This is a genomic window from Symmachiella macrocystis (genome assembly GCF_007860075.1).
Classification (GTDB): Bacteria; Planctomycetota; Planctomycetia; order Planctomycetales; family Planctomycetaceae; genus Symmachiella; species Symmachiella macrocystis.
The window spans coordinates 115,344-173,014 of record NZ_SJPP01000002.1 but is presented as its reverse complement, the minus strand read 5'-3'; the positions used below and the strand labels follow the sequence as shown (position 1 = coordinate 173,014).

Genomic DNA, 57,671 nt, shown 5'->3' with positions numbered 1-57,671 from the left:
GTGAGGTTCAAGTTTGTGAAACAGTTCGACAAGGTGGTCAGCACTTGGTTGCCCATGTAGTGCCAATAATATAGCACCCGGTGCGCGTAGTCGCCCAAAAATCGTGAGCCATAGACCACGTCGGCTTTGCCGGTTAGGATTGGTTGCAGCAAGCGGGGAAACTCTGAAGGGTCGTATTCCAGGTCTGCGTCTTGAACGACGATGACGTTGCCGGTCGCCGACTCAAACCCCGTTCGCAGCGCCGCTCCCTTGCCGCGATTCACTTCGTGGTATTTGATCTGCAATCGATTGGAATCGTCGTCGCTGGCTTGTGATTCCAAGGACTTGAGCAGTTCGATCGTGCCATCGGTGCTGCCGTCATCGACTAGAATCAATTCTTTGCGAATCGGAACCGCGCGGACGCAATCCACGAGGGTCATCAGAGTATTCCGCTCGTTGTAGATCGGAATCACAACCGAGAGCAGAAAGTCTTCGGGAATCGCATAGACTCCCAACTGTCGGCAAACGCCCTCGCCAAATTGGTTGAGGAGCGTATCGTACCAAGGTTGAGAATAAGGGGTCTCGCTCGATTCGTTCATTGCCTAGATCCGTCAATTCGATGATTCGCAATAGTTGCCGCTGTCGGTATAGGGGCTAGAGCCGATATCTCCAACAAAAATCTCCATCGAAAACGCCGCGATGTAGGCATTGGAGGCAGGGAGACTATATAGCACACTGCGGGAAACGCACAAAACCCCATTTAGGAAATGGCGTATAGAAGAACGCGAGGAAAAACCTCGGTTTTCCCGTCGTGGTGTGATTGCGGTGCCGCGGGGGCGGGGGTTTTACCGTTGGTGCCAATACCGATTCAAGCTGCTGTTGCCCGACGCGAGCAGTTTCTGGGCCAATGTGGCCACCTGATGCGCGATCCAGCGGCAGGCTTCGACCGTGGTGGTGGCCAACCAAAGACAACAATCGGAAATCCAGTTGACCAGCCACGGACGGCGGGCTGCACCCAGTGCACAAATCTCATCGACCGACAGGCCCCGATCGAGCATCTCACGCTGAAAGGCCAGTGCCCGCTCCCTGCGACCGGTTCGGTAATCGTCAACCATGCGCACCATGGCTGCGATGTTTTGGCGGAGCGCCGTCGCCAAACCGCGAACGCATTCTACGGTGTATTGCCAGCAATGGTGTAGAAACTGGAGGCATTTTGTGACGTAACCCCGGTGCTGGCCCGACCAAAGTAGGTCGATATCCGCGGCCGAGAGACCTCGGTTGAGCAGATCGTCTTTAAAAGCCAGCTCTAATTCACGCGTGCGATATTTGCGATATTGAATGGCCACCGCGCAAGCGATCAAGCTGACGGAGGCCAGGATCATGCCCAATGTGCCGGCCAAAAACGCGAGTTGGGGTTCATTCAGCTTGAGGAACTGATCCAACATCGTCGTTCTCCCGCTCTAACGAATAGTAGTGAAATCCATCAAACTCAATTGAGAATCGTTTCTGGCTATTCGTTAGATCCTAGGCGTTCTTGATCGAAAAAACAAAAAAATTGTCATTCGGCCCGCGAGGTTTAAGTCGCTGCAACCGCCGCCAATTTTTCTTGTCCCAGACGATCGCAAAAATCACCAAACGATTCCCCCGCATTGCGTTGTTCTTTGAACAAGGCGAACAGCGGCGAGAGTTTGGGCACGATTTCCGTCGAGGGCACCATATCTTCGTAGATAAATGCCAACCGGGTGCCTTCGGCATTGCCTCCGAGGTACAGCGTATACTTCTCGCCCGCCGCTTTGCCAACAAGCCCGATATCGGGCGTGTAGGGGCGAGCACAGCCGTTGGGGCAGCCAGTCATGTGCAGCGAAATCCGCTCGTCCGTCAGATCCTGTCGTGCCAGCTCCGCTTCAAATTCCTCGATCAGGCTGGGCAAGGCGCGTTCGGATTCGGTAATCGCCAATCCGCAGGTCGGCCAGGCGGGACAAGCGATTGCGAGCCGACGGAACGGCGTCATCTCCTCTGCGGCGGTTATACCGTGAGCAACCAGAAGGGCTGTGATGTCGTCGCGATCCTTGGGTTCGATGTCGCAAAGGAGAACACTTTGCAATGCCGTCAGCCGCGTTTCCATCCCGTATTTTTCCAGAATCGTGCGCAAGCCGGTTTTGTACCGCGCTTCTTCCGAGTCTTGAATACGTCCGCTGGGGACGTTGATTCCGACGAACCATTTGCCGTCCCCTTGTTCGTGCCAACCGAGATGGTCGTCGACATCGGTGACCACAACGGGGCGCGGATCAGGCAGAGCTTGGCCGTAATATTCTTCGACTTTGGTTTTGAACTTCTCCACACCCCAGTCGGCGATCAGGTATTTGAGCCGGGCGATTTTGCGGTCGGAGCGGTTTCCAAAGTCGCGTTGTACTTTCACAACGGCTTCAGCTACGTCGACGGCCTGTTCGGGCGTGACAAACGCCATCGGTTTGGAGAGATAGGGGAATGTTTTCTTGGCCGAAGGAGTCGCACCCATGCCACCCCCGACTAGAACGTTGTATCCCACGATTTCATCACCTTCGACCACTGCCAAGAAACCAAGATCGTTGGAGTGAATGTCGACACAATTATCTTCCGGCAAGGTAACGCAAGTTTTGAATTTGCGAGGTAGATACGTTTTGCCGTAAATCGGTTCCTCAACCGGTTGAAATTGGGCGGTCGCGTTGGTCTTTTCACCGTCCTCGTCGGTCAGCCAAATTTCGTAATAGCTGGTTGTTTTTGGTTTGAGGTGTTCGGCGATGGCATCGCAGAGCGCCTGCATTTGATCGTGTACCGGGCTGTTTTTGAACGGCGCCGGGCAGCACATCACGTTGCGTTCCACATCGCCACAGGCGCAGAATGTCGTCAGTTGAGAGTCGTTGATGGCGCGGATCGTCTCTTTGATGTTGTCCTTCACCACGCCGTGCAGTTGAAACCCTTGCCGCGTCGTCACTCGCACCGTGCCGTTGCCGTATTTTTCACAGAGATCCAATTCGGCGAGGAATTGGACCGAAGTGACCTTTCCGCCGGGAATTCGCGTGCGGACCATGCAGCTGTACGATTTGCCCTTGCGCGAACCGTCTTCGTTTTTTTGCCCGCGTTCGTCTCGATTGTCTTGTTGGTACGAACCATGGAACTTCAGAAGCTGCAGCGAGTCGCCGGAGAAGTGATCCTCATCGGCGGCCAATTCCTCGGCAATGGTACCGCGCAGTTGTTGACTGGCTTCTTTGAGTACTTCAATCTTGCTGGGCTTCAGCGGCTTGTCTGCTTTTGTATCGGTGGCCATACGTTCTTTCAGACTCCAGTGGCTATTGCGGCCAATCTGCTGCCAAACCGAAAAGTCATGGCAGTGGGTCGCGTGATAAACAGATTCAAAAATCGCCGTGTCACTGGCGGGACGCGATGGAATTGCGGTTTACTAGGCATTTCGCCTGTCGTCAACGGCAAGTATAATTCTTCTTTCCGTTTTTGAGTAGGGGACAACCAAATCCTAGGGAGGATTGCAGTTGCGCCCGGCGTCTTCTAGAGCTGGCTGCAACCGGGCTGAGTTTTCGTTAGCCTCAAATCTGCCTGGAACACGCAGTTTTGCTTTTAACAGAGCACGAAGGATCGATTTTGAAGCCGTTTTGGGATAATGCAGTGCTTCTGCTCGGTACTGGGTTGGGAATCGGTTGGATTCCCGTTGCGCCGGGGACATTTGGCACATTGTGGGGACTGCCGTTGGTGTGGGGAATCCAGCAGTTTCCATGGCCAATTCAGTGTCTGGCGATCGTTGGGCTCTTTATGATCGGGATTCCAATCTGCGGGCGTTCGGCGAAATTAATGGGGACCGACGACCCTGGTGGCGTGGTTTTTGACGAAATCGCTGCCATGCCGATCGTGTTTCTGGTGACTCCGCTGACCTGGGCGACGGCCGTCTTTGGATTTTTATGGTTTCGCGTGTTTGATATCTTAAAACCGCCTCCGGCATCACGGTTGGAGAAAATGCACGGCGGGCTGGGGATTATGGCCGACGATAGCATGGCCGGGATTTACGCCGCCGTAGCGTTGTGGGCCACCGCGAAAATCTGGGGGCTGGAAACGTTGGTTTGACGAAATAGGCAACAGGCCCAACGAATTCTATGCGTCGCGACAAAGGTAAGACACACCCAGGCCGGCAATGTTCGCAACGACGACGAATTGGCCGGCGACATTTTTTTCGAACTTCCATATGGCCAACCGGTGTGCGAAACGCTATGAAATGGAGAACCGGTGAGGCCGGACTGAGAAGATTCGGAAATCCAGCGACAAGGACAATTTTTGACGTGCCTGCACACATAATTGACGGCAAGGCGTTGGCTGAGAAATTGCGGGGGGAGATCGCCAGCGATGTCTCCACCTTCACCAACGAAAGCGGAGTCACGCCCCATTTGGCTGCGGTGCTGGTGGGAGAAGATCCGGCGAGCGCCGTCTATGTTCGCAACAAGGAACGCGCCTGCGCCAATGTCGGAATCGGCAGCACCTTGCATCGGCTTCCCGCGGAAACCACGCAGGCCGAATTGTTGGAGTTGATTGGTCAACTCAACGCAAACGACAGCGTGCATGGTATTTTGGTGCAGTTGCCTTTACCCGCGCAAATTGAAGAAAAAGCAGTCCTTGACGCCGTCTCCGCCCTGAAGGATGTCGACGCATTTCATCCCGAGAATGTGGGATTGATCGTGCAAGGCCGTCCACGCTTTTTGCCCTGCACGCCGTGCGGCGTCCAGCAAATGTTAATTCATCATGGCGTACAGACAGCCGGCGCACATGCGGTTGTGATCGGGCGAAGCGAAATTGTTGGCAAACCGTTGGTCAACATGCTAATGCAAAAAGGCGAAGCCGCCAACGCGACCGTGACGGTCTGCCACAGTCGGACACGCGACCTGAACGACATCACACGTCAGGCAGACATTTTGATCGCTGCGATCGGTTTGCCGCTATTTGTGAAGGCCGACATGGTCAAGCCTGGTGCGGCGGTCATTGACGTGGGAATCAACCGGCTGGAAGGCAAATTGGTCGGAGATGTCGATTTTGATCAAGTCTGCGAAGTCGCCGGGGCGATTAGTCCAGTTCCGGGCGGAGTCGGACCGATGACGATAACGATGTTGTTGCGCAATACATTGACGGCTGCAACCTTATTGAGAAAAACGAGTTGATGATCCGGCGCTCTTCCCGATGAAGGGGCGTCCCGTACTTTTGGGATGCGGTTTATTACAAGAACAGGGACGGACGAAAAAATTATGGCAGTCGACCAAAATATTCGTGAAAAATTGTTTCAGGTCATTGATAGTAATTTCTCCATCTCTCGTGGATCGCCCATGCCGTTGGGGCCGACATTACAGCGGCACGGCATCAACTTTGCCGTTTTCTCAAAACACGCCACCGGAGTGACGTTGGTGTTGTTCGTGCCGGGCGAAATGGAGCCGATCGCGGAGTTTCCGCTCGATCCGCACTACAACCGCACTGGTCAGGTGTGGCATGCCTTTGTGAGCGGCGTCGATGTGGGGATCCAATACGGTTACCGCATGCAGGGACCACACGACCACATCCACAAATTCGACTACGATCAGGTGTTGCTCGATCCTTATGCCCGTTCTGTGTCGGGAAGTTCCCGTTGGGGATCACGGCACGACATCGACCATCATCACGATCCGCTTGCCGAAGGGGGCGAAGTCCACGGCCAGCATTCGGTCGTGGTCGACGGCGAATTTGACTGGGAATTCGATCAACCGCTCAATCGGCCGTTGTGGGAAACGATTATCTACGAAATGCACGTACGGGGCATGACGGCGAACAAGAATTCGGGCGTGAAACATCCCGGCACGTTTAAGGGACTGATCGACAAGATCCCGTATTTGAAGGAATTGGGGATCACCGCCATCGAACTGCTCCCCATCAATGAGTTTGATGAATCGGGGAATTGGCGCCGCAATCCGCTGACGGGCGAACGGTTGTTCGACTATTGGGGCTACAACTCGATCGCTTTCTTCGCCGCCAAAGCCGCGTATGCATCGGACAACGGCGTCGGCGCTGAAGTGAATGAATTCAAAACGATGGTCAAGGCGATGCACGATTCAGGCATCGAGGTCATCCTGGATATTGTGTTCAATCACACGTCCGAGGGAGACGAGCGGGGTCGAACGTTGTCGTTTCGCGGCATCGACAACTCAGTCTATTATATGATCGATCCGAAAACGGGACGGCACTACAACTATTCCGGTTGCGGCAACACGATGAACTGCAATCACCCGGTGGTCCGAGACATGATTTTAGACAGCCTGCGGTATTGGGTCACGGAAATGCACGTCGACGGATTCCGTTTTGATCTGGCCTCGATTCTGGGACGGGGGCAGGATGGTTCAGTCTTGCCTAACCCGCCGTTGTTGGAACGCATCGCTGCTGATCCCGTCTTGGCAAATACGAAGATCATCGCCGAAGCCTGGGACGCCGGCGGACTGTATCAGGTCGGGACTTTTCCCGCGTGGGGGCGATGGGCGGAATGGAACGGAAAATTCCGTGATGATATCCGCTCGTTTGTGAAAAGCGATGCCGGCGCGGTTGCCTCATTGGCCACGCGTTTGTCCGGTTCGGCCGATTTGTACCAAGGCAGCGGGCGTGCGCCGTATCACAGTATCAATTTCGTCACCAGCCACGATGGCTTCACGATGTCGGATTTGGTTTCCTACAATTCGAAGCACAATGAATCCAACGGCGAACGCGGTGCCGATGGGGACAACGACAACCACAGTTGGAATTGCGGCGCGGAAGGACCGACGAAATCGGCGGAGATCAATAAACTCCGCAGACAGCAGGTCAAAAACATGGCGACCCTGCTGATGCTGTCCCACGGCGTGCCCATGCTGCTGGCGGGCGATGAATTCGGCCGCACACAAAACGGCAATAACAACGCCTATTGCCAAGACAACACCACATCGTGGGTGGATTGGTCATTAGCGGAAAAGAATAAAGAGTTGTTAGAGTTCTTCCAACGACTGATTCAGTTTCGCCGTCGCAACGCGATTTTTCAGCGTCGGACGTTTGGCGACGATGGCATTACGATTGCTTGGCACGGAATGCATTTGAACCAGCCCGATTGGTCGTGGGAGTCGCGGAGCCTGGCGATGCGGATGTTCGAAAATCAGGGCACCGAAGATTCGACCGATATTTATCTCATCGCACATGCACATTGGGAACCGGCAGCATTTGAGCTCCCGGCTTTACCCAGCGGCCGCAAATGGTACCGATTTATCGACACCGCCTGCGGCAAGGACGCGATTACCGAAGCGGACTGTGAACTTCCACTTCCGGATCAATGCAACTACAGCGTGTTTCCGCGGTCCACTGTTTTGTTGATCGCCAAAGATATCGAAACCCAACCGTTGCCCTCATCGAATTAGCGGACAACGCGAATTCGCAGAGTCGAATAAGACCCGCCCGCGGCTATGTCGCGGTGCGGGTTTTTATCTTTCCGGGGCGGGAACGGTGAGTTTCACAGCCCGTTCCGTCGCAGCAGGTTTGACTGTGATGGGGAGCGACCAATTGGCCGTGCGGATTTTACAGAGTCCGCCAACACCATCGCGGCAAAATTGATAAGTCACCGAGATCAACAACGTCGTTGCGCCGGTTTCCTGCTCAAGCGGCAACGCAAACTCTGCCGCTCCATCAACGAAATCAGCTTCGCCCCGAACGCCCAGATGTTTAGCGGCAATCAGCGATTGCTCTCCCTGAGTGGTCACACGGTAAGTAACGGGTGCGAGTGAGTTGATTTTAAAACCGTCTGGAATGTCCAACTGCACCGCAAAGGGGAGCGTTTTGCCGGCAGCGATTTCAGTGGGGGGCAGTTTCGTGACATTCTTCAGCGGGCGCTGTTTGGCGACCGCTTTCGGTGGCGAGGGGGGCATTAAACCGGCGATTTCCAACGTTGTGACTTGCTGGCTATCCAGATCGGCCACGCGGATTTGATGATTGTTGGTATCAGCGATGTACAACCGCGATCCCGCTACAGCCAGTCCTGCCGGTTCGGAGAACTGCGGCGGCTGAGCTTTGTTGCCTGCCGTGCCGGTTCCCAGGAAAGTCGTGCACTGACGCGTGTCGATATCCACCACTTTGATTTTGTGATTGTAGCTGTCGGCAACATACAACTTGCCGTTGTGGTAGGTAATCCCCAGCGGGTGTTGCAGTTTGACTTCGGCGCCGACACCGTCGACATCACCAAAACGGAACAGTCCGCCGCCGTTTTTGCCGACAAGCGTGGTGACATTTCCCTCGGGGGCTAAGTCGATTTTGCGGACCGCCGACGCTTCGCTGTCCACGACATACAGAAATTCACCATCCGTCGCCACGCCTGAGGGTTGTGCCAGCGCCGACTCGAACAACGGTCCATCAATAACATCCTCACGGCCGGAACCCGCAAAGGGCCGTACCGTGCCAGCGGTTTCGTCGAGCACCCACATCTGGTGTGGACCGGCCATCGCGATGTAAAGTTGGTCGCCGATGGCTGACAACGCCCAAGGGCTGTTTAATGCGGTCGTCAGCAACTCTTTGCCAACTCTGCGGGATCGATTTTGTTCACCCGTACCGGCCAACGTCGCGACTTGCTTGGTTTTGAGGTCGACTTTGCGGATGAGGTGATTTTCGGTGTCGGCGATGTATAGCGCGTCACCCCGCAGAGCCATGCCTTGGGGATGATCGAACGTAGCGGTGTCGTATCCGCCGTCGTCGGTGCCCATGTTGCCATTGCCGATGATGTCCACCAATTCGCCATCAAGCGTGGTGATGACAATACGATTGTTGTTGCTGTCGGAGATATACAACCGATCGGCAGCTTCATCGGCCAGCAGTTTGCCGGGATAGCGCAGCGGAGTCGGTTGCGCACTTTCGCGTTCCAGGTGAAAGTCGATGGGGGTCTCGTCCAGCGTCCCTTTTTTACGGTGATATGCGAGTAACGGCTGGATGACGTGTTTGTCGATGGTTTGGTGTTGGAATTCGCCCGAGTTGTTGCCCACAAAATAGCCTTCGGGATCGATAATACCGATGGTGGGCCAGGATCGCGTGAAAAACTTGCGCCACAACGTCATGTCTGAATCGTTGATGACCGGGTGTTCGATTTCATAACGCATGATCGCTTGGCGAATATTCTCGGTCCCCTTCTCATTGTCGAATTTGGCCGAATGGACGCCGATAACGACCAATTGATCGGGGTATTTCTTTTCAAGCGCTTTCAGTTCCGGCAAAATATGAATGCAGTTGATGCAGCAGTAGGTCCAAAAATCGAGGATGACGATTTTGCCCCGCAAGTCTTGCGGCGTGATTGGACCGGATGTATTCAACCAGCCGTTGCCGCCATTGAAATCTTTGACGCGGAAATGGCGGGTGAACGGATTTTTCTCTTCGACTGGTTGGTCAGCATCGGCTGCTGGTTTTTCGGCTGCCGGCTTTGCATCATCCGCTTTGGGCTTGGTGGCGTCATCAGCGACGGCGATTTGCCCGCCAAAAAGAAAAGCGGCACACAAGCAACCGCTAATGATGCCGTTTGGAATGATGAACTGAGGTTTTAAGTAAAGTCGGTTGAGCTGCATTGCAGAAAGTCCCTCTAGAGCGGTGGCTGCCGGCTGGATTCACAGTGAGCGAGCAGCGTGAGGATACCGCAGCAATGGGATGCCTGACAACCGAAGCTTGGGATGTCGCGCTCTAGAGCCAATGCGATGGCTTGAATGCGGTGAGGCGGCCGCGTTGTCAGACAAGCCGTTGTTGGCATCTGCCGTCTCGAGTTAGCGCAACCGAGAATCCCGCCGTTACGGCGTTTCCACGGGCGGGCGATCTTCCACTCTCCAGCTTTTATTTAGAAAGCGTTTGCCGTCGACTTGGACGGCGCGCAAACTGATTTCTTCGCCGATCAACGTTTCGGCGTTCAGAATGCGGTAAAACTTACGGTCTTCGCCGCGGCCCAGTTTGACGACAGAACGTTTCTGCCGCCGCCGCCCGGGTATCAACAAGTTGCAGTTGAAATTCAGGATTTCCAACGGCTCGGTAATGTTGGTGATGATTTGCTCAACGACGAGTATCGCGTGGCCATGTTTTCGCTCGACATGGTAATTGACATCCAATTTGACTTTGCCGAGCCCCAAGGTGTAAGGGCGGTGCACGGTGAAGTGATATTCGCGGTCGGCGGAGATATCAAAATCGACGGTGGCAGAAAGGTCACCAATGCCCGCACCGCGGGGGAAAGATAACGAGACCGGCAGTTGGAACGCTTCATTCGGCGACAGCGTCAGTGGGGCGCGCAGTTGCTCGACGTTCCATTTGTCGCTGTATTTCAGGTCCGAAGTGACGGTGATGCCCTGACCAAAGGTATTCGTCCCAGTGATCATCTCCTGGTGTTCGCCAAATTCACTAGGGACCCGTTTACGTTGGAATTGCATTGCCAAACGAAAGCGGGCGACCGGTGCGGAACACTTGCGCACGATGATCGGTACGGGACCGACTTGAAGGACTTGTTGCCGTCGGGCTTGCGTGGATTTGCGGTCGATGGTTTGCCGTAGTTCGATGACTTCCGCGGGACGAGTGCGGCCGAACAGGTCGGTGATTTCCACATCTTCGCCCAGGTAAATTGTCTCGGTGGTCGGCTTGTCGTTCCAAATCACCATCAACACTTCACCCGGTTTGGCAAAGACCACGTTCGGGCTGTTGTTGGGCATTTGAAATTTGCCGAGAAACGTCGACTCCTGCAAGGCGAGCGCAGTTGTCCGCCAGGGAAGAAACAGTTCAGTTGGCGAGCCATCGGGATACAACAGCCCGAATTCCGGATCAAACGGATTGTAGGCGAAGACGGCATCCGCGCCGCCCAATTGCGCAACCATCATGCGGCGAACCAGATCAGCTGCGCGTTCGTTGAGTTGGTGATCGGTCGACAACGGCTTAATGAGTACCCAACGCGGAATCCCGGTGGCGGCGGTGCGTTCCAGATGCTGTTGTAATTGGGCGTCGTTGGGAGTCGGGTCTGTGTTCAGCGATAAGAAGCTGTTCGGCAGAGTTTCGCTATCGGGCAATTGCTGTGTCCAATCCCAGTGGACGCCGATTTGCACGTTGCGGCCGACGCGGTCGAATTCTTGTTTGATCGAATCCACAACTTGGGGTAGACGCTTCATGCCGACGAAACTTTTGTCGGATTCATCACCCAATTGCCAATGCCGCACGCGGAAGGAATAACTGGCAATCACCGGTTCTAGGGAGGGATACCAGAAGTCGTTGGGCATGTTGAAGATTTTACCGATGGCCGAGCCGGTGAAGTCTTCAGCGAACTTGTCCATCAACGATTTCGGTGGATGATTCAACAAGCCGACGAGTTTGATGTCCTTGCGTGTGAGGCGTTCGACGAGTTGTGTGACATCGGCCGAGTCATTCATGCCGACGACGCCTTTGTCGGTCCACAACGGATATTTGACCCAATTTACCCCGCCTTGTGCCGCGACTTCGGCCAATTCGGGTACATCCATCTCGCCGGCACCTTCTGTCAGTGACCAGCCAAAGTTACCGTGGCTTCCGGGACGGGCGCGTTCCATCACGGCGAATGTTGTCAGTTTTTGCAGAATCGAAACATCATCTCGCTTGAAGGTGGCGCGGACGCGATAAAAGCCTTTTTTTAGCAACGTTTCATCGTTATGCGTCAATTGGGACAGGTCCCACTTGTAAGTGTGCTCGCCTGAATTGTTCAGATCCTTATCATCCGCGCGCCGCTCTCGTTTGATCCATTTGATCTCCGAATCGCCCTCCGAAGTTTCCGCTTCGGCTGTTTCCAATTCCAAAACGAGTTGGTGTTTGCGACCGACATCGCGGCCTGAAACGCTTGCCTCGATTTGAATCCTTTCTCCTTCGAGGAAATAGTGTTGGTTGTTGTGCGTTGAGATGGTGACCAACGGGAGGCTGACTAAGCGAATGTCATCAAACCAAGCGTCGCCATGGATGTCCATTTTGGCGCCCGCCATCAAGTGACAGCCGATCACCACAAACTTGAATTCCGGTTTCGGATTGAAGGGGCCAACACGCACGGTTTGAAATTCGTCATGTGTCCCCATCACCGCTTGGCTGAGATGGCGTTCGATTCGTTGCCGTTTGTAATTCAAAAAGGAGAGCGAAATGAACGCGGCGTCATGGATCAAACCGGCGGTGCGAATCTTCGCCTCCAGTCCATAGGAATGATCCGTGGCAATCCGAATCGCCGGGGAATAGTACGTCGCCTGTCCGCCGTTGAGGGTGAATTGCAACGACCGTTGGCCGTTATAATCGCTGGGGGCATCGATGGGATCGATGTAGGCTTCGACGTATTCCGGGAATAGCGGTCCGCGCCGCCGACTCCAGTCGGTCGGCTGGGGGAGTTTGTCCAACGTGCGATCTTTTTCGTGATCGAACGTAAACATGCGAACCGTCTCGGCCGCTTCAAACGGATCGCGAGCGTGATCGGCCGGCGTTGCAGCCGCCAACGTCAGGCACAACAACGTTGTCAAACTTCCCATCATCGGGCGGTTCCGACACTTTCCAGCGGAGTGGGGCAAACACCGGTCAGAGAGAACCGGTTCTTTTAGAATCGACGCCCGCCCCGTCTCAACTGGACTTTCACGACGTTTGGCACGGATGCGCGTGCTGCTCGCGTTGTAGTGATCACGGCCGGGACAACAGATAGGGCCGCAGGACCGGCAAAACCGGTAGGTTCAATTTGCCGTTATAAGCTGCTGCCGAAGTTAAGCCGGACCGTCCGCATCCTTAGCCAAACGTGCGACCGCGTAAGCACAGGCTGCTTCGGCGATTGCGGGTGAGGTTTCTGTGGGGAGCAAAATGACCTTACAACCGCGCAGCGTTTCCGATGCTTCACAGAGGCGTGCGGCTAAGAAACTTCCCGAACCAGAGAGAACCACGGTCTCGAACGGTTCGGATTGCCGCTCGCTGATTCGCTGGGCAGCGGTTGACAGAATTTGAAGCTGCACATTCGCAATAAACTGCGCCGCCCCGCGCGCATCTTCCAGCGAGAATTCCTCGCGATCACAACACAGCATCCGCGCCAAACGCGCTCGGGACATCTCGACGGTCGCCGCGCGGCCGTCAGCGGTGTGGAAATCACTCTCGTCGGAGTCAATGTCCTGCAGAATGAGATAGACATCCTGCGTCGTGGCAAATAGCTCTGCCGCCAATGGGCAAAAACCGCCGCGATACGGCACCGAGACGGCCACCGCACAGAGCGGCGTGCGGCGAACGCCAGTGTAAACCAATTCCGTCGATTGCAGTCGCGCGGGATCGGTCAATCCTGCCGCGGCCGATTTGCAGCCCACGAGCGGAATCAAGTCGGTTGTCGTCGATCCAATGTCAATGAGTAATCCGTTGTCGATCTGAAAATGATCGGCTGTCCAACTGGCCAAGGCATGCCAATTGGCGGCAGCCACACCCAGCGGTTCGGCGATCGCTGCAGCCGGTTCGACAAAATCCCCGGATGTCCGCCACACACGCACGGGACGGTCACCCGCGACTTGCTGGACCGCGCGGATCACATGCGCGACGCCTTCGGCCTTCGTCGCAAAGCAATCGGCCAATTCGGCCGTCATGGTCACGGCGAATTGACTCGGCTGCCCAAATGGCGCGAAGAGCGATTCCAATTCCGCTTCCAAGCGGTCGGGCGCTTTCCAGATTTCAAAACTACGCACCGCCGCCTGTCCGTCCGCTGCGGCAGCTTTGAGATTCGCGCCGCCGATATCGAGTCCGAGTATGCTCATGGGCCAATTGGGAATTTCATGTAGTGGTCGAAAATTGTCCGTCGGGGGTAAACGTGATCGTCTGCGACCGCCAGCGAATCGGGTTGGGGAATTTGTCGGGAAACAAGATTCGTTCCGCTAGATTCTCTTCCGCAAGGCGGCGATAGCCGAGGTAGCTGGTCGTCAGTCGTGGATTGATCTCCACAACGACAGCGGAGTCGGGGGCGTCGGCGGGGACGATCAAGTCGATCCCCACGTAGCCTCGCAGCCCGGGAACCGCATTGCAAGCTTCGGTTGCTAGTTGTTCGGTGATTGAGTGCGGCAGGCCTAACGCCGGGACTTGTCCCCCCTGATAGGTGAAAAAACCATCATCCGTGAGCCGTTGCAGCGCCGGTGGAAATCGGTGCACGCAATGGCCCTTGTGGTTAATAAGGACGGCGACCGAAACGGGGGTACCGGGGAGATAAGGCTGCACGATTCCTTGATGCAATTGCGAATCCGCGCCCAGGCTTGCGACCACCGCTTTTAACGTAGCGGCATCAGGGATGAACCGCGTTTCCTGTGATCCTGCGCCATAGCGAGGTTTGATGACGCAGGGAAATTGGATGCTGGATTCGGCAATGTTGCTTGGATCAAACCCGGAGGTGTCGATCGTGGCGACACCCGCTTCTTGCAGTTGGCGAGCGAGTTGGAGTTTGTCGGCGCACAGTTTTATGGCGGCAACGTGCGGTCCGCACAGTGGGCGGTTTTGTGAGATGACACTTTCCGCGCGGCGAGTGAGGTGGTCATCGAATTCCGGTGCGATCAAGAACGTCGCATCGCAGTTTTCGACGAGCTGTTCGAACAGTCGGCGTTCCTCTTGGGCGGTTTGCACCAAATGAACTTCAGCTATGCCATGTGGCGGGGGGCCGAGGCGAGTATCCCAGGTCGTGGCCACATCGATTCCGTCGATGCGGCTCGCGTCTTCCAGAAATGCCGACAACATAGCCCGACCTTCGTCGAGTAGCGAGCCAGCCAACTCCGCAGGCCATGCTCCGCTACACAAAAATTCGCTGACAAACAAACGCATGAGGCAACGGGAGGAATTGAGATGAGTGTGCTGTGGGAGATGTCGTGTTGTCGAACGAAAAACGGGCCTACCGGAGAGTGCCGGCAGACCCGCGATACTGTCATTCCACCTCGAGGAGGTCGAATATTATTCTTTCGGCTTATGTGCTTTGTGGCACTTTGCGCAACTGGCAGCTTTTTTCAGTGCCAATTTTGCTTTTTTGACTTCTTCACCTTTCACGATCATCTCTGCGGGTTCGATCATCGCTGTGGTAAATTTTTTCCAACTCTCTTCCTCACCCATGGGGGGCTTTTGTTTGGCCATATCCTTGAGCATGCCCAAGAACTTTTTGTTTTGTTCTTCGGTCGACTCTTTTTTCTTATTTGTTACAGCGCGGAACAGAGATTTTCCGCCTTTAAAGCCCTTTTCCATGACGTCATGGATCGACATCGGCTTCTTTTCTTCTTCTTTTTTTTCTTCGGCTAAGGACGCACTGGCAGTAACAACAGCGCCAACGGCCACCACCGCGGCCAAAGCAAGCAACTTCCGCATTCTCAATTTCTCCCAATTGAATATCGTGTTGGTGATTCTTTGTGTATCGCCGAGCTTCGACGACATTCGTTAAAAAATCCGCTCCCCCAAAACAACATTTTTGGGATCAGCATGTTCATATATGTTTTAACCAAATCGCCTGAACATCACAAGTCTCGTCGATCTCTTACAGTTAGGATTTGTCGATGGCAGCGGCCTGATTGCATCGCAGGACAATCCTACAACCGTCTTTATGTCAAAGGGTTACGGAGCGAGGAACAACTTCAGAGTTTGATCGATACTCTCCTTCTGGACCAGGACAACCAAAGTATCGCCGGCGCGGACTTGGTCTTCGGCGCCCGGGACCCGGACATAGTCTTCGCGGACGATGGCTGCCACCAGACATTGTTGCGGCAAGTTCAAATCCTTGAGTTTTGCCTTGAGGATCTCCGCTTTGGGAGGGACATCCAACTCCCAAGCCTCCGCAACTCCGCCGGCCAATTCGGTTCTAGCCAGAATCGGTCCGGCCTGCACCATGCCGAGCACTTGTTGCGCCATCACCTCTCGGGGACTGACTGCTTTGTCGATTCCCAATTTTTGGACCACATTGGCATAATCCGGACGGCGGATCACACTCATGATCCGCGGCGCCCCGATTTCCAAGGCTTCGATTCCGCACATGATATTGTCTTCATCGTGTCCCATGGCGGCGACGAAGACATCGGCCTTGCCCACGCGGGCCTCCTTCAGCACGCTGAGCCGCGTGGCGTCATCGTGCAGGACGGTCGTTTCCGACAAGCGCTCAGCCAAGTAGTGGCAACGTTGTTCATCCGCCTCGAGTAGCGAGACATTAAAGCGTTGTCCCTGCAGAATGCGGGCAAGGTTGTAGCCGATTGCCCCCCCGCCGGCGATGATCACACTGAGTTTGGATTCCGTCTTGTGTTGAAAGAGATTACGGACATCCTCCAGCGCCTCGCGTTGGCCGATTAGCGTGACATGATCACCCGCAGCCAGCACGTCGTCGCCGCTGGGAATGTACGTCTTGTGCCCGTTGGAGATCAAACCGACCCTTACTCCTGGGGGGAATTTCAGATCGCGCAAGGGAACACCGGAGGTCTTGGCATCGGCCTCGACAGCCAGTTCTTGAACTTCGATTCCCCCACGGGCGAAGTTTTCTACGGCAAATAACCCGCGTTTGCGGATTGCCTTGGCAAGTTCCAACGCGGTCAGATGTTCCAGACTCAACAAGCGATCGATGCCAAAATGCCGTTGATAATCAAAGGTGCTGGCGTCGCGATAGGTTGGATTAAAAATCCGCGCAATGCTACGCGTGGCCCCCATCGACTTGGCGAGGCTGGCGCCGACGAGGTTGATTTCATCGCCACTGGTCACACTGAGGCACAAATCAGCGCTTTGCACACCGGCATGAAACAAGGTGGCCGCATCACAGGCCGATCCGACGACCGACTGGACGTCCAGATGGTCTTCCACAATTTCCAGCGCCTGCCGGGAGGGGTCAACCAAAATGACGTTATGACGATTGGCGCACAACAATTCAGCAATCGAGGTGCCGACGGTCCCCGCACCGAGAATCACAATATTCATAAAGACTTCGTAGGTTTCAACAATGTTCAGACGTTCCGGATCATGCGTTTGAGATCAGGGAACGGCGTTTCAACGAGGGGGTATTGTAACTGTCTGATTCCGTCACTGCCAATGGACGTCGTGAACCGGTCGATACTGCGGAATTTGTCGATGACACAGTTCCAATTCCAAGGCGCGTGTAGTATGACTGCAAGAGTCAACGAGACTGGTCAGCGTTGCGACAGCGAATTGTTTCAGCAGGCTTACCCTGCACTACTGAACGACGATACCGAACCATGTGGATTAAAATTTGCGGCATTAAGGATGTGGAAACCGCGCAACGGATTGCCGCCATGGGACCTGATGCGATTGGTCTGAATTTCTACCAGCCATCTCCGCGAGCCGTCGATTTCACCGTTGCGGCCCAGATTGCCGCGAAATTGCCTGATTCTGTTGAGCCGGTCGGTCTGTTCGTCAATCACACGGAGGAAGAGATTCGCGCGGGAGCAAAAACGTGCAATCTGCTGACGGTTCAATTGCACGGCGACGAACCTCCCGGTTTTTCTGCGGCGTTTCCAGAGCTGAAAATTATCCGCGCCTTGCGTGTTGGTAGTGACGGACTGGATGAACTGTCCGCCTATTTGGCCGAATGCAACCAACTGGGGACGATGCCCAATTATTGCCTCGTCGATGCTCATGTGCCGGGCCAATACGGCGGGACCGGGCAGACGGTTTCCTGGAAAATGTTGGCACGAGAGTATCGCCGTGACGAATGGCCGCCATTGATCCTCTCCGGAGGATTGACCCCGGAAAACGTCGCAGACGCAATTCGCGCCTGCCGCCCCTGGGGTGTGGATGTTTCCAGCGGAGTGGAATCGACGCGCGGCGTAAAAGATTTAGAATTGGTGCAACGGTTCATCGAAGCGGTGCGGGGCGTGGATTTGAACGAGAACGCTTAACAAAGCAATGATTTCACAAATGGTAGTGCCGCTAGTTAGGTTTTTAAAAATTATAGCCACAGAGTTCACAGAGGACACAGAGAAAAAACTGTGATGAACTGACCGAAATGATTTTATCGCAGCGGAAAGTGCAGTTGAGTGCATTAGCCAACGCGATCACACTCGCTGGTTACGTTTTCATCATTCCTATTTGAGTGCGACTGGTAGCACTTTCCACAGTGCCGACTCAAGTGGGATGGTCATTTCTCGGTGACCTCTGTGGTTAGTACCTGCATGCGTGAGCCAGCTAGTTTAGTGACCAAGACTGTAGCACGGATCGAACAACATACGACGGAGAGTTGACCTATGGCTGATATACATCCCTTTCGTGCTTTGCGGTATGACGTGGCTCAAGTGGGCGACATTTCCGACGTTGTCGCTCCGCCTTATGACGTGATTAACGAGCAAATGCAGACGGAGCTCTACGAAAAACATCCCTGCAATACTGTGCGGTTGATCCTCAATCGGACCGAACCGGGCGACGCCGGAGTGGACGATAAATACGATCGCGCCGCCAACTTTCTCAAACGGTGGGTCAACGATGGCCTATTATCTCGTGATCGCGAAGATGCGCTGTACGTCTATCATCAAGAATTCGATTGGGCCGGCCAGCATTTCGTCCGCAAAGGATTCTTGTGCCGCGTTCGATTGGAAGAGTTCGGCAAAGGAAAAATCTTTCCACACGAACAGACTATGTCCGGTCCCAAAGCGGATCGGCTGGCTTTAATTAAGGCCTGCCACACGAACCTCTCCCCGATATTTGGCCTGTTCCCCGACAGTGACCAAGCCGCGCAGACGCCATTGGAATCAGCGATCGCCGAGATGACCCCCATGGAGGCAACCGACCATCTGGGGGTGATTCATCGTCTATGGGCTGTGACCGACCGAGCGGCGATCAACGAAACCCTGGAAGTCCTGCGGGAGACTCCAGTTTTTATCGCTGATGGACATCACCGTTATGAAACCGCGCTGAATTATCGCAACCACTTAGCCGAGACCGGGAAATTGGCGGATGAAAATTCGCCCGCCAACTTTGTGATGATGATGATGGTCGGCATGAGCGATCCCGGTTTGGCAATCTTGCCCACGCACCGACTGGTCAGTGGACTGCCCGATATGACCAGCGACCAACTCATCACCGCTTTGGAGGGCCTATTTGAAATCGAAGCGGTCGGCGAGGGGGCAGCGGCGATGCAGGAGTGTTGGGATCTGATTGACGCTGACGGCGGTCAGGATGTATTCGGATTCGGCACGACCGCTGATAATAGGTGGGTCTTCGCGCGATTGACCAACGGCAGCTTGATGACCGAACTCGCCCCCGACCAAAGTGACGCCTGGCGAGACTTGGGAGTGAGCGTCCTGAGAAGTTTGGTTTTAGAGCATTGCCTCAAAAACAACATTGCGGGAGCGGACCCCCAATGCACCTATGTGCGGTTGTTGGAAGAAGTCACCGAGGCTCAACGAAACGGCAGTTGCCAATTGGCCTGCCTGGTTCCGCCGGCGGGAATGGAACACATTGAGGAGATCGCCGGGAACTTTGAGAAGATGCCGCCGAAAAGTACCTATTTTTATCCCAAACTGCTCAGTGGGTTGCTGTTCAATCCGCTGGATCAGTAATCGCGGCCGTTTTGACGGTGGCGTGGTTATCGGTCGTGGAAACGCTCGGCAACAGAGCAATCACCGTGAGTCCCACGCCGCCCAAGGCCAGTACAGCGGTGGCCAACGGTGCTGGCAAATTTCCGAGATAAATGGAGACGGCCAACATCAGCACGACCAAAGCGATCGCACGCAGTTTCACCGACTGCCGCACGCCGCGACGTGCGTGCCAATCCTGTAGAATGGGGCCGAGAAATCGCGAATGGGTCAGACGCTCATTTAGAGATGGCGACGAGCGGAGCAAAAAATAACTGGTCAACAACAAAAACGGCGTGGTGGGAAGTCCCGGCAGCAGGATTCCAGCGACTCCTAAAGCAAAAAAGCCCCCGGCGGCGAGCAAATAGACAACCCGCCGCGGACCCGTGGCGACGGAAATCCTGTCGGCAGAAGAGAGGTTTTTTTGATCGCACATGGCGGCCAATTCCCTATCAGCGTTGCTTGATGAGCAGTATTGGTTCACGCTGTCGCCCGAATTTAATGAATACCCGTTCGTCGAGTCCGGCGGGTTATAGGTATCTGTTGCAATTATATCGTGACAAATCGGCGGTTTCCATTGGATAACTTGATTCTGAATGGGCGGAGGAACGCCGCTGGAGAGATACGTGGAATTTGACATTGCCGGCCTGGGGACAGTCGTTGTTGACCATCAGGTCATCTTGGAACAGTATCCGGAACCCGATTCCAAAAACGAAATCCAGACCGACTGGTTTCAAGTCGGCGGACCGGTTCCCACTGCACTGGCGGTGTTGGCGCGCTTCGGACGACGGACGACGTTTCTGGGGCATTGGGGAGACGATCCATTTGGAGCGATGATCGAAGCCGACTTTCAAGATGAGGGGATCGGTTTTTCCGGCAGCTGTTGTCGCACGGGCCTTCGCAGCGGGTTTGCCCATGCCTGGATCGACGCTCGCACCGGCCAACGCACGATCGCCTGCTCGCGGGCTGAGAGTCCCCTCTCGGTTGAGGAAGTTGACGAGCAATTGTTAGCGCGTTGTGGTGCAATACATCTCGACGGCTGGCCCTCGGAAGCAGCGCACTATGCCGCCCGCATCGTTCAAAAAAATGGAGGAACAGTGTTCCTCGACTCCGGATCCCCCAAACCGAGCATGGAACAATTGCTGCCGCTGGTCGATGTGTTGAATTGCCCGCGACGATTCTTGACCCAGTTTTTGGGACATGACGACATTCCACGCGGTGGCCGGGAATTGCTGGCCCGTGGTCCGCGGATGGTGACAATCACCGATGGCGATCAAGGCGCGATGTTGTTTACCGGTGCAGAGCAGCTTACGCAACCAGCGTTTCCAGTGACGGCCGTCGACACGACCGGCGCAGGGGATGTATTTAGCGGCGCCATAGTGCATGCGACGCTCGCCGGATGGCCGGCCGATCGAACGCTCAAATTCGCAGCGGCGACGGCAGCGTTGAAGTGCGCGAAACTGGGAAACCGCGAGGCCCTGCCGGGCTTGGATGAAGTGTTGCGGATGATCGAAGCAGAATCGTAGGACAGACCGTAGGGTCCGCTGTGCGGACCGAAATTAAACGCATCACGCACGGTCCGCACATTGGACCCTACGTGACTACGGTTCTGTATATCCCAGAGATCGACTTTCGGGTCGTTTTAGACGACTGTTATAAAGCAAACACATGCTGATAAGAATCATGGTGTAGGCATTCCTTTCGGAAATCATCTTTTGGCCATAGTCTGCAGTCCATTTTTTGACACATTCTTGGGGAACGTCAATCGCCAATTGCCCCATTTCTTTCGTCGGCCCTCCAAGTGCCTCGATTATCCTTGCCTGCCGTGTTAGAGCTACAACCAGGAACAGCGCTAGAAAAATACATGGGCCAGTCAGGAAGAAAAGTCTATTGCGGGATGATGAGTCTATGTCGCGTTTGGCAAGAACGGTCCAGTGAGCGAAAATAAGAGCAGGAGACAGCAACAACAGCAGAATGGACAGTTGCATATCGTACAACTGCATATGTCTCGATAAAAGCCCGCAGAGTAATGCCAGTTCACCGAGCCATACCAAAAACGACAAGAGTCTTTTCACCTTGGAGCCCTCAGTATTTGTCGGGCAGGCTCCCGCCTGCCACGTTGGTGGTTAGCGAGGCTAGGGGCCGCTATGAGCGTCGGCGGAGCCGTCGGTTTGGGAGGCGCGTTAGGCGATGATGCCTTCAATCGGGTGGCCGAAATCGATGTCGAGGCGTTGGCGGCCGGGGACGACGAGTCGGCGGGGGTCAAGGCCCAATTGGTGCAGCACCGTCGCATGCACGTCGGTCACATAATGCCGGTCTTCGATGGCGTGGAAGCCGATCGCATCGGTGGCACCGTGGGTGATGCCCCCTTTGATTCCGCCGCCTGCCATCCAGACGGAAAAACCAAACGGATGGTGATCGCGACCATCGCTGTTTTGCGTCCCGGGGGTGCGGCCGAATTCCGTGGCCCAGACGATCAAGGTTTCATCCAGCAACCCGCGTTGCTTGAGGTCTTTGATCAGTCCGGCAATCGGTTTGTCTGTTTGTTTGCAGAGTTTGGAGTGGCCGGCCTTCAAGTTGCTGTGCGCGTCCCAGGCCCCTGCTCCGCCGTTGCTGCCATGAAAGATTTGCACGAACCGTACGCCGCGCTCGACCATGCGCGTGGCGGCCAGGCATTGCTCGCCGAAGTCCTTGGTCTCTTTTGCATCCAAGCCGTACAGTTGTTGCGTCTCTTTTGTTTCTTCGGAAAATCGTACGATGTCCGGCACGGCTGACTGCATGCGATAGGCGAGTTCGTAGGACTTGATCCGCGCTGCTGCGGCTTGGTCTTCGGGATATTCAACAGCGGCGGTGCGGTTAAGTTGGTTGAGCAACTCAAATTGTCCGCGCTGTTCTTCGTGGTAGACATCTTTGCCGGGAGCGGCGAATGGCAGCGGGTTTTTGGGATCGACGTTCAACTTCACCCCGTTGTGCGCCGGTCCGAGATAACTGGCGCCATGCCCGCGCACGCCGCCGCAACAATCGGCGATCGGCTGTCCCATAACCACGAATTGCGGCAGGTTGTCGTTCAGCGACCCGAGGCCGTAGTGCGCCCAGGAACCGATTGTGGGGAACTCCCCTTCGAGACTGTGGCGACCAGTGTGGAATTGGTATTGCGCGCCGTGATTATTGTCGGTGGTCCACATCGACCGCACGATGGCCATGTCATCGACGCAATCCCCCAGGTGTGGCCACCAGTCGGACACCTCGATCCCCGCTTCCCCACGTTTTTTAAATCCGACCTGCAGCGGATAGAGTTTGTGGCGGATGTGACCGTTGGCATCATCGGGGACGACGATCCTGAGGTTGTCCTCGAGGAACTTGGCTTCCAGGACTTCTTTGTGGGGCGTATCGCCGATTTCCTTGCCGGCGTATTTGGTCAGTTCCGGCTTGGGATCGAAACTCTCCATATGGCTGGTGCCGCCGATCATGAACAACCAGATCACGCTCTTGGCTTTGGGAGCAAAGTGCGGCACACCGGTCGGAGGGGCCCACGTGCCATGTTCCGACGCGCGGACTATGCAGTCTCGATGAAACATCGCCGAGAGGGCCACCCCGGTAAAACCCATCCCCACATCCGCCAAAAATTGCCGCCGCGGAGTTGTTGGTTGGTTGTGCATTGTGGTCATTGTCCTGAATAGTTACTGGTGTTCACCACGGAGACACGGAGGGCACGGAGAAAAACGCCTTGTTACTTCTCGTTCCCAAACTCCGTTTGGGGACACACTCTCGCGAAGCTCTGCTTCGCAACCTCTACACGCGTCCCAGACGTTTGCTGCGACAGTCGAAGCAGAGTATGGGAACAAGGGGAGCTTTATCGGATGGTGAAAAAGTCGTTGTGGTTTAATAGCACTTGCACGAGGTTTTCTCGCGCACGTTGTGCTGGGTTTTCGGACGGTTTGGTTTTGACTTCGGGGCCGGATTCAAATTGTGTCAGCTGGCCGGGGGTGGCGAGTAGTTGGGATTGCTTTTGTAAAAATGCATTGCAAGTGGCGCGTTCTTCGTCGGTCGGCTGGCGGCAGAGGATTTGTTCGAAGGCGGCGGTGAGGAATTGGGCGGTGACTTCCGGCGTTGCCTCTTCGCCAACCGCAGCGGTCAATGTTTTCGCCAACACACGGCCTTGGGCGAGGGCCAACGGACTATTGACCATCGCCAGCGCTTGCTGCGGGACGATGCTTTCGTTGCGGCGATAGCAGTCGTTGACGTTGGCTTGGTCGAACAATTCCAGGAACAACATCTGTTTTTCTTTGGCGGAGCGGAAGTAGATGCTGCGTCGCAAATTGGTTTGCCCATCGGTCTGATCAATTTCCGGACCACCGGCGGTCATGTCCAATTGCCCGCAGACATACAGCATCGCATCGCGAACCGACTCCGCTTCCATGCGACGGGGATTCATCCGCCACAAGTAGACATTATCGGGGTCAGCTTCTAGGTTCTCAGCCGCGTCACCAACGGTCGATGCCATGCGATAGGCTTGAGAGGTGACCATCAACCGATGCAATTGCTTCATCGTCCAACCGTTATCCAACAACTCAACCGCCAGCCAATCCAGCAAGGCCGGGTGCGTCGGGGATTTGCCGTTCAGTCCGAAGTCGAATACCGAGGGCACCAAGGCTTCGCCGAAGTGCCGCAACCACATATGGTTGACCGCCACGCGAGCGGCTAACGGATTTTCGCGATCGGTAATCCAACGCGCCAACGCGAGTCGCCGACCGGAACTTTGTGTGGGATAGATCTCGCCGAACGGCGAATACGCAGCGTCCGTATTTTCCTGGGCGGCCTGTGCTGTTTCCAATTCCTTTTGAACCTTGGTGAGTGCATCTTCAGCTTTTTTGAGGGCCTGCTTGGTCTTCTCGTCCTCGGGTTTCTCCGCGTCTTTGGCAGCCTGCAGGGCCGCTTCGGCTTTAGCGACGTCCCATTGCGCTTTGGCAACGTTCACTTGCTGTTCAGCGGCAGATGCGGTTGCGGCTAGTTGGGGAGCGGACGCAGCAGGCGGCGTTGCATACCGCGCCTCATCAGCGGCGATACGGGCCTGCACGGATTGTAGGTGCAGTAATTGGTGGGCAACTCGTTTGGCGGCTACGGCGATCGCCAAATCCGAAGGGGGCTTCACTTCTGCTGGCTCGGCTGCTCCGTCTGTGGTTTCCGCCGTGGCGGCAACGAGTTGATCGGTCAACTCCTTGAGGGCCGTTTCTGCTTTACGCAGTGCCGCTCGAGCGTAGTTCAAGTTGCCTTGCTGCACGTGATCGCGGAGACCGGGATAATATTGGTGGGGCGTTAGCGCGACCGGCTCAATTTTTAGACCTTCGGGCAACAAGCTCACCGGGACCGCCGCTGTGAGCGGGTTGTCCTTGTCGGGATGTTTTTCATTGCCGCGTGTGAATAAAAATGTACTCGCTTGCAGATCTTGGTCAAACACACGGACGAGGCCGTCTTTTTTGGTGTTCAATTGACCGGGGACTTGATCGGTGCGGACGCGGTGCGGTTCGAAAATCGCTCGGAACTGATAATAGTCCTTCTGCAGAATCGGGTCGTACATGTGGTCGTGGCATTTGGCGCAGTTCATCGTGATGCCCAAAAATGCCTTCGGCGTATGTTCGATCGTCGATTCCAACCAGACGTTGCGGTTGAATTTGTACCAGTTGCGAACCAGATATCCAGTCGCCCGCAAAGTCTCGGGATCGCCCGGTGCGATTTCATCGCCAGCAAGCATTTCCTGAACCATGCGATCGTACGGCTTATCGGCGTTCAACGACTCAATGATCCAATCCCGCCAGCGCCAGATGTGCGGTTGGCTTTCGCGGACTTCGGCGCGGTAGCCGGCCCAGTCGCTGTACCGCCACACATCCATCCAATGCCGGCCCCAGCGTTCTCCGTAATGCGGGCTGCTTAATAGTCGGTCGACGACCTGTTCGTAGGCGTCCGGGGCTGGGTCTGCCAAAAACGCTTGAAGCTCGTCGCGCGTGGGTGGCAGTCCGATTAGATCCAAATAGATGCGGCGCAACAGCGTTGCTTTGTCCGCTTTGGGACGGGCTGTTAGTTGTTTTGCTTTGTGCTTGGCAAGGATGAACGCATCAATGGGATTGCTGGTGAACGGTTTTCCATCGATCAGCGGAACGGCTGGCCGCTCGATGCGTTGAAAAGCCCAATGCTTGCGCGGATCAGCGGGGATTTCTTCATCGGCCGGGATCTTGGCTCCCTGGTTAATCCAGGCGGTGAGCACAGAGACCTGTTCGGCTTTGAGTGCTGTCCCCTGTCCATCGGGGGGCATGAGCGGAGCTTCGTCGCCGTCAGGCAGAATGTATTCGATCAGCAGGCTTTCGTCAGCGCTGCCCACCTCAATGATCTCGCCACTGTCGCCCCCTTTGAGGGCCAATGAACCCGCATCGAGCCGCAGCCCTCCTTTTTGCCGCAATGCCCCGTGGCATTGCGCACAGTGCCCGGCCAAAATTGGTTGCACGTCGCGGGCAAAATCGATGGGACGATCTTGAGCGTCCTCCGCGCGTAGCGGGACCGCACAGCAGAGCAAGACTGCCGCCGCCAACAGGCAGCGGGTGATATTCCAACGATTTTCGCGCATCCGTTCCTCCTTAAGAACCTATCAACAAAATAACATATCTCTGAGGAGGAATGAAGGTTGAGAAAACGGCCCGGCGGATTCCGGGCAGTTGTCGCCCCTACTTAATCGGTCGCCAGATCGATGTCGCGGATGTCGGTGAGGAACATACAACCGGGGCTATGCGTGATCGCCAACGGCGGTTTTGCCGCCATAATCACCGATTGGGGGGTCACGCCACAGGCCCAAAATACCGGTAGTTCGTCGTCGCGGACCTCGACGGCCTCACCATAATCAGGCTGGGAAATATCGGTAATGCCGATTTTGTCAGGCAATCCTAGATGAATCGGTGCGCCGTGCACCGTGGGATATTTCGTCGTGATCTGCACAGCCGCAATCGCATCCGCCGGTTTCAGAGGCCGCATCGAGACGACCATCGGGCCATGAAACGAACCACTGGGTACGCAATCGATGTTCGTGCGATACATTGGCACATTGCTCCCTTGTTCAATATGCCGAATCGGTATTCCCGACGTGAGCAGCGCAGCTTCGAATGTAAACGAACAACCAATCAAAAAACTGACCAAGTCGTCCCGCCAATAGTCGGTGATATCCGTCGGCTCATCCACCAACTCGCCATCGCGCCAGACGCGGTAGCGAGGCAAGTCGGTCCGCAGGTCGGCCGCGGGGGCGATGGTTTCCGGGACCGCGCTGCCCGGTTTAGCCACATCTAAGAGCGGACAAGCTTGGGAATTGAGTCGGCAAAACTGCTGGAACTCTTCCGCCAGGTCACGCGGCAAGATCGCTAAATTCGCCTGCACAAACCCAGCTGCTAACCCGGACGTCTGCCCGGTCAGTACTCCTCGCCGCGCAGCAAGGCGCACGTCCGCGCCGGTTTGAAATTGTGGAGTTTGCGTCATTGTTCATTATGGCCAAGCGTGTCTTCGGCAGTATTCATTTCGGCAGCTTATCTGAAAATAGACGCTTCTGATCCTTGCCGATCGGGGTGATTTCGAAGAAATCGAATGACGCGTCGATCATATCAGCGTTTGATTGACCATTCGTTGCCAAGAGTCCGACTTTTAGCGGCTCGCCGTTTCCCCAGGTTTCTACGGCGGTAATATGATAATGTTGGCCGTCTAGGCTGGAAGCGACGAGATATTGATTGTCCCGTTTGATGATCCGTAGCCAAAGCCCATCCAAGGGTCGGTCGACTTCTAGGAAGGCCTGCGGCAGGTCTTTTGCCTCTTCCTCACGCACCAGGCAGAGGCTTCTGCCTCCTTGGTTTTCGTCGTATTGAAACGTGTAGGCGAGGTAATTGTCGACATCGTCGTAGCAGATCAGACCGGCTTGGTTCCAATCGGATTCGGGTTCGAAATCGGCGATATGGGTCGTCAGCACAAAATCCCCACCATCAGCGATTGGGTTTTTGAGCAAGAAAATGTTCTTCGTGTTGTTGTGACGATGCCAGAGGTCGCCGCGTTGTGTTGTGATCGTTAACCAACCGGGTTGTTTGGTCAGTGAGATATGCGTGGGGGCTTTGTTAAAGATCTCCCAGGCGGGGTCGTACTTTTTGTCAAAGTCGTCCCGGAATCCTAGGCGTGGTTCAGATTTTTTGATCCAAGCCCGGGCCACGATTTTCTTGTCACGTTTGAACTGGAATTCCGCGGCGAGAGCTTGGGCTTTTTGATCGGCGAGTCGCATTGTGCCGTGAACCGCATCGAACTGGACCGTTTTTTTGGTCTGGGGGTCCGTGAGTTTTACGACTTTTCCGCCCTGCTCCATGCGCAACGTAATTTCCGGGTCGAATGTTTCGATCTTCAGTGTTCCGTATTCGGTCGCGATGCTAATACGGGGGCCAGCCGCAGGTTTTTCAGTATCGTCCATTATGGATTCGTCAGCCAATGTGCTGATCGGCAATGTAATGAGACTGACGCAGAAAACCAGAACAACAATACAGCAGCGAACGAAATTGTTTAGTGAGGTGTTGGCGAGCATAGGGTCCTCGATGACTCGAATGAGCTGGGTGACAGTCTGCAAACGTAACTGAATCTGAACTGTTCTCTCACAACGAACGAATCTGGAGCCTGCGATATCTCTCCTTTTGCTGGTTTAGTCACGCGACGGGCGGGGTGGGTTGGCCCAATGGCCGTCCCCGTCATCGTTACCGCTGACGACGACCCCTTTCAGGTTCCAGTTCTCTCCGGCACGGACGTCGGGCGTGCAATATCGCAGAGTTAGTCCACAACGCCGACGGTCGGCATGATTCGCTTGGGAACCATGCAGCAGCAAATCGGAATGCAAGGAAATCTCGCCCGCTTTCAATTCCACGGGGACCGTTTCGCCAAACTGCTCGACGTTTTTGATGGTTTGGTTCAGCACATTCCCCTCAGTGTCGCTGCTGGTTTCGTAGTCGATCTGTCCGTGCGCATGCGAACCTGGGATGAACCACATACAGGCATTCTCCACGTCGGCATCGTCGACCGCCAACCAGACGGTGACCGTTTTAGAGGATGAAAGCGGCCAGTAGCTGGAATCCTGATGCCAGGCGACCGACTTACCGTCGTGCGGCATCTTGCAGAAATAATGCGATCCCCACCCAATGACGTTTTCGCCCAACAGGTCTTTGACGCAGGTCACAATCCGCGGATCCTTTAATAGATCGTAGACCCGACCGTAGGTCAGGTGGGCCGTACTGATCGAATAGCTGTCCCCCCCTGCAGCGGTGACCTCTCGGAGTAACTTGTCGAAATACCGCCGGTGTTCGGCCATATCGTCTTCGGGGATGACCCGGATCCCTTTAACAAATCCGTCGCTGTTGTATTGAGCGACCTGTGCGGGGGTGAGTGTGTGCGGATTGGTTACCTGGCTAGGATGAAAACTCAGGTCGCGGGGAATCGCATCGAGCTCGTTTTGGTCGGGAGTGATTTTGAACATGGCAGGCGATGAACTCCTAGCGTTGGCTATTTTGTCATACTATTGTACGGCAATATCGAAACGTCTATTTCAGTCTGATTCGTGCATTGTGCCCGAGCTGTTTGCTGTTGGAGCAGACTGATTCGTCGCCGATTCAGCGTGTCGTCCTCATTGAGAGGGGCATCCAGAAATCAAAACACAGACCAGGCTGACGCTGCAGTCGTAGAATTCTGATTCTAGAACACGAGCAGTGGTGCGGCAATAACAGTGTTTCCAGAGTACCCTCACGGGGCAATCGCTGTGACTGCCACTGTCGCTGCCTTCGATTTTAACAGCATAAACGCGACGTTGTCACGGATAAAGGACCGGGTTGTCCGATCCGCATTCAAACTCAAATCGGACTATTGACGGCGGCGCATTTGCTGCATAAACTCGCACTCAGCTTCGCAAATGTGTGGTGCCTGTAGCTCAGTTGGTTAGAGCGCCGGATTGTGGTTCCGGAGGTCGCCGGTTCGATCCCGGTCAGGCACCCTTTTTCATTCTTTGGGGACCGCTCACCTTCCATTGCGGGGATACAATGCAACTTTCGGACAAAGTCATCGTAGTGACCGGCGGTGGAGATGGGATTGGCAAAGCGCTCTGCCATCGGTTTGCGCAGGAAAAACCGCGGGGCATCGTTGTCGCCGACCTCGACGAGGCGGCCGCTGCGAAGGTGGCCGAAGAAGTCGGCGGTTTGGCTGTTGCCTGTGATGTGGGGCAGGAATCGCAGATTGTGCAGTTGGTCGAAGCGGCCAACGCTAAGTACGGTGCGATTGACCTGTTTTGTTCCAACGCCGGTATCGCCACCGGCGGCGGCGTCGATGCCAGCAACGCAGAATGGCAGTTGATCTGGGATGTGAATCTGATGTCGCACGTCTATGCGGCACGCGCCGTTTTGCCGCAGATGATCGAACGGGGGAGCGGGTACTTGTTAAACACCGCTTCCGCCGCGGGACTGCTCACGCAAATCGGATCAGCGCCCTATGCCGTCACCAAGCACGCTGCGGTGGCATTGGCCGAATGGCTAGCAGTGACGCACGCGGACGATGGGGTCAATGTCTCCTGCCTCTGCCCATTGGGTGTCCGCACAAAAATGTTGGAGAATTCAGGCGAAGTCCGGGCGTTACTCGAATCGGATTCGTTGGGCCCCGACGAAGTCGCCGAGGCAGTCGTTCGAGGAATCGACGAAGAGAAATTCTTGATCTTACCGCACGAAGTCGTGGCCACCTATGTACAACACAAAGCAGGCGACCCCGATCGGTGGCTGCGAGGCATGTCCCGATTGCGAAAAACGATGCTCGACACGGCTGGTGATTGATTTCCGCGGCGACTCACTTGCTGGAATACAAACATCATCGAGATCGAGCAGCACGAAGTAGGTAATTGACCTGCCTGGGCATGTGGCGTCGATTGGTTGTCCTGGTCACGGGCCTGTTGACTGGATCGGTTCCCGTTCTATGCATGCCCGGTTGTCTGCTTGATCCGGTTTTCTGTTCGAAATAGTGACTGTCGCCGCCTAGCGGAGGTTGAGAATTACGATCTCATCGGGCCGGATTGGAATTGGACTGGTTGCGAGACTATGACATCGTTTAGGCTGGTATGCGGGAATGCCGAATCGAACGACCTGAGCAGGCGGGATCCGTTTCATCTAGGCATTCGTCGTTGAATCGATTTGACCAAGTGGGGGGTACAATCCTGTGTTGAACGTCACATCGGAAAGTTGTGGATCGAGTTCGGGCGTTAAAGAGGTTCAAGAGATTTCTGCTGCGCGTAAAGGCGACGCGGCCGCGCTTGGCGCGTTATTGCAAGCATGCCGTTATTATTTGAGATACATTGCCCAAGAAGAGTTGGGACGCGACTTGCAGGCCAAGGAAGACGCCTCCGATTTGGTTCAAGTAACCATGCTGAAAGCGCAAAGCAAGTTTCAAGAATTTCAAGGAGGAGATCATGAGGCATTACGGCAGTGGTTAAGAAAAATTTTGCTCAATTCGCTCAAGGACTTCTACCGTAAATATAAAGGAGCTGAACGGCGGACGGTGAACAAGGAAGTACAACTCGACAACAGTTCGCAAAGAATTCGATTGGAGGAGTTGATTGCCGATGATTTAACGCCAAGCAAAGTCATCATGAATGACGAGCGCGAAGCGGCGCTGACGAAAGCATTGGAACGTTTGCCCGAAGATCAACGTCGCGTGATCTATTTGCGGTCTCGCAAGCACATGGGCTATTCAGAAATCAGCAAAATCATGGATCGTTCCGCCGAAGCGGCGCGGCAGTTATGGATTCGTGCCGTGGAAGGGCTCGCTGCGGAATTGCGGCAAGAATGATGGCGACCAATAGTCGCCCTCGTCACCGACACATCGCGTTGGTCTCGCGATTCCGGGACGCAAAACAAGTACCATCGTGAATCAAACGATATTCGATGGGTGCTAGGTTTGAATGCCTCGGGGAAGAGAGAAGCCGATTTTCGCTCCGGCTCCCTTTTCGCTCTCTAAGATCATGTTTCCGAAGTGCTGCTCGATAATGGAACGGCAAAGCCCCAGCCCGATCCCCATTCCGTTGGACTTGGTCGTGTAAAACGGTTCAAAGACCATCAATTGAATTTCGGCAGGAATTCCCACTCCGGTATCGGAAATCGAGACATGCAGGAATTCATCGCCGTTGGTAGCTGTTTCCACGCAAAGTTTTCGTTCGCCGGGATGACTAGCCATCGATTCAATTGCGTTGAGCAGCAAGTTCATAATCACCTGTGAAATTAGCGTGCGGTCAGCCACGACCATCGGCGAAACGGCCTGCAATTGCAAACTGATTTCGACCTCTTCGTCTTCTGCCTGAGCGCGCACGAACTCCACACCCATGGTGAGCATTTCGTGCAGGTTGAGAACTTCGAATTCGGGGGCTTGTTTTTTGCTGAAATTTCGGGCGCGGCGCGTAATATCGTTTGCCTGCATCGCCGTTTCAGCGATTTGCTTCATGAGCGCAATAAGTTCATCCGTCGTGATGCGGTCGTTTTCCAGCCGATGCACACAGCCGTTGGCATAATTTGCGATGACGGTGAGGCGTTGTTGGATTTCATGGGCCAATCCTGCTGCTAATTCACCCATTGCTGACAAGCGGTGTGCATGTTCCAAGTCGTCAGGCACGGTCGAGCACTCTGTTTTTGGGGCGGCGGCCAACATAATTTGCCTCCATCTGGCAATGCAGTTTTGGCGGGGAAGAAATAGGAGGGACTATTTTTTGTACGCAGGGGTTTAGTGGAAAACCAGTAGTTTCTTGTGACCTGCTATATAACTAGACGTAACGCCGGCCCATTCTGTACGGGAATTCCCTGGAATTTGCAGAAATACTGAGTCTGGCCATCCAAGAAGCAATTTAAGGTGCTTTAGGGTAAGGGCTTACGGTTATTGTTTGGTTTTCTTGATGTTGCGGGCGATTGAGGAGCTTGAACGCATTGTTGGTTTTTCATCCGCAACATGAAAAACAGCAGTTGTGGTGATAAACTGTTCACACAAAAGCAATTGCGGTTTTAGCTCAACGATGCGATCAGAATGCCGGTCGCAACCGATACGTTGAGTGAAGTGACGCGGCCGCGGGGGGTGAGACGGCAGACGGCGTCGCAGTTCTCCAATGTCCGTCGTCGCAAGCCTTTTTCTTCGTTGCCGACGACCAATAACCAGTGTCGGTCCCTGTCAACTTCAGCCAGATCGGTTTCGGCGTGTTCCGATGTCCCCAGCACCCACAAACCGGCGGACTTTGCTGTTTCCAAGGTGCGGCTCAGATTGGTTTCCAATGCGAACGGGACATCGTCCAATCCGCCGGATGCGACATCGTAGACCGTGGAATTTAAGGGCGCCGAACGGTCTTTGGTGACGATGATGCCCTGGACGCCGAAAAACGCTGCGGAGCGGAAAATCGCCCCGACGTTGTGTGGGTCTTGCAGGCAATCCAGTGCCAGCCACACGCCGTAAGGTTCGCCTTCTTTCCACGTTTTGGCCTTGCCGAATAGGTTCTTCACCTCGACCGACTGGCGTGGCTGGACAACCACTTCACCGGCACCGGTGCGTCCCCCTTCTTTAGCAGCACCGGCTTTCGGCCGCCGGCGGGACTCCCGGCGTTCGGCACCATAAATCACTGGTATCCGATGTTCTTCAGCGATTTGCACAACATCGGCCCACGCTCCCGATGGGCGGTCGGTCGTGATTCGGACTTCACTGACATCCTTGGGGCGTGTTTCGAGCGCCGCTAGTACACTATGGGGGTTTCGCAGATGCAAAGGCACGGTTTGAGTGGCAGCCTTGTGTTCGGATGTCGTGGAAAACCGCGTTGAGACGTCGCGGGAGTGGCCGGATGTTAACGAAATCTCAGCGCAATTTCATCTGCCCGTTACACAATAATCTGCTGGCAGGGGCATTCCAGCTCCCCGTCGTTTGGATGGAAGTTTTGACGGAATAAACGACCTGTTGTCTCGTTTTTGCTAATGGATGACGGCGATGCCGCAAATGCTTCGCTCTCAAAAGGCATTTGGCAACAACGCCCAATTCGTGGAAGTCGTGTAAGTGGTTGGAGTTGGGGTGTCTTGAAACGAGGATCGCTCTTGACAGGGAAGGAGCCGTCGATTAGGCTGAATGTCATATCAAGCAATGTTGAAGTGTTCCCCACTCAATGGACGCGTCGATGTAAGGATTGTCCGAGACCGGAAGGACAGTTTTTGATGGTTTGCCTCCCTTGCCGGTACCTACCGTTGAAACGATATTCGTCCTCTTCCGAGGCGAACTATTCGACTTGAGAATTCTGCAAAAGGATCTCCATCCATGCTCTCGTTCTACGGAAAGAAGCAGCGATACTGCGACGGCGTTTCTCGCCGGGAGTTTTTAAGAGTTGGCGGATTTGCCGCCGGCGCACTCGGTGGGTTCGGCCTACCGCAACTCTTGCAGGCCGAAGATGCTGCGGGAACCGGGTCGTCCCATAAATCGGTGATTCACATCTTCCTGGGTGGCGGACCTCCGCACCAGGATATGTGGGAGATCAAAACCGATGCTCCGAAGGAGATTCGAGGCGAATTCAACCCGATTGATACCAACGTACCGGGTATTCAAATTGGAGAGTGTTTTCCCAAAATCGCCGCCATGATGGACAAGATGGCTGTGATTCGCTCGGTCGTCGGCTGTTCGGGGGGACATGATTCGTTCCAATGTTTCAGTGGTTGGAATCGGCGGTCGCTGGACTCCATTGGAGGGCGCCCCAGTATTGGATCAGCAGTGGCCAAGCTCAAAGGCACGGTCGAACCTGCGGTCCCAGCCTCGGTCGCACTGGCAGGGAAAACCAGTCATGCACCATGGTCGTATCCGGGAGGACCAGGATTCCTGGGTGCCGGCTTTAGCCCGTTTCAGCCGGAAGGCGAGGGCATGGCTGATTTGAAATTGAACAATGTTTCGCTCGATCGGTTGTCTGATCGCAAGAGCTTGTTGAAAGGGCTGGATGGCTTACGCCGCGATGTCGATGCCACGGGCATGATCGACGGCATGGATGCCTTCACGCAAGCCGCGTTTGGCGTATTGACATCAAGCAAGCTGGTCGACGCATTGGACATCAGTAAAGAAGATCCCAAAATCCGCGCACGTTATGGCGACGGAAAACCTTACAAATATCAATACGACGGTGCGCCAACCTGCAATGACCATCTGCTAATCGCCCGTCGATTGGTGGAAGTGGGCGTCCGTTCGGTTACGCTCTCTTATGGCCGCTGGGATAGCCATGGTGCCAACTTCGACCTTGTGCGACATCACGGCACGCGTCTGGATCAAGGGGTCGCAGCCCTGGTGCAGGACCTGGAAGAGCGGGGCATCTTGGATGACGTCACCGTCATTGTGTGGGGTGAATTCGGTCGCACGCCGCGTATCAATCCGGGAGCTGGACGAGATCATTGGCCACGCGTCAGTTGCGCATTGCTGGCCGGTGGAGGAATGCAAACCGGACAAGCCATCGGTGCGACGAACCGACTGGGGGAATATGCTCAAGAACGTCCGGTCGACATGCAGGAGGTCGTCTCCACGATTTATCACAACCTGGGCATCAATCCGATGACCACCACGCTGCAAGACCCAACGGGACGCCCGCAGTTCCTGACCGACATCCGCGAACCGATTCGTGAATTGGTTTAAAGCGGCATCCCTAAGGCCGAGAACTTAAAACACCCGCCCCGGAACGATTCGGGGCGGGTGTTTTTAATTAGTCGCCGGCACCAACTTCCATGGTGTAGGCCATTTGAATAATTCGCGTTTCATGCCGTTGGTGAGCGGTGAGCATGGTCATCCATTGCCGCAGTTCCTGGCGGAGACGTTCGGCGATTTCGTCGAGATCACGCCGCTGCTCGATCTGATTTCTAAACAGATACAATTCGTCGAACAGTTCTTCACGCTGCTCGTGTAGGACATCGACTTGCCGCGACCAATTGGGGAATTCTTCCAGCACCTCTCCTAGGTATTCGCTGCCGTCATCATTCATGTCGCTGGGAAGTGTATCCAATAAGGCGTTGAGCACCGCGAGCAACCAGCGACGCGTGTCGCGATTCGGGGGTTCCTCCAGTAGGTCGCGCAGGTCGCCCAGAAGAATGTACTCCAAGGCCATGTTCTCTCGGTTCGAACGATTTTTGGTATGATCAAACGAGTGTGACATGAACTGTCCTCCATTGCTCCATTTTCCACGATCAGCAACCTGGTCGTGATCGCTTAACGAATTGAACCACCCCACCGCATACGCAACCGGTAAGGACAATTGACAACTGCTGCCCATGGCGAATTTCGCCAAGGGCATACGTTCATAGCGGGTCCGTCATGATGAGCGAAATAATGTGTTCTCGCCGGACGACAATTTCGGCCACACGATAACGCGCGTCGATGCTTTGCCGCTTCGAGTCTAATAACGTGAAATGCGAATCTAGAGGTGTGGGGTCTGGGAAAAGGAGAAACTCTTCTTCCCAAAGCTAATGGATAGAATAAGCCTCTTGGATTCGGCTGTCAAATTTTTTTCTGCGTCTGTCGCTTCAGTCTACGAATCAAGAGCGGGATTTTAGGCAGTTCCGCAGCTGTTAAAATCCTCAGTCGGTATGGTTGTCACACCGGACTGCGGTTATTCTGTTGGAAGGTTTATGGGACCGCTCACGCTCGCTAACGGCGTCGCTCAGCGAATTCCAGCTCACAGCGTATTGGCGATGCAAATCCATTACACCTCCACCGGCAAACCGGAAGAGAGCAAAATCTCCGTCGGTTTTCGTTTCGCACGGGGGAAGGTGAAAAAAGAGTTGCGGCATATTCTGCTGAAAAATAACAGCTTCGAAATCCCCCCCGGCGACGGCAATCACCAGGTGACCTCTTCACAGACTCTAGAGGAAGCGACGCACGGGTTTTATTTCTATACGCATGCCCATGAAGACCTAAACATGAATGTCGACCTTGAGACTGGACATGCGGTTAAATAGCACGCAGACCCTACGTTTACATGTCAATAGATTGGAATCACGGCTATGAGGACGTATCGCTCACAACCTCACGTCAACCGTCGCCAACTGATGCAACTCGGCGCGGTGGGGGGATTCGGCCTGACGTTGCCAAGGTTATTGGCGGCCGAGAGCGTCACAGGCGCAGCGACGTCAACGGCGAAGATCAAGTCCTGCATTTTGATCTTCTATTATGGCGGTCCCAGCCATATTGATACGTTTGACCCCAAGCCCAAGGCGAGTGCCAATGTGCGGGGGGAATTTGCGACGATTGCCACCTCCGCGCCGGGGGTGTTCGTCGGAGAACATAATCAGCAGACCGCTCGCGTGATGGATCACGTCGCCGTGGTGCGGAGCATGCAGCATCCGATGCGAAACCATAACTCGGCCGCCGCCGAGGCACTGTGCGGGCGGACACCGGGTAACGGCGATTTGGAATTGTTGGCCGACGATGCGCTGAGCTTTCCGTGTTACGGCGCTTCGCTCAGTTATTTATGGCGTGACCAACAACTGGAACTGCCGGCGATTGCCCTGCCCCACGTGATGTACAACGTCGTGCAGTTGCCGGGACAATCAGCGGGGTTTCTCGGTTCGGCTTATCAGCCGTTTCAGATTGAAAAGGACCCCAACGCCGCCAATTTTAATGTCGAAACGTTGTCTCTGCCTGTTGAGGTGTCGGGGGCTCGGTTGGCTGAGCGGCGTCGGTTGATGGATGTCATCGACCACAAGTCGGCCGCTTCGAACATGAGCAACTATTACAACACCGCCTTTTCGCTCTTGAATTCTGAGACCGTTCGCCAAAGCCTACGCATCAGCGAAGAAACCGAAGCCATCCGCCAGCAGTACGGCCGCAATCGTTTCGGACAAAGCCTGCTGTTGGCACGGCGATTGGTCGAAGGGGGCGTGCGGTTCATCACCGTGTATGACGGCATCCGCAATGGCCAGACTGCCAACTGGGACAGCCACAGCGATAACTTTGCCCGACATCGCGACGTGCTGATTCCCCCCACCGATCAAGGTTATGCGGCGCTGATCGAGGATCTCCAACAGCGGGGATTACTCAACGAAACGTTAGTGATCGCCCTGGGCGAATTCGGCCGCACGCCGCGCATCAACGGCAATGGCGGTCGCGACCACTGGCCCGATTGTTTCCACGTCCTACTGGCCGGCGGCGGCATCTGCGGCGGCGCGGTCTACGGCAGCAGCGACAACATCGGCGCCTATCCGGAAACTAACCCCGTCACGCCGGGTGACCTGGCGGCCACGCTGTTTACGCGTTTCGGCATCGACCCCAAGCACGAAATCCACGACATCACCGGACGGCCTTACCCGTTGGCGAATGGGCGGGCGTTGGGGGATCTATTTGGGTGATTCGGGGCCAGCGGACCCTACGGGCGAAACAACGGCCACACTCGGCAGAGATCGACATCAGGACGGTTTCCGGGGGGATTGGTGATTTGGCAGCTTGGATGTAAAGAATGGAACGCTGATTGTACCAACGTCTGTTGGAGGTGTTCAAACGTGTGGGGGGGGACTCGCGACGTTAAATGTCGGACTGCACAGCAGAACTTACGAGGTGGGGCTGGCTGAGGTAACGAATTCATGAATCTTGGTGTTATTCCGCATCGTCCCACGACAGCAAGAGTGTTTCACTGTTCGCACCGACGACGGTGAGCACTCCGAACAATAGTACAGGGCAGTTTTGGGCGTAAAAGAAAACGTCGTGCTGATATCTGACAATTGAAACGAATTTGTGTGCAATCCGTCGTTCAAGTAACGAAGCTCGTGCCCATTCGTGTGGAACTTTGTCTAAAGAATAACGCAAAGACAATTGTCGAGGCGGCATAGATACGCTTCGTTGTGGAGTCTCATCCGAATTGCAAATGGACCAATCGACTCCGTGAGGATTTGCATTGAGTATGACGGATCGAGACTGCGTCAAATGGAATGTTGCCTGTGTATCGGAGTACGATATCGATTCAATGATTTCACCAGAGATCGTTTCAATTTCCTCGCCGGATGTTTGCGCCATTAGGGCTTGCTTGGCGTCGGTGATCGCAGCGTCGAGCGTGCCGAATTCATTCCAGGAAAAAGCCGGGCGTACAAGGTGAGGCGAGTTGTCTGATAACATTTCAGTTACTTTACTTCGGCTTTGCCAGACGAATTCGGGTATGTGTTAGTTTTTCACGGTAATAGTCATTGTCGAAAGCCAAGGCAGGCAACACACGGCCGGAAACACCGGCCCTGACCTAATTGTTTGTCTCCTCCGAAGCTCAATGCTTTGGCAACACGAGTTCCCCGTCGTCCCCCCTGTTCAAGCCACCAGATTGGGCAACCGTGATTCAGCCTGGATTGTTCAAATCGAAAGGCTGTATTTCTTAGTGCCAAAGTCAGAGCCTGTATTGCGTCCTCTCCGAGGATATGAAAGTTGCTCGGATCGATAGAGGGGATTCCGGCAACTTCTACATCACATTGCCATTCGCTGCCGTTATTGAAAACTTTAAACACGACCTCTGCCTCTTCAACATTCCCGTCCCTTTGTCGGAAAAACAGTTGCCGATGCATTTCACCTTCGGACATAGCGCATCCTTCCTGGGCGTGTACGGTTATGTTCAGATGGGCGTCGTTAACGACGGCAAAGCCGTCGGTTTGGACCGCGTTCGAACGCAAGACCAGTACCGATTACTCGATCTCACGAACTGCGAGTTTGGCTTTGGCGAGTGGAAATGTCGTGTGTTTATCGGCGCGGCTGTCGCGGATGACCTTGAGTGTGATGCGTTGGGAATTTAGGTCGATCTGGAGTGAACCGGGTAGGTAGCCTTGTACGGCGAGCAATTCCTTCTCAATGGCGGCTTCGTCGGGCGCTCCTTCGCCGCCGTAATGGCGAATCGCGAATACGATTTCGCGCAACAGCTCTTCATCGATCTGGTCTGCTGGGAGCTGCACGCGGACTTGTTCTCGCGGGAGCACTCGATCAAACGACGCGGGGAGACGTAAAAAGTGAACGTTGATATTGCCCGTGCTGTCCACGTCGACAATCTCCGCTGCTTCCCAGCGGGGCCGCACACGTTGGGCGATAATGCGCATGCCGGGCGTCAATTCCGCGGCCGGGTCCAGGGGAATGGTTCCCGGTGGCGGAGGCTCATTTGCTTGCAGACGAGTCTTTGTCCGCACCGTTTTTGAGTAATCCGGTTGTAGGCCGGCGGGAAAATCGGTACGCGGTTTGGTGGTGGTAGTCGGGGGGACAACGATCGGTGGTCGCTGCTTGCGCGGATTGGGAGACTGGTCCTCGATACGCTCGCGAGGTGTATTTCGCACGACCTTCGGCGGTTGTTGTTGTTCCATCCGTGGCGGTTGCCGTTGAATTCTGGCTGGCCGTTGCTGTTGTCCCCGCTGTCGCTGCGCGACTTGGCCGCCGGGTGGGAAGATAATGAATTGCACTGTCAGCGAGACAAAGAACAGGCCTACAGCTACGACAAGGCGCAGCATGGGACGGGCGATTTTACGCCAGTCGAGAATCAACGTGTAGATCACATAAAAGGGGGACAGGAAAAGACAGAACAGGCCCATCGGGGCCCCGTCTTTGAACGCCACGATGAGCAGGCTGATCTGGCCCCAAAAATAGATTCCCAGCCCGGTAAACGCGGCCAGGAGAATGTAGACCTTGCCGAAGTTGGGTACCATCAGAGCGATCGGAAAAAGCAGCACGAACACGCCGGCGATAATCATCAGCGGTAGCCAACTGGCCAATCCAATAGGCTGTGCGGACGTCTTCCGCGCAGCTGCGGATTTCCCGCGCCGCCCTCGCCGGGATGTCCCGTAATCGTAAAGGGGCAGCGGCTCCTCATCCGGCAATTCGGACCGCGAATCCAGCGGAACACGCATCGCCTCGCCGCACCTTTTGCAGCGGAGCGTCTTGCCGGCATATTTCTCAGCCACCTGAAACGGGCTGAAACAATGGCCACACTCGACAGAGATCGACATCAGGTGGTTTCCGGGCGCGAGAAAGAGAAGATGAGCCAATTCGCCATTAGTATAGGTTTGTAAATTATAGCAAATCATTGTGCGCACGTTCAAACGCGGGGCTGTCCCGGCTCGCGCAGCGGGTGGCCAAGCATTATTCTTCAGGGGCCGATGAATTTGCCGGGAAGTCTGCGACATTGCTTCGTGGTTGCCCAGACGGATCTATATTGATTGGAGTTCCCAGCCCGCAGGTATTGAGACCGTTCATGGGAAATCAGTTGGGAAACCTTGCGGGACATACGGATAAAAGGGCCGATATTCTAACGACCGTAGATTCAACCATTTCAAAACCTTCATGAACCGTTGGCGAGGCATCTCTAAACCGATACGTCGATAGTACGGCAATTCGTTTCACGAAGCGCCGCTACAGTCTCAGGCATTCCGTTCGCACTTGCTGAATGTCCGATATATTGATTCATGGACCGAATCCGGAGATGTAAAGATGCGAATCTGTGTTCTTGTAATGGCCGTTTGTCTTTTCTCAGTTCCCGCGTTCGGCGAGACACCCCCCAATTCCGAGCAGAACGACAGGGTCATGCCGGTGAGTTTTAATAGCTACTTCCAGGAACCGACTTGTCAAAGTTGCACATCCGACGGTTTTCTTGGTTGTGGTAATGGTTGCGACTCCTGTTGCCGCGAACGGCACTATTTGTTTCCACAGAGTGACAGCGGTTTCAATGTCTACGGCTGGTTAGATGCGGGTTTCATTGGGAACACAAGTAGCCCCACAAGCAAATTCAACGGTCCGTACAACGCCGTTGATCGCAGCAACGAGGCGATGTTCAACCAGTTTTACATTGTAGGGGAAAAAAGCCTTCCGCAGTGTGGCACCGGATTGGGGTTGCGGGTCGACTATCTGTACGGCGAAGACTACTTGCTTGCTGAATCCGCTGGGCTGGAAAGACGGCCCGACGGCGCCCCCCGCTGGAATCCGGAATATTATGGCTCGGCCTTTCCGCAGGCGTTTGCGTCGGTCGGTAATCAAGACCTCTCATTACAGGTGGGGCATTTTTATTCGGTCGTGGGCTACGAAGGTGTGATGGCACCGGGCAATTTCTTCTATTCTAAATCATATAGCTATCAATTCGCGGGACCGTTTACGCATTGGGGCGGACAGGTGAACTGGAATGTCGACGAATCCTGGACCGTGCAAGCGGGATTGACCAATGGTTGGGACACGTTAGATCGCACAAGTGACAGCGTTGGATTTGTTGGAAAAATCAAATACACGGATGTCAACAGCGGACTGTGGACATCATTCGCGATCGTGACCGGCAAAGAATTCAACAACCTGGCCGGTCTAAATATTCAGCCGGACTTCACCAATCGAACGCGGTATAGCTGGCTTGTGGGTGTGCCCATTAATTGCAAAACTGAATACATCTTTCATCATTGGCTGGGCATTCAAGAAGACGGCACACCCGACGGCGACCGTGCTGACTGGTACGGAATAGACCAATACTTGCTGTATACCATCAGTCAAAGCTGGCAAGCAGGGCTGCGATTCGAGTGGTTCCGCGACGAGGACGGAACCCGCATCGGTCTGAATCGGCCCAGCAATCCCAACACACCGCCGTTTCCAGGCAACGTCTATTCATTGTCCGCCGGTGTCAATTGGAAGCCAACCGAGAATTTCGTATTGCGACCGGAGATCCGCGCCGACTGGTACGATGGCTCCGCCTTGCGTCAACCGTTTAATGATGGTGTCGACGACAATCAGTTGATGCTAGGCTTCGATGCCATATTGCTGTTTTAGCAGGATGCATTCCCGTAGGTCCGGCTTTGCCGGACGAGAATGTCTATGACTTCATGTTGGTCCGTATAATCCGCTATTGATGGACGTTAGCAACAGTGAACGGCTGGTCGAACCGGGCCTACGTCCCTGGGTTGCTGGCTATTCAAACACCTCTCCCGCGGCTGCGCCGCCCCGAAAGCAGAATCTTTCGGGGCCACCCGTGCGAATCAGATCGTGGCATTTGACCAGAAATAGTGACCTGGTTCGGCACCTACGACTTCTTCGATTTCGGCTGCCAGTTCCTCATCAACGTCGTCATCATTTCCACGACGCAAGTCGGCGTATCCGGCACCGCGGATGAACAGTTCAAAATCGTTCGCAACTTTGTAACTGTCTTCCCACGATTCTACAGCGGGATCATAAGCCAACACCTCGCCGGATTCGACATTCAAAAGAATTTGATGTGGATCTGTGAATGCAATTTCTGTCAGATGGTGTGGCCGAACTCCGTTTCTCGAGTCCCACCATGTAATCATGGGCCATATCGGTTCTACGGGTTCCTGATTAGCAGTCAGCAGGTATTGATAATAGGGTCCACTATCGCCGAAGTATATTACTCCTAGACTCAATTTGCCGAATTGATATGAAGTTGTCAGTTTCACAAAAGTGTGCGGAAATGTCACGCCTAAACGAGACTCCGTTTCGGAAACATTAGCGAGCGGCGTTTGGAAAGGGGTTAGGGTATAAACGCCAGAAGATGTATTCGAACCAGCATATTTCTTATCAAGTTCATTGATAACTGCACTCAAGGTGGGCAGGGGCATGGAGGTCTCCCTTATTGAAGATGCCAAACGGCTTCTTTTCCCGTGTGAGTCGTTTCGGAACGGGTACTTCGTAACACCCTTGTTCAACATGATGATGAACTATTTTGGTGTTTGCAAATATGGATGCGGAGTGATCCGGAAATATGGATGTGACGTCGGTCCGGCAATTACTCGATTGGGCGCCGTTAACGACGGCGAAGCCGTCGGTTTGGGTTGGTTACGCCAGCAGTGCTTCACGGACCGCTCCGTCGCCGGCGGGGCCGATGAGGCGGTTGTCTAGGCCTTGGAAGGGGTAGGTGAAGCGGTGGGCGTTCATGCCGAGTTGGTGGAGGATGGTCGCTTGCAGGTCGGGGATGCTCATTTTGTCTTGCGTCACGAAATAGCCCAGGTCGTCGGTTTCGCCGTGCGTGATGCCCCCTTTGATCCCGCCGCCGGCCATCCAGATACTGAAGCAGTGCGGGTGGTGGTCGCGGCCGAGGAATTTGGAGCCGTTGCGTTCTTCGTTCATGCTCGTGCGGCCGAATTCGCCGCTCCAGACGACGAGCGTTTCATCCAGCAGCCCTCGGTTTTTCAAATCACGCAGTAGCGCGGTGATGGGGCGGTCAATTTGTTTGACCTTATCGGGCAGGCCGTAGACGATGTCGTTCCCCTTGCCGGTGCCGTGAAAATCCCAGCCCCAATCGAACAGTTGCACGTAACGCACCCCCTGCTCTACCAACCGCCGCGCCAGCAAACAGTTGTTAGCAAACGATGCTTGACCCGGCTGCGTGCCGTAGGCTTCGTGGATGTGTTTGGGTTCGCGGCCGATATCCATGACCTCAGGAACTGCCATTTGCATGCGGTAGGCGAGTTCGTATTGGCTGATCCGGGAGAGCGTTTCAGGGTCGCCGACGGTTTGCAGTTCGATTTCATTCAACTTGCGGAGCGCGTCCAAACTGCGGCGACGGACGTCGCGGTCCATGCCTTTGGGGTTGGAGACATACAAAATCGGATCGCCCGTCGTGCGGCATTGCACCCCTTGGTAGACCGATGGCAAAAACCCCGTACCCCACAGACTTTTGCCGCCGCTGGGATCGGTGCCACCGCTGAGCAACACGACAAAGCCGGGCAGGTTCTGGTTTTCGCTCCCTAGGCCATAGGTGATCCACGAGCCCATGGCCGCTGCCCCGAAGCGTGGCGAACCGGTGTAGAGCAATAGCTGTGCGGGGGCGTGGTTGAATTGGTCGGTGTGCATCGACTTGATGACGGCAACGTCATCGATCACCGAACTCAGGCCGGGCAACAGTTCGCTGACAAGCATGCCGCATTCCCCTTGCGGCGTGAATTTGTAAGGCGTGCCGAGTAGTTTGGGGTGTCCTTTGATGAAGGGAAAGCGTTGGCCTTTCATCAGTTCATCGGGACAGGGCTGCATGTTGTGTTTGACCAGTTCGGGCTTGAAGTCAAACAATTCGTGCTGTGGCGGTGAGCCGGCCATGTGTAGGTAAATGACGTTTTTCGCCTTGGGGGCAAAGTGGGGCTGTTTGACTGCCAAGGGATTGACCGCTTCGACGTTCGGCGTCGCCGCCGGTGCGTTGCCGGAGAGCGCGGCGAGTGCTAAGCTGCCGAGGCCGACATTGCAATTGCGCAGAAAATGCCGCCGCGTTTGGAAGAGCGCTTGTTGATGGGCGATATGCATGGGGTCAATTCTTGCTTAAAACGGCATCGAGATTTAATAACACATTGGCGACAACGGTCCAGGCAGCCAGGTCGGCCGGCGGCATCCCGTCGGGCAGTTCTCCCAACGGAATCGTCGCCAACTCGACGGCAGCGGTTTCATTTTGTTGATAATGTGCAAGTTCGCTTGTGAACAGTTCCGTCAATGCGTCGACTTGTGCAGCAGCTGGTGGGCGAACGAGACAGAGCCGGAGGGCGAATCGCACGCGCTGGTCGGTGGTTTGGCCTCCTTCATTATAGATGCGACGTGCCAGGGCCTGCGCGGCTTCGACATAGACCGGATCATTGAGTGTTACGAAGGCCTGCAGCGGGGTGTTGGTGCGGATGCGGCGCATGGCGCAGACTTCGCGGCTGGGGGCATCGAAGGTGGCCATCGACGGATAGGGAACCGACCGCCGCCAGAAGGTGTACAACCCGCGGCGATACTTGTCCTCCCCAGTGCTAGTGGCCCACTTTCGGTCACGACCGTTGAAGGCTGCCCGCCAAAGTCCCGGGGGTTGCGGCGGAAAGACAGAGGGACCGTGAATTTTGCGACTCAACAGACCGCTCAGCGCCAGCGCTTGGTCGCGAACCATCTCGGCTTTGAGACGAAATCTTGGGCCGCGCGACAAGAGCACGTTGTTCGGGTCGTGTTCCAGCAATTGCGGCGTGACCTGTGCGGATTGTTGGTAGGTGGCGGACAGGACCATCTGTTTGAGAATCGCTTTGGTATCCCAGCCGAGTCGCACATATTCTGTGGCCAGCCAGTCGAGCAATTGCGGGTGGCTGGGAGGGGCGCCTTGTGTGCCAAAGTCTTCTTCGGTGGTGACAATGCCCCGACCGAACAAGCGAGCCCAGTAGCGATTCACGGCGACGCGCGCCGTTAATGGGTTTTCCGGATCAACGAGCCATTGGGCGACGCCGAGTCGAGTGGCGGGCGATTTCGGGGCGGCGGGATGAAACGCGACCGGCAGTACGGGCGTGAGTTCCTCACCGAGACTGAGGAAGTTGCCTTTGACCATCAGATGCGTCTTCCGGTGTTTCTCGACAGGCAACTCCTGCATGACGGGGAGGGTCGGAATGGCGGGCTTGGCGGCTTGCAGCGCAGCGATCTTGTCGCGCAGTGGTTTTAGTGCCGGGGCGGATTCGCAAAAATACTTGTGCAGCTTTTGAGACTGGGCGGCATCCCGTGCATTCGACGGTGTGCCGATAATCGCCAGTATTTCCGCCGGTAGTTCCAATCGCTGGGCAGCGGCGGGGTCGTTGGTGATTGCAATGCGAAAGCGTCCGAGCGTTTGCCGTGGTTTTTCATTTTGCTGTTCGAAGCGGAAGGTGAGCGTTGTTGCCTCATCGGAGGTTTGTGGCAGCGATTTTTTGAGAATGAAAACAGCCGCGTGCGGTTGTTGTTGCTGTGAATCGACGGACCACCCTTGTTTTTTGAGGTTCTTCCCACTTGTCGCTGCTTGTGCTGAAAAATTAGCGGCGGAAAAATCTGCCGCAGCGCGCTCCCACGGTTGATCCACGTCGTCAACTGTCAATGCAAACTGCGAGAGTACAAAATTGCCCGCTGCACCGCGGCCGGAACCAGCCTCGGGTAAAGTGAGATCGGGGATCGCCTCGAGTCGAACAGCACTCACGTTCCGGAGGCTTGTCTGGGTGGTGATGGTATATGTATCAGTCGCGGGGGAATCACCGCCGGCGAGGAGGGAACCGTCCGGCAATGTCTGGAACGTGGTCCCGTTGGTCGACTCGATGTTTTGGGGAGTGATGACAAACCACTCGCCGGCGTTTTGCAGGTTGCTTTCCCAGGTCGTTTGTGCTGCGGCGATTTCCGGAGTTTCTAGTTGAGCGCGGGTTTTGGCAATTTCGGCATCGAGTCTCTGGTTCTCAGCTGCGATTTCCGCCGTGGGGGCGGGGATGGTCGGGGATTCATCCGGCTGGTCGTTGTCGCCGGTCTGATTGAAGAATGCGTAGAATTGGTAGTATTCCTTTTGGGCGATCGGGTCGTACTTGTGGTCGTGGCAAGTGGCGCAGCGCATCGTCAGGCCCATCCAGACCTGCATGGTGGTGTCGACACGGTCACGGACGGCAGCGACGCGGAATTCTTCATCGTCGGTGCCCCCTTCGGTGTTGGTCATCGTGTTGCGATGAAAGGAGGTCGCCATCCGTTGCTGAAGCGTAGCCTCGGGGAGCAGGTCCCCGGCGATTTGCTCGATCGTAAATTGGTCGTACGGCATATTGTTGTTGAAGGCGTCGATCACCCAATCGCGGTACCGCCAGATTTCTCGTAGTGGGTCAGACCCGTATCCCTTGGAGTCGGCATACCGAGCGAGATCAAGCCACATTTGCGCCCAGCGTTCGCCGTAGGCGGGGTCTTGCAGAAAAGTATCAACCAAGTTCTCGTAGGCCTGTGGATTATTGTCGTTGACAAATGCTTCGACTTCGGCGGGCGTGGGAGGGAGGCCGCGTAGGTCGAAACTGAGGCGGCGAATCAACGCGTAACGATCCACTTCCGGCGAGGGGGCGAGGCCGGCCTGTTCGAGTCGTTTTAGCACAAAGTGATCGATCGTATTGCGCGGCCAGTCGGTGTTGGTGACCATTGGCGGTTGGGGACGTACTAGTTTTACAAATGCCCAGTGCCGCGCATAAGGGGCGTCCTGGTTGATCCAACGGCGGAGCACATCGATTTGCAATTTTGTGAGCGGATCGCCTGTCTCGGCCGGAGGCATGCGTAGGCTGTCGTCGTCAGCGCTGATGCGGGCGATCAGTTCGCTCGTAGCGGCATTGCCGGGGATAATGGCTCGCTCACCGCTGTCTGCTTCGCCGAGGGCCGCATCGCGCACGTCGAGTCGCAAGCCTCCCTCACGGGAGCCGGCATCGGGACCGTGGCAGGGGAAACATTTCTTAGACAGGATCGGGCGGACGTCACGATTGAAGTCCACCGGTTTTTGATCAGCCGCCGCTAACGGGCTGGCTGCAACCCATGCTCCCAGAAACGCCGTCACGATCAGTAACGGTGCGTATTGCTGCATCGACGGACCTCGCAGTCGTGAAACCTAGAACCAGTTTCAAAACCCGGCTGTGCTTGCTACAGACACTAAAATCCAAGAGTCCACGCAACGCGTCAGAGGGTTTTGAAACCAATTGTAAGAAGAATCGGCCAACACGCATTATAGCACGCCCGTGGCCTCAATGGCATCGTCGAATGGCGGGGGAGAGTTACTGAAAATGTTTGACGATGCCGTGAGTGACGCGTTCGATTCCCGACGGAGTCCGCAGCAGCAGCCCTCCTTCTTCGTCAATTCCCTGGCAAATGCCGGCGATGTCGTTCTGGTGGTTTTCGATGTAGACGGTTTTCCCCCGCAGTAGGGAAAATTCCTCCCACCGGCGGGCCAGTTGCGGATCGCTGGCCGAAAGCCAGGCGAGGCGTTGCTCGAGCATGTGGAGCACCTCGATCAGGATCTCAGAGAGTTCGAATTTGTTGCCGACGGCATCACTGAGTGAAGTGGCGGTGGCTTGTAATTCAGCCGGGGCGGATTTCAGTGAGTTGTTCACATTCAAGCCGATGCCGATCACTAGGATGTCACGGCGCTGTGGCGGGACTTCGACTAATATTCCGCACACTTTTTTCTCGTGCAGGAACACATCGTTCGGCCATTTTAGTCCGATGTCTGCTTGGGGAAATCGCTGGCGCAGGGCCTCACAGACGGCGACGCCGACCGTGAGTGAAATTTGCGGATGTCGCGCTACAGGAAGTTCCACAACGTCGGGGCTGACGAGTACCGAGAAGGTCAAGGCCCCGGCGGTTGACCACCATCGATTGGCACCCCGTCCGCGTCCGCCGGTTTGTGCGGGGGTGAGCACCAGACTGGGGGTCACGACGAACGGATCGTTGGCCAACTGTAACCCGCGATCATTGGTCGAGGCCAACGTCTCATGGAAGTCGATGGACTGGATGAACGTTTCCGATGCGATGCGGTCCAAGTCAAACGCAGCCGGAGTTTCCTCATCAGCAGGGTTCATGTGTTCGACGGCTCACACGGGGGGCGGGGAATGAGGGCGATGACATTCGGTAGCATAAGGTAGTGGACCGGCGGCCATCCCGCAAATGCTACCGGCCGCGCTACGAAAAACGGCCTCGGTTCCGAAGTTAGGAACCAAGGCCGCAATTGGATGATCAGTATCGAGGCGTTGTGTTGATCGCCTATTTTTGGTTTTGCTGGTGGAATTGTTGCAAATTGCACAGCAGACCGTTGAGGTCGGTCCGACCGGACAGTACCAGCTGCTCGCCGAGTTCCAACTGACGGTTGAGACGTTGGATTTCCAACAAGCGTTCGATTTGGTCTTGGTTGGCGAATCCAAGTTCGACGGCGATTTCACCAAAGAACTTGCCATGCCCATTGGTTTCCTGGGATTCCAGGATGTGGTCGATTTGTTCAACGGACAGCAATCCCAATCGCAGCGCAAGAGCGCCGGTGGTATTTCCGACGTTGGCCCATTCGCCGGGGATGGGGACTTCACCTTCTTCGAGTCCCAACTGCGTTTGCAGAAATTCGGTAAACGGTTCGCAGGTGGCTGCAATCATGATTTCGTTTTCCTTAAGTTCGGTTGGGGCGTAGCGGGCCGCTTTTGGCGTTTGCAAAGTCGTCCCCATGCATGGTGCTCTAGCGTTGGTGTGCGGGGTATTGCGAAGGCTTAAACGCATATCAATTTGCATGAAGGATAGCTCAAACGCTGCGAAACGTGGCCTGTCACCGCGAATTACGCAGTTTTCGTGTGGGACGCGCCCGATCATTCCGGTTTTTCGGAATTCCCAGGACAAATTTGCCCTGCATGGTTTTTCGACCTAGGTTTGAAATGCGAATCCCTATCTTTGGGCACAAGGATTTTCTCGGAGAACTGTAATTCTACGAGGAATGGCGGGCAATCGGGCCTGGGATTCGTACTTCCCGTGTCGTTGAATTGGTGGCAGTCTTCAACGACTCGCAAACAGTTATCTTTTTGCGATTACGTTATGGGGCAATTTATGAGTCGGCAGGACTTTCAAAAAAAACTCGATCGTGTTCTGGGGTGTCCCGCGAACTTGCTGAGCCCGCGCCTTCGTCGCGCACTAGGCTTTGACAAGGTTGAATACGATCTTTATATGGCCTCGGATGACGGTCGCTCCAATATCCAGCAGAAGCTGGATCGCATTTTGGGAAGCGGAGCGGGCCAACTGCCGTCACGGGTCAAACGCGGACTGGGTTTTGAATCGTTGGAACAACGGTTAGTGATGAGCGCTACGTTGGGCGCCGGCGACGAAATCTTGAACTGGACCGACGCCGATGGCCAAACGCAAGCCCTGGATGTCACCAGCGGCAGCGTGGAAGTCCACTTCACGGATAACGTGGGAAATACCGGTGACATCACCGAAGTACGACTGCTGTCAAATGGCGCAGGATTTGATGTCTCGACGTCGAATATTGATCTGATCAACTCCAACGGGAACCAACTCGGCGCTTTGAACATTGGTGTAAACGTTGGCGGAGAGTTGGCCGATACGGATGGCACCGTCGATACGATCACGGCCTCCACGTCTATTCAAGGTCCCCTTTTCATCGATGGGGATGTTGGCAGCATTGATGTCGGGGGCAACGTACAAGACTCTATCACCGTTACCGGCGACCTCGATTCGGTTTCAGCAGGCGGTGACATTGTGGGTGATATCTCTGCGGGAGATGCACAGGGAGACTTTTCGCTGTCCGATAACGACTTCTCGTACAATGCAACGTTCGGCGAATCGACCGCAGTGACTTTTGACGGGACAACAGAAGGCATCGAGACGCTCGATGAATCCGCACAAGCGGTCCGCGCCATGTCACCGTCGCAGTTCCGATATCTCACTGCAGACCAAGTTCCGGATTTGTCCGTAGAACAAATCGCCAGCATCAGCAATGCAAACCATTTCTATAACATGTCATCCTCGGCAAGAGGCGCGTTGAGTGCGGAGCAGGTGCAGGCACTGGATACATCAAACATTAACATCGGGTATCTGACCTCGGCACAGCGTGCGGATCTAACGGCTGATCAGGTGCAGTCGGTGTCAGGATCCAATTTGCGTTATCTGCCGGCCTCGCAGGTGCAGCATATCTCGGTCGACCAATTGTCGGGGATCACGAACGCCAGTCATTTCTACCGCATGTCGTCCGACGCGCGGGGTGCGTTGAATGCTGAGCAAGTGCAGGCGCTCAATACGTCGGTAGTCAGCATACGATATCTGACCTCGGCACAGCGTGCGGATCTAACGGCTGATCAGGTGCAGTCGGTGTCAGGATCCAATTTGCGTTATCTGCCGGCCTCGCAGGTGCAGCATATCTCGGTCGACCAATTGTCGGGGATCACGAACGCCAGTCATTTCTACAACATGTCGTCCGACGCGCGGGGCGCGTTGAGTGCGGAACAGGTGCAGGCACTCGATACCTCAAACATTAGCATCGGGTATCTGACTTCGGCGCAGCGTGCGGATCTAACGGCCGATCAAGTTCAAGCCGTTTCAGTGTCGACGTTGCGATACTTGCCGGCCTCGCAAGTGGAGCATATTTCGGTTGACCAATTGTCTAGTATCACGAACGCCAGTCATTTCTACAACATGTCGTCCTCGGCGCGAGGCGCATTGAATGCGGAACAGGTGCAGTCGCTGGATACCTCGATCATAAACATCGGGTATCTGGCCTCAGCACAACGTGCGGATCTGACGACCGATCAAGTTCAAGCCGTTTCGGTGTCGACATTGCGCTACTTGCCCGCTTCGCAAGTGCAGCATATTTCGGTCGATCAATTATCAGCGATCACGAACGCCAGTCATTTCTACAACATGTCGTCCTCGGCGCGAGGCGCATTGAATGCGGAACAGGTGCAGTCGCTGGATACCTCGATCATTAGTATCGGGTATCTGACCTCGGCGCAGCGTGCGGATCTAACGGCCGCTCAAGTCCAAGCCGTTTCAGTGTCGACGTTGCGCTACTTGCCGGCCTCGCAAGTGCAGCATATTTCTGTCGATCAATTGTCAGCGATCACGAATGCCAATCATTTCTACAACATGTCTTCTGACGCGCGAGGCGCGTTGAACGCCGAGCAAGTGCAGGCGCTCAATACGTCGGTGGTCAGCATTCGATATCTGACATCGGCGCAGCGTGAGAATTTGACGCCGGAACAAGTGCAGTCTCTCTCATCTGCAAATATTCGCTATTTGCCGGCTTCGCAAGTCCAGCATATTTCGTTGGAACAGCTTGCGGGGATCACAAATTCGAATCATCTACGACAGATGACAGCTGAGGCGCGGAATGCTTTGTCGCATGATCAAGTTGGGGCCTTGAGCACTACGCTGGGCGGGTTTGGCTACGAAGGTTCCGCAGGCGATGATTCCTTGACGGGTAATGCCAATAGCAATCACATGGAAGGTTTGGGTGGCGATGACACAATATCAGGCTTGGCGGGAAACGATGTGATCAACGGCGGAGCCGGCGACGATGTGTTGCTGGGCGGTACCGGAGACGACTTGTTGGTTGGCGGTGGAGGGAACGACTTGTTGATTGGCGGTGGAGGGAACGATGTGATGCAGGGGGAAGCGGGGGATGATACCTTCAGATTCGACGACGCTACCGGGGGCGACGTCTATACGGTCAATGGAGGCGAAGGGCAGGATGCGATCGACCTGCACGCATTCTCCATTGAAGACGTTCACGTTGAGGCGGATCGCATTCGCTTACAACTCGATGACGGTTCGCAGGTGACGATTCATCACGCCGGCATCGAATCTGTTGAGCTATCCGATGGAAGCCATGCCTTATCATCCCTGTTATCGGCCAATGCGGGGACACTGGACCTGATCGCGCATTGGGAACTGGATGGGAACGCGACGGATGCAACCGGTAATGGACATGACGCCACAGTCTTGAATGGCGAAGGCGACGAGTTCACGACCGGCCTTGTCGGTGACGGAGCTGCGCATTTCGATGGCGAGAATGATCTCATCCAAACCCCGAGTGGCGAAAGCCCGCAATTGACGGGCGATTACACGACATCGGTTTGGATCCGTCCCGATGCGTCGCAAAATGACTGGGCCGGGATCTATGCGGCGACCAACGCCAGCGGGTCGACAAATCATTGGAATCTGCAATTCGACAATTCTGCGCAACAAAACATTGTAATCTATCACGCCAATAGCGGGAGTTGGGACACAGGGATTGATCTTGCCGATGTCGCCGACGGCGGATGGCACAATATCGTCGTGGTGCGGGAAGGAACGACGATGTCAGTGTATCTTGACGGAGAACTGGCGAAGACGGGCACGTACAATTCCAATCCGTTGGGCAATGCCGATCACTTTAACATCGGCGGTGAACGAACAAGCTTGAACAAATACCTGTACTCGGGCGACATCGACGATGTGCGCATCTATACCGGTGCGCAGCCAGAAGACGTGCTCGAGTTCCTGTTTCAATCGAATAATGACACACCGCAGACAACGGGACTTGGCGACGTCAATGTGACGGAAGATGCGGTGGATACTGTGATCAATCTAAACGATGCGTTTAGCGACCAGGAAGATACTGCCGGCGAACTAACGTATGACGTGAAATGGATTACGAATGCAACGTTGTTTGATGGAATGATCATCGACAATGCAGGCAATTTGACGCTCAATTACGCGGCCAATGCTTTCGGCTCATCAGAGATCACGATCCGTGCGACCGACACCGGTGGAAAGTTCATCGAATCGACGTTTACAGTAAATGTCTTAGCCGAGAACGACACCCCGGAAACATCAGGATTGTCGGACGTCCATGTTACAGAAGATGCAGTCGATAGCGTGGTCAATCTGTATGACGCATTTAGTGATGTGGAAGATGCGGACAGCAATCTGACGTTCAGTATTCAAGGCAACTCCGATGCTTCGTTGTTTGATAGCGTCACGCTCGACGATTCAGGCAATTTGACGCTCAATTACGCGGCCAATGCTTTCGGCTCATCAGAGATCACGATCCGTGCGACCGACGCCGGTGGTAAGTTTATTGAATCGACATTTACCGTCAACGTCGCGGCCGCGAACGATGCCCCAGTGACAACCGGTTTGGATGTCGTCAACGTGGTCGCTGATGCGAACGATACGAGCATCGACCTGACCGCCGCCTTCGACGACCTCGAAGACGGACCTGATGGCTTACAGTACAGCGTGGAGGGGAACACGAACGCTGCCATATTTGACGGTGTCACGATCGACGAGGCGGGGAATCTGACGCTGGACTATTTGGCAAACACTTCCGGTTCGTCGGAAATCACGATTCGTGCGACCGATACCGGAGGGAAATATGTGGAATCGACCTTCATCGTCAATGTTGCAGCCGCCCCGCTGGTTCTACAAGAGAGCGACAACGGTCCTGTTGAAGAGTTATACGGTGAAGAAATAGTCAACGATGAGCCGGAGCCAATCATCGATGCGGATGCCGATGACGATTTGATGAAAAAATATTTCAACAACGATGTGCCACAGGAAACCGGGATTCGTTGGTTTTCCACGACGGATGAATTCAACCTGCCGGCTAGCTTCCTAAACGGTCTTCCCAGGAACGACGTGCCTTTAGGGCTGCTATCGCAATCTTATTTAGGATTGCGTGATTTCAATGATTACTTCAAGGATCCTCAGTCGCCTGAATCCCACTACAGACATGATACGCTCTATGAACAAAGCCAATATGGGTCCGGTCAAGAGACGCTCGAGGAATGGCTCAAAAAGCATGGGCTGAATTCGATCGACGGCAAACCGGTTGAGCCTCCTTCGGGACAAGTGAATGGTGAAGCGCCGGTTGATGATTACGATTTCGAACGTGCGAATGAGCACGGGGAAAAACAGGCGTCACATCAACCCGAGGCCGTCGAGGAGTCGGGCCAACTCAACGAGTGGGATGTGGACCAAGCCCTGAAAGTGATCTACGAGGATGGTCAGGAGTTGCTTTCTCCCGGGCTGTCAACAAATGAGGTGACACCGTCACAACCAGTGTCCGACCTCTTAGTCACGGACTATACAGCGGGGGGTGGATCTCCTATGGATCTGGAGTCGGCTGATACGGACAAATCCGCGCCAAACTTAGGCTTCTTTGAGCGCGGGGTCGAATTGTTAGCTGCCGCCGCCGGGGCTATGGTTGTGGGATCATCGGCACGCGGGAGCGACGATGACGTCGACTCCACTGCTTCATCCACCGCGCCGCGCGGGCGGGGGCGTCGAAACGATTCCCCGCGACCATAGCGTGCGACAGTGCAAACGGGGCGATTTGGATCGGAGCAGTCTTTTCTTGCGGTAGTTTCCAGGTCGAAATCTGGAATCGCACCTACGCAAAACGTGCATCGGGCGTTAAGATCCGTTAGGATACGACGTCGTCATCTCGCAATAATTCGCTTGGTCAACCTTAGGCCCAGCTTGGGGCCACCGCCGCGCTGAGCATACTTGAGCGGTGCAGGTTCCCTTTCGCGGTGTGATGAAGACATCCTGATTTGTCCCGAAGCCAACAGGGAGGCTGATCGCATGAGTGTCGCACAAGCTACCAGCGAACAAAACTATCATACGTCGCTCGACGAAATCGACCACGCATTGGACGAGTTACAGGCAGCCAAACCTCGCTTCCAACAGACATCGCTCGACGAGTGGATGCGGCTGGTCGAAAGCTGCATTCCCACTGTTGTAGACAGCGCCCGCGAATGGGTGGACACCGCTTGCAAAGCGAAGGGGATCGCTCCGGCAAGTACAATTCGGGCTGAAGAGATCACGGCAGGACCGGCGGCGGCATTGCGCTACTTACGGTTGCTGCATGACAGCCTAGGGGACATCGCTAAACAGGGCCGGCCCCAGCTTCCCGGACCGATTCGGCAGGAACCGGGCGGGCGCTTGTTCGTGCGATTAGCCCCGGTCAAACGCCGTCACGACGCCTTGTTGTTCACGGGAACGACCTCTGATGCCTACATGGAAGCGGGAGTCACCGCTGAAAGTGTGGCTGCGCAAGAAATGCCCCTGCACCTGAGCGGAAAAGGTGGATCGCCACGGATTTCTTTAGTGCTGGGTGCCGGCAACGTCTCCTCGATTGCCATGACTGATACGCTGACAAAAATCTTTCAAGATGGCTGTCTGGTCTTACTGAAGATGAACCCGGTGAATGAATATCTGGGGCCGATTTTTACAAAGGGCTTGGCGCCGCTCGTTGAGGCGGGATTTTTAAGAATTATTTATGGCGGTGCAGAAGCGGGGCAACATGCCATCGCCCACAAATCCACAGACGAAGTGCATATCACCGGCTCAAATTTCAGCCACGACGCGATTGTGTGGGGGCCTCCCGGTCCGGAACAGGATCGTCGTAAACGGGAGAACGATCCGGTCTTGGATAAACCGATCACAAGCGAATTGGGCAATGTCACGCCCTGGATCGTCGTTCCCGGCGACTACACGGAGAAGCAGCTTCAGTTTCAAGCGGAAAACCTAGCGGCGTCGGTGATGAACAACGTGTCGTTCAACTGCTTGGCGACGAAGGTCATTGTCACCTGGCGCGACTGGCCGGACCGGCAGCGATTTCTTGATAAGCTTCAAGCGATCTTCGACAGCACGCCGCCCCGCAAAGCCTACTATCCAGGAGCTGCAGACCGCTTTCGTGAATTCGCCGGTAAGGAACCTACCGGTGTTCCCGAAGGGACATTGCCGTGGACGTTGATCCGCGACATCAATCCTGATGAGGATCCGAAGTTTGTCGAGCGGGAATCGTTCGTGTGTGTGACGACCGAAACCGCTCTAGAGGCCGACTCGCCGCAGGATTTTCTCAAAGTCGTCGCCGATTTTACGGAGAACCGCCTGTGGGGCACATTGTGCGCTGCCGTGATGGTGCCGCAATCATTTCGCAAGTCGGGGGAAAACAAAAAATTGTTCGACGACTTTCTTGCTCGACTGCGTTACGGGGCCATCGGCGTCAACCAATGGCCCGGGCTGGTCTACGGATTGATGACGCCGCCCTGGGGTGGACATCCCGGTTCGACGCTCGACGATCCGCAAAGCGGCGTTGGCTGGGTGCACAATACGTTTTTCCTGGACGGCATCGAAAAGACCATCACCGAGGGACCGCTCACCGCTTCCCCCAAACCGGTTTGGTTTCCAACCCACAAAAACCCCGAACCGATTTCTTGGAAGCTGGTCGATTTTTATGCCAAGCCTTCGACGTGGAACTTGGTACGTCTGCTGGGTTCGGCCGTTAAAAATGGCCTGTGATTCAATCGCATGAATCGCCCGGGTACCTACGGTCCGCAGACGATCCATGTGTTCATCAGCACATGCTGGTTCGCTGCACCACTCGAAACGTTGTTGCGCCCCTTAAACTTTTAGGAATGTCTCCCATGAAGCGACGGTTATCAGGGATTTTTTTGTGCGTCTGTCTGGCCGGACTGCTGGACAGCCAAACTGTGAGCGCCGAAGATCAACCCGCGACGGCTGGAACTGTCGAGAGGGGATTTCAATCGATCTTCAACGGCAAGGACCTCACGGGCTGGGAGGGGAATTTTAAACTTTGGAAGGTACGCGACGGAATGATCGTCGGCAACTCGCCTGGAATACGTCAAAATGAGTTCCTCGCCACCAAAAAACAGTACGGTGATTTTGAATTGCGGCTGGAGTTTAAGCTACATGAGGGCGAGGGCAACTCAGGAGTCCAGTTCCGTACCCGTCGCGTCCCTGAGAGTAGCGAGGTCGAAGGGTATCAGGCGGACATCGGGGAGAACTATTGGGGATGTC

At 55.1% G+C, this 57,671-nt stretch carries 41 protein-coding genes and 1 tRNA gene (2 of these 42 cut by a window edge); 16 read left to right on the top strand and 26 right to left on the bottom strand.

Features of this window, described 5'->3' with window-relative positions:
• The 3 genes from CA54_RS18715 to CA54_RS18705 form a co-directional block, all read right to left on the bottom strand.
• Positions 1–578, bottom strand: the 5' portion of a protein-coding gene (locus CA54_RS18715; RefSeq protein WP_146372535.1) for a glycosyltransferase family 2 protein. It extends 244 nt beyond the left edge of the window; 578 of the gene's 822 nt are visible here — the first part of the coding sequence; it begins with the start codon at positions 576–578; the stop codon falls past the left edge of the window.
• A 246-nt stretch (positions 579–824) separates the two neighbouring features.
• Positions 825–1,424, bottom strand: coding sequence for a hypothetical protein (locus CA54_RS18710; RefSeq protein ID WP_146372534.1), 600 nt, complete (start codon positions 1,422–1,424; stop codon positions 825–827).
• A 131-nt stretch (positions 1,425–1,555) separates the two neighbouring features.
• Positions 1,556–3,286 carry an NADPH-dependent assimilatory sulfite reductase hemoprotein subunit gene (locus tag CA54_RS18705; protein ID WP_146372533.1) on the bottom strand — a complete coding sequence of 577 codons (1,731 nt, stop codon included), beginning with the start codon at positions 3,284–3,286 and terminating at the stop codon, positions 1,556–1,558.
• Positions 3,287–3,615: 329 nt separating this feature from the next.
• On the opposite strand from CA54_RS18705, the gene CA54_RS18700 reads away from it, so the two are divergent.
• From CA54_RS18700 to glgX, 3 genes are all read left to right on the top strand, one after another.
• Positions 3,616–4,092 carry a phosphatidylglycerophosphatase A family protein gene (locus CA54_RS18700; RefSeq protein WP_197532604.1) on the top strand — a complete coding sequence of 159 codons (477 nt, stop codon included), beginning with the start codon at positions 3,616–3,618 and terminating at the stop codon, positions 4,090–4,092.
• Between the two features lie 212 nt (positions 4,093–4,304).
• Positions 4,305–5,174 carry a bifunctional methylenetetrahydrofolate dehydrogenase/methenyltetrahydrofolate cyclohydrolase FolD gene (gene folD / locus CA54_RS18695; RefSeq protein WP_146372531.1) on the top strand — a complete coding sequence of 290 codons (870 nt, stop codon included), beginning with the start codon at positions 4,305–4,307 and terminating at the stop codon, positions 5,172–5,174.
• 84 nt (positions 5,175–5,258) lie between these two features.
• Positions 5,259–7,415, top strand: a complete 2,157-nt coding sequence (gene glgX / locus CA54_RS18690) for a glycogen debranching protein GlgX (protein ID WP_146372530.1) — start codon at positions 5,259–5,261, stop codon at positions 7,413–7,415.
• Between the two features lie 63 nt (positions 7,416–7,478).
• Here glgX and CA54_RS18685 read toward each other — a convergent pair whose 3' ends face one another.
• The 6 genes from CA54_RS18685 to trkA all read right to left on the bottom strand — a co-directional run bounded on the left by CA54_RS18685 (position 7,479) and on the right by trkA (position 16,941).
• Positions 7,479–9,596: a thioredoxin-like domain-containing protein gene (locus CA54_RS18685; RefSeq protein WP_146372529.1), complete on the bottom strand. Its 2,118-nt coding sequence runs from the start codon at positions 9,594–9,596 to the stop codon at positions 7,479–7,481.
• A 216-nt stretch (positions 9,597–9,812) separates the two neighbouring features.
• Entirely contained in the window at positions 9,813–12,533 is a 2,721-nt protein-coding gene (locus tag CA54_RS18680) for a hypothetical protein (RefSeq protein WP_146372528.1), read from the bottom strand.
• A 222-nt stretch (positions 12,534–12,755) separates the two neighbouring features.
• Complete coding sequence (locus CA54_RS18675) at positions 12,756–13,778, bottom strand: hydantoinase/oxoprolinase family protein (protein ID WP_146372527.1); 1,023 nt, start codon at positions 13,776–13,778, stop codon at positions 12,756–12,758.
• Positions 13,779–13,794: 16 nt separating this feature from the next.
• Entirely contained in the window at positions 13,795–14,826 is a 1,032-nt protein-coding gene (locus tag CA54_RS18670) for an ATP-grasp domain-containing protein (protein WP_146372526.1), read from the bottom strand.
• A 126-nt stretch (positions 14,827–14,952) separates the two neighbouring features.
• Entirely contained in the window at positions 14,953–15,357 is a 405-nt protein-coding gene (locus CA54_RS18665) for a hypothetical protein (RefSeq protein ID WP_146372525.1), read from the bottom strand.
• 243 nt (positions 15,358–15,600) lie between these two features.
• Positions 15,601–16,941 carry a Trk system potassium transporter TrkA gene (gene trkA / locus CA54_RS18660; protein ID WP_146372524.1) on the bottom strand — a complete coding sequence of 447 codons (1,341 nt, stop codon included), beginning with the start codon at positions 16,939–16,941 and terminating at the stop codon, positions 15,601–15,603.
• Between the two features lie 275 nt (positions 16,942–17,216).
• On the opposite strand from trkA, the gene CA54_RS18655 reads away from it, so the two are divergent.
• Together CA54_RS18655 and CA54_RS18650 are read left to right on the top strand one after the other, a co-directional pair.
• Positions 17,217–17,879, top strand: a complete 663-nt coding sequence (locus tag CA54_RS18655) for a phosphoribosylanthranilate isomerase (protein ID WP_146372523.1) — start codon at positions 17,217–17,219, stop codon at positions 17,877–17,879.
• A gap of 345 nt (positions 17,880–18,224) precedes the next feature.
• A complete protein-coding gene (locus CA54_RS18650) occupies positions 18,225–19,535 on the top strand; it encodes a DUF1015 domain-containing protein (RefSeq protein ID WP_146372522.1) in 1,311 nt (436 codons plus the stop codon).
• Here CA54_RS18650 and CA54_RS18645 read toward each other — a convergent pair.
• On the bottom strand, positions 19,516–19,986 hold the full coding sequence (locus CA54_RS18645; RefSeq protein ID WP_197532602.1) for a YbaN family protein: 471 nt from the start codon (positions 19,984–19,986) through the stop codon (positions 19,516–19,518). The two genes, CA54_RS18650 and CA54_RS18645, sit on opposite strands and share 20 nt — an antisense overlap.
• A gap of 190 nt (positions 19,987–20,176) precedes the next feature.
• Here CA54_RS18645 and CA54_RS18640 point away from each other — a divergent pair, with 190 nt between their 5' ends.
• Entirely contained in the window at positions 20,177–21,076 is a 900-nt protein-coding gene (locus tag CA54_RS18640) for a carbohydrate kinase family protein (RefSeq protein ID WP_197532601.1), read from the top strand.
• A gap of 75 nt (positions 21,077–21,151) precedes the next feature.
• Here CA54_RS18640 and CA54_RS18635 read toward each other — a convergent pair whose 3' ends face one another.
• The 6 genes from CA54_RS18635 to CA54_RS18610 all read right to left on the bottom strand — a co-directional run bounded on the left by CA54_RS18635 (position 21,152) and on the right by CA54_RS18610 (position 29,082).
• The gene (locus tag CA54_RS18635) at positions 21,152–21,625 is read right to left on the bottom strand and encodes a hypothetical protein (RefSeq protein WP_146372519.1); all 474 of its coding nucleotides are present in this window, start codon (positions 21,623–21,625) and stop codon (positions 21,152–21,154) included.
• Between the two features lie 108 nt (positions 21,626–21,733).
• Entirely contained in the window at positions 21,734–23,218 is a 1,485-nt protein-coding gene (locus CA54_RS18630; RefSeq protein WP_146372518.1) for a DUF1501 domain-containing protein, read from the bottom strand.
• A 185-nt stretch (positions 23,219–23,403) separates the two neighbouring features.
• On the bottom strand, positions 23,404–26,169 hold the full coding sequence (locus tag CA54_RS18625; RefSeq protein WP_146372517.1) for a PSD1 and planctomycete cytochrome C domain-containing protein: 2,766 nt from the start codon (positions 26,167–26,169) through the stop codon (positions 23,404–23,406).
• Positions 26,170–26,270: 101 nt separating this feature from the next.
• Entirely contained in the window at positions 26,271–27,065 is a 795-nt protein-coding gene (locus CA54_RS18620; RefSeq protein ID WP_146372516.1) for a putative hydro-lyase, read from the bottom strand.
• Positions 27,066–27,099: 34 nt separating this feature from the next.
• Positions 27,100–28,032: a beta-xylosidase family glycoside hydrolase gene (locus CA54_RS18615; protein WP_197532599.1), complete on the bottom strand. Its 933-nt coding sequence runs from the start codon at positions 28,030–28,032 to the stop codon at positions 27,100–27,102.
• Positions 28,033–28,257: 225 nt separating this feature from the next.
• A complete protein-coding gene (locus CA54_RS18610) occupies positions 28,258–29,082 on the bottom strand; it encodes a phytanoyl-CoA dioxygenase family protein (RefSeq protein WP_197532598.1) in 825 nt (274 codons plus the stop codon).
• 436 nt (positions 29,083–29,518) lie between these two features.
• On the opposite strand from CA54_RS18610, the gene CA54_RS18605 reads away from it, so the two are divergent.
• From CA54_RS18605 to CA54_RS18595, 3 genes are all read left to right on the top strand, one after another.
• Positions 29,519–29,592: transfer RNA gene (locus CA54_RS18605), tRNA-His, on the top strand.
• Positions 29,593–29,638: 46 nt separating this feature from the next.
• Entirely contained in the window at positions 29,639–30,418 is a 780-nt protein-coding gene (locus tag CA54_RS18600) for an SDR family NAD(P)-dependent oxidoreductase (protein WP_146372513.1), read from the top strand.
• 379 nt (positions 30,419–30,797) lie between these two features.
• A complete protein-coding gene (locus CA54_RS18595) occupies positions 30,798–31,427 on the top strand; it encodes an RNA polymerase sigma factor (RefSeq protein WP_146372512.1) in 630 nt (209 codons plus the stop codon).
• Between the two features lie 102 nt (positions 31,428–31,529).
• Here the strand turns inward: CA54_RS18595 and CA54_RS18590 are convergent, their stop codons facing one another.
• Both CA54_RS18590 and rlmB read right to left on the bottom strand, forming a co-directional pair.
• The gene (locus CA54_RS18590; RefSeq protein WP_146372511.1) at positions 31,530–32,279 is read right to left on the bottom strand and encodes a sensor histidine kinase; all 750 of its coding nucleotides are present in this window, start codon (positions 32,277–32,279) and stop codon (positions 31,530–31,532) included.
• 347 nt (positions 32,280–32,626) lie between these two features.
• Entirely contained in the window at positions 32,627–33,379 is a 753-nt protein-coding gene (rlmB, locus tag CA54_RS18585; RefSeq protein WP_146372510.1) for a 23S rRNA (guanosine(2251)-2'-O)-methyltransferase RlmB, read from the bottom strand.
• Between the two features lie 532 nt (positions 33,380–33,911).
• Here rlmB and CA54_RS18580 point away from each other — a divergent pair.
• Complete coding sequence (locus tag CA54_RS18580; protein ID WP_146372509.1) at positions 33,912–35,261, top strand: DUF1501 domain-containing protein; 1,350 nt, start codon at positions 33,912–33,914, stop codon at positions 35,259–35,261.
• A 67-nt stretch (positions 35,262–35,328) separates the two neighbouring features.
• On the opposite strand, the gene CA54_RS18575 is transcribed toward CA54_RS18580, so the two are convergent.
• The gene (locus CA54_RS18575) at positions 35,329–35,775 is read right to left on the bottom strand and encodes a hypothetical protein (protein WP_146372508.1); all 447 of its coding nucleotides are present in this window, start codon (positions 35,773–35,775) and stop codon (positions 35,329–35,331) included.
• 472 nt (positions 35,776–36,247) lie between these two features.
• Here CA54_RS18575 and CA54_RS18570 point away from each other — a divergent pair, with 472 nt between their 5' ends.
• Together CA54_RS18570 and CA54_RS18565 are read left to right on the top strand one after the other, a co-directional pair.
• Positions 36,248–36,577, top strand: coding sequence for a hypothetical protein (locus CA54_RS18570; RefSeq protein ID WP_146372507.1), 330 nt, complete (start codon positions 36,248–36,250; stop codon positions 36,575–36,577).
• Positions 36,578–36,622: 45 nt separating this feature from the next.
• The gene (locus tag CA54_RS18565) at positions 36,623–37,966 is read left to right on the top strand and encodes a DUF1501 domain-containing protein (protein WP_146372506.1); all 1,344 of its coding nucleotides are present in this window, start codon (positions 36,623–36,625) and stop codon (positions 37,964–37,966) included.
• 825 nt (positions 37,967–38,791) lie between these two features.
• Here the strand turns inward: CA54_RS18565 and CA54_RS18560 are convergent.
• Complete coding sequence (locus CA54_RS18560) at positions 38,792–39,175, bottom strand: DUF6968 family protein (protein WP_146372505.1); 384 nt, start codon at positions 39,173–39,175, stop codon at positions 38,792–38,794.
• A gap of 102 nt (positions 39,176–39,277) precedes the next feature.
• On the bottom strand, positions 39,278–40,579 hold the full coding sequence (locus tag CA54_RS18555; RefSeq protein ID WP_146372504.1) for a hypothetical protein: 1,302 nt from the start codon (positions 40,577–40,579) through the stop codon (positions 39,278–39,280).
• 574 nt (positions 40,580–41,153) lie between these two features.
• On the opposite strand from CA54_RS18555, the gene CA54_RS18550 reads away from it, so the two are divergent.
• Entirely contained in the window at positions 41,154–42,374 is a 1,221-nt protein-coding gene (locus tag CA54_RS18550; RefSeq protein ID WP_197532597.1) for an outer membrane beta-barrel protein, read from the top strand.
• Positions 42,375–42,580: 206 nt separating this feature from the next.
• On the opposite strand, the gene CA54_RS18545 is transcribed toward CA54_RS18550, so the two are convergent.
• From CA54_RS18545 to CA54_RS18525, 5 genes are all read right to left on the bottom strand, one after another.
• Positions 42,581–43,177, bottom strand: coding sequence for a hypothetical protein (locus CA54_RS18545; protein WP_146372502.1), 597 nt, complete (start codon positions 43,175–43,177; stop codon positions 42,581–42,583).
• Positions 43,178–43,394: 217 nt separating this feature from the next.
• On the bottom strand, positions 43,395–44,852 hold the full coding sequence (locus tag CA54_RS18540) for a DUF1501 domain-containing protein (RefSeq protein ID WP_146372501.1): 1,458 nt from the start codon (positions 44,850–44,852) through the stop codon (positions 43,395–43,397).
• Between the two features lie 4 nt (positions 44,853–44,856).
• On the bottom strand, positions 44,857–47,901 hold the full coding sequence (locus CA54_RS18535; RefSeq protein WP_146372500.1) for a PSD1 and planctomycete cytochrome C domain-containing protein: 3,045 nt from the start codon (positions 47,899–47,901) through the stop codon (positions 44,857–44,859).
• A 187-nt stretch (positions 47,902–48,088) separates the two neighbouring features.
• The gene (locus CA54_RS18530; RefSeq protein WP_146372499.1) at positions 48,089–48,892 is read right to left on the bottom strand and encodes a biotin--[acetyl-CoA-carboxylase] ligase; all 804 of its coding nucleotides are present in this window, start codon (positions 48,890–48,892) and stop codon (positions 48,089–48,091) included.
• A gap of 181 nt (positions 48,893–49,073) precedes the next feature.
• Positions 49,074–49,454: a hypothetical protein gene (locus CA54_RS18525; RefSeq protein ID WP_146372498.1), complete on the bottom strand. Its 381-nt coding sequence runs from the start codon at positions 49,452–49,454 to the stop codon at positions 49,074–49,076.
• Positions 49,455–50,012: 558 nt separating this feature from the next.
• Between CA54_RS18525 and CA54_RS18520 the strand changes: the two genes are divergently transcribed.
• From CA54_RS18520 to CA54_RS18510, 3 genes are all read left to right on the top strand, one after another.
• The gene (locus tag CA54_RS18520; protein WP_197532596.1) at positions 50,013–55,154 is read left to right on the top strand and encodes a LamG-like jellyroll fold domain-containing protein; all 5,142 of its coding nucleotides are present in this window, start codon (positions 50,013–50,015) and stop codon (positions 55,152–55,154) included.
• A gap of 276 nt (positions 55,155–55,430) precedes the next feature.
• Entirely contained in the window at positions 55,431–57,152 is a 1,722-nt protein-coding gene (locus CA54_RS18515) for an aldehyde dehydrogenase (protein ID WP_146372496.1), read from the top strand.
• 125 nt (positions 57,153–57,277) lie between these two features.
• Positions 57,278–57,671: the 5' portion of a 3-keto-disaccharide hydrolase gene (locus CA54_RS18510; RefSeq protein ID WP_146372495.1), read on the top strand. 272 nt of this gene lie beyond the right edge of the window; only the first 394 of its 666 coding nucleotides appear in the window; its start codon is at positions 57,278–57,280; its stop codon lies off the right edge, out of view.

Excerpts from the sequence above, each read along its gene's own strand:
- CA54_RS18710 (WP_146372534.1), bottom strand. The coding sequence starts at position 1,424 with ATGTTGGATCAGTTCCTCAAGCTGAATGAACCCCAACTCGCGTTTTTG.
- CA54_RS18705 (WP_146372533.1), bottom strand. The coding sequence starts at position 3,286 with ATGGCCACCGATACAAAAGCAGACAAGCCGCTGAAGCCCAGCAAGATT.
- glgX (WP_146372530.1), top strand. The coding sequence starts at position 5,259 with ATGGCAGTCGACCAAAATATTCGTGAAAAATTGTTTCAGGTCATTGAT.
- CA54_RS18685 (WP_146372529.1), bottom strand. The coding sequence starts at position 9,596 with ATGCAGCTCAACCGACTTTACTTAAAACCTCAGTTCATCATTCCAAAC.
- CA54_RS18680 (WP_146372528.1), bottom strand. The coding sequence starts at position 12,533 with ATGATGGGAAGTTTGACAACGTTGTTGTGCCTGACGTTGGCGGCTGCA.
- CA54_RS18675 (WP_146372527.1), bottom strand. The coding sequence starts at position 13,778 with ATGAGCATACTCGGACTCGATATCGGCGGCGCGAATCTCAAAGCTGCC.
- CA54_RS18670 (WP_146372526.1), bottom strand. The coding sequence starts at position 14,826 with ATGCGTTTGTTTGTCAGCGAATTTTTGTGTAGCGGAGCATGGCCTGCG.
- CA54_RS18665 (WP_146372525.1), bottom strand. The coding sequence starts at position 15,357 with ATGCGGAAGTTGCTTGCTTTGGCCGCGGTGGTGGCCGTTGGCGCTGTT.
- trkA (WP_146372524.1), bottom strand. The coding sequence starts at position 16,941 with ATGAATATTGTGATTCTCGGTGCGGGGACCGTCGGCACCTCGATTGCT.
- CA54_RS18655 (WP_146372523.1), top strand. The coding sequence starts at position 17,217 with ATGTGGATTAAAATTTGCGGCATTAAGGATGTGGAAACCGCGCAACGG.
- CA54_RS18650 (WP_146372522.1), top strand. The coding sequence starts at position 18,225 with ATGGCTGATATACATCCCTTTCGTGCTTTGCGGTATGACGTGGCTCAA.
- CA54_RS18645 (WP_197532602.1), bottom strand. The coding sequence starts at position 19,986 with ATGTGCGATCAAAAAAACCTCTCTTCTGCCGACAGGATTTCCGTCGCC.
- CA54_RS18630 (WP_146372518.1), bottom strand. The coding sequence starts at position 23,218 with ATGACCACAATGCACAACCAACCAACAACTCCGCGGCGGCAATTTTTG.
- CA54_RS18625 (WP_146372517.1), bottom strand. The coding sequence starts at position 26,169 with ATGCGCGAAAATCGTTGGAATATCACCCGCTGCCTGTTGGCGGCGGCA.
- CA54_RS18620 (WP_146372516.1), bottom strand. The coding sequence starts at position 27,065 with ATGACGCAAACTCCACAATTTCAAACCGGCGCGGACGTGCGCCTTGCT.
- CA54_RS18615 (WP_197532599.1), bottom strand. The coding sequence starts at position 28,032 with ATGGACGATACTGAAAAACCTGCGGCTGGCCCCCGTATTAGCATCGCG.
- CA54_RS18610 (WP_197532598.1), bottom strand. The coding sequence starts at position 29,082 with ATGTTCAAAATCACTCCCGACCAAAACGAGCTCGATGCGATTCCCCGC.
- CA54_RS18600 (WP_146372513.1), top strand. The coding sequence starts at position 29,639 with ATGCAACTTTCGGACAAAGTCATCGTAGTGACCGGCGGTGGAGATGGG.
- CA54_RS18590 (WP_146372511.1), bottom strand. The coding sequence starts at position 32,279 with ATGTTGGCCGCCGCCCCAAAAACAGAGTGCTCGACCGTGCCTGACGAC.
- CA54_RS18580 (WP_146372509.1), top strand. The coding sequence starts at position 33,912 with ATGCTCTCGTTCTACGGAAAGAAGCAGCGATACTGCGACGGCGTTTCT.
- CA54_RS18575 (WP_146372508.1), bottom strand. The coding sequence starts at position 35,775 with ATGTCACACTCGTTTGATCATACCAAAAATCGTTCGAACCGAGAGAAC.
- CA54_RS18570 (WP_146372507.1), top strand. The coding sequence starts at position 36,248 with ATGGGACCGCTCACGCTCGCTAACGGCGTCGCTCAGCGAATTCCAGCT.
- CA54_RS18565 (WP_146372506.1), top strand. The coding sequence starts at position 36,623 with ATGAGGACGTATCGCTCACAACCTCACGTCAACCGTCGCCAACTGATG.
- CA54_RS18560 (WP_146372505.1), bottom strand. The coding sequence starts at position 39,175 with ATGTCCGAAGGTGAAATGCATCGGCAACTGTTTTTCCGACAAAGGGAC.
- CA54_RS18555 (WP_146372504.1), bottom strand. The coding sequence starts at position 40,579 with ATGTCGATCTCTGTCGAGTGTGGCCATTGTTTCAGCCCGTTTCAGGTG.
- CA54_RS18550 (WP_197532597.1), top strand. The coding sequence starts at position 41,154 with ATGCCGGTGAGTTTTAATAGCTACTTCCAGGAACCGACTTGTCAAAGT.
- CA54_RS18545 (WP_146372502.1), bottom strand. The coding sequence starts at position 43,177 with ATGCCCCTGCCCACCTTGAGTGCAGTTATCAATGAACTTGATAAGAAA.
- CA54_RS18540 (WP_146372501.1), bottom strand. The coding sequence starts at position 44,852 with ATGCATATCGCCCATCAACAAGCGCTCTTCCAAACGCGGCGGCATTTT.
- CA54_RS18535 (WP_146372500.1), bottom strand. The coding sequence starts at position 47,901 with ATGCAGCAATACGCACCGTTACTGATCGTGACGGCGTTTCTGGGAGCA.
- CA54_RS18530 (WP_146372499.1), bottom strand. The coding sequence starts at position 48,892 with ATGAACCCTGCTGATGAGGAAACTCCGGCTGCGTTTGACTTGGACCGC.
- CA54_RS18525 (WP_146372498.1), bottom strand. The coding sequence starts at position 49,454 with ATGATTGCAGCCACCTGCGAACCGTTTACCGAATTTCTGCAAACGCAG.
- CA54_RS18520 (WP_197532596.1), top strand. The coding sequence starts at position 50,013 with ATGGCCTCGGATGACGGTCGCTCCAATATCCAGCAGAAGCTGGATCGC.
- CA54_RS18515 (WP_146372496.1), top strand. The coding sequence starts at position 55,431 with ATGAGTGTCGCACAAGCTACCAGCGAACAAAACTATCATACGTCGCTC.